43 protein-coding genes (2 of these 43 running past the window's edge) are annotated in these 57671 nt (G+C 64.5%); 23 read left to right on the top strand and 20 right to left on the bottom strand.

The genetic code is table 11. The features are described 5' to 3' along the window. Positions 1-1306, bottom strand: the beginning of a protein-coding gene (locus tag AB7245_RS44030) for a hybrid sensor histidine kinase/response regulator (protein ID WP_085404027.1). 2066 nt of this gene lie to the left of the window's left edge; the window shows 1306 of its 3372 coding nt (coding positions 1-1306); it begins with the start codon at positions 1304-1306; the stop codon falls past the left edge of the window. Between the two features lie 169 nt (positions 1307-1475). Here AB7245_RS44030 and urtA point away from each other — a divergent pair, with 169 nt between their 5' ends. From urtA to AB7245_RS43985, 9 genes are all read left to right on the top strand, one after another. Then, positions 1476-2735 (top strand): urea ABC transporter substrate-binding protein, encoded by a 1260-nt coding sequence (urtA, locus tag AB7245_RS44025; protein ID WP_439035681.1) that lies wholly within the window; start codon positions 1476-1478, stop codon positions 2733-2735. A gap of 130 nt (positions 2736-2865) precedes the next feature. Then, positions 2866-3792 carry an urea ABC transporter permease subunit UrtB gene (gene urtB / locus AB7245_RS44020; protein ID WP_085404025.1) on the top strand — a complete coding sequence of 309 codons (927 nt, stop codon included), beginning with the start codon at positions 2866-2868 and terminating at the stop codon, positions 3790-3792. 18 nt (positions 3793-3810) lie between these two features. Beyond that, a complete protein-coding gene (gene urtC / locus AB7245_RS44015) occupies positions 3811-4953 on the top strand; it encodes an urea ABC transporter permease subunit UrtC (protein ID WP_085404024.1) in 1143 nt (380 codons plus the stop codon). Positions 4954-5017: 64 nt separating this feature from the next. Next, a complete protein-coding gene (gene urtD / locus AB7245_RS44010; RefSeq protein WP_085404023.1) occupies positions 5018-5773 on the top strand; it encodes an urea ABC transporter ATP-binding protein UrtD in 756 nt (251 codons plus the stop codon). Between the two features lie 70 nt (positions 5774-5843). Beyond that, positions 5844-6533 (top strand): urea ABC transporter ATP-binding subunit UrtE, encoded by a 690-nt coding sequence (urtE, locus tag AB7245_RS44005; RefSeq protein ID WP_085404022.1) that lies wholly within the window; start codon positions 5844-5846, stop codon positions 6531-6533. 28 nt (positions 6534-6561) lie between these two features. Then, positions 6562-7791 carry a formamidase gene (gene fmdA, locus AB7245_RS44000; protein WP_085404021.1) on the top strand — a complete coding sequence of 410 codons (1230 nt, stop codon included), beginning with the start codon at positions 6562-6564 and terminating at the stop codon, positions 7789-7791. Between the two features lie 94 nt (positions 7792-7885). Beyond that, positions 7886-8263 carry an FmdB family zinc ribbon protein gene (locus tag AB7245_RS43995; protein ID WP_085404020.1) on the top strand — a complete coding sequence of 126 codons (378 nt, stop codon included), beginning with the start codon at positions 7886-7888 and terminating at the stop codon, positions 8261-8263. A gap of 45 nt (positions 8264-8308) precedes the next feature. Beyond that, entirely contained in the window at positions 8309-9349 is a 1041-nt protein-coding gene (locus tag AB7245_RS43990) for an aliphatic amidase (protein ID WP_028155256.1), read from the top strand. 393 nt (positions 9350-9742) lie between these two features. Next, positions 9743-12739, top strand: coding sequence for an autotransporter outer membrane beta-barrel domain-containing protein (locus AB7245_RS43985; protein ID WP_135215590.1), 2997 nt, complete (start codon positions 9743-9745; stop codon positions 12737-12739). Between the two features lie 159 nt (positions 12740-12898). On the opposite strand, the gene AB7245_RS43980 is transcribed toward AB7245_RS43985, so the two are convergent. The 5 genes from AB7245_RS43980 to AB7245_RS43960 all read right to left on the bottom strand — a co-directional run bounded on the left by AB7245_RS43980 (position 12899) and on the right by AB7245_RS43960 (position 20466). Then, on the bottom strand, positions 12899-13729 hold the full coding sequence (locus AB7245_RS43980; protein ID WP_085404018.1) for an MlaD family protein: 831 nt from the start codon (positions 13727-13729) through the stop codon (positions 12899-12901). Between the two features lie 142 nt (positions 13730-13871). Beyond that, positions 13872-16091, bottom strand: coding sequence for an acetate--CoA ligase family protein (locus AB7245_RS43975; RefSeq protein WP_085404017.1), 2220 nt, complete (start codon positions 16089-16091; stop codon positions 13872-13874). 213 nt (positions 16092-16304) lie between these two features. Further along, on the bottom strand, positions 16305-17297 hold the full coding sequence (locus AB7245_RS43970; protein WP_085404016.1) for a glycosyltransferase family 2 protein: 993 nt from the start codon (positions 17295-17297) through the stop codon (positions 16305-16307). A gap of 153 nt (positions 17298-17450) precedes the next feature. Next, the gene (locus tag AB7245_RS43965; protein WP_085404015.1) at positions 17451-18020 is read right to left on the bottom strand and encodes a class GN sortase; all 570 of its coding nucleotides are present in this window, start codon (positions 18018-18020) and stop codon (positions 17451-17453) included. A gap of 181 nt (positions 18021-18201) precedes the next feature. Continuing rightward, positions 18202-20466: a marine proteobacterial sortase target protein gene (locus AB7245_RS43960; RefSeq protein WP_085404014.1), complete on the bottom strand. Its 2265-nt coding sequence runs from the start codon at positions 20464-20466 to the stop codon at positions 18202-18204. Between the two features lie 187 nt (positions 20467-20653). Between AB7245_RS43960 and AB7245_RS43955 the strand changes: the two genes are divergently transcribed. Next, positions 20654-21424, top strand: coding sequence for a helix-turn-helix domain-containing protein (locus AB7245_RS43955; protein ID WP_085404013.1), 771 nt, complete (start codon positions 20654-20656; stop codon positions 21422-21424). Between the two features lie 48 nt (positions 21425-21472). Further along, entirely contained in the window at positions 21473-22963 is a 1491-nt protein-coding gene (locus AB7245_RS43950) for a glycosyltransferase family 2 protein (RefSeq protein ID WP_085404012.1), read from the top strand. On the opposite strand, the gene AB7245_RS43945 is transcribed toward AB7245_RS43950, so the two are convergent. Continuing rightward, complete coding sequence (locus AB7245_RS43945) at positions 22960-24180, bottom strand: ABC transporter substrate-binding protein (protein ID WP_085404011.1); 1221 nt, start codon at positions 24178-24180, stop codon at positions 22960-22962. The genes AB7245_RS43950 and AB7245_RS43945 overlap by 4 nt on opposite strands. A gap of 88 nt (positions 24181-24268) precedes the next feature. Then, positions 24269-25819, bottom strand: a complete 1551-nt coding sequence (locus AB7245_RS43940; RefSeq protein ID WP_085404010.1) for an acyl-CoA synthetase — start codon at positions 25817-25819, stop codon at positions 24269-24271. Positions 25820-26084: 265 nt separating this feature from the next. Here AB7245_RS43940 and AB7245_RS43935 point away from each other — a divergent pair, with 265 nt between their 5' ends. The 8 genes from AB7245_RS43935 to AB7245_RS43900 all read left to right on the top strand — a co-directional run bounded on the left by AB7245_RS43935 (position 26085) and on the right by AB7245_RS43900 (position 36064). Next, entirely contained in the window at positions 26085-27221 is a 1137-nt protein-coding gene (locus AB7245_RS43935) for an acyl-CoA dehydrogenase family protein (RefSeq protein ID WP_085404009.1), read from the top strand. A 169-nt stretch (positions 27222-27390) separates the two neighbouring features. Further along, the gene (locus AB7245_RS43930) at positions 27391-28554 is read left to right on the top strand and encodes an acyl-CoA dehydrogenase family protein (protein ID WP_085404008.1); all 1164 of its coding nucleotides are present in this window, start codon (positions 27391-27393) and stop codon (positions 28552-28554) included. Then, complete coding sequence (locus AB7245_RS43925; RefSeq protein ID WP_085404007.1) at positions 28554-29210, top strand: glutathione S-transferase family protein; 657 nt, start codon at positions 28554-28556, stop codon at positions 29208-29210. Before AB7245_RS43930 ends, AB7245_RS43925 begins: the two co-directional genes overlap by 1 nt. 205 nt (positions 29211-29415) lie before the next feature. Continuing rightward, complete coding sequence (locus AB7245_RS43920) at positions 29416-30216, top strand: helix-turn-helix domain-containing protein (protein WP_085404006.1); 801 nt, start codon at positions 29416-29418, stop codon at positions 30214-30216. A gap of 198 nt (positions 30217-30414) precedes the next feature. After that, entirely contained in the window at positions 30415-31281 is an 867-nt protein-coding gene (locus AB7245_RS43915; protein ID WP_028155241.1) for a 3-keto-5-aminohexanoate cleavage protein, read from the top strand. A 114-nt stretch (positions 31282-31395) separates the two neighbouring features. After that, entirely contained in the window at positions 31396-33012 is a 1617-nt protein-coding gene (locus tag AB7245_RS43910) for an acyl-CoA carboxylase subunit beta (protein ID WP_439035680.1), read from the top strand. Further along, complete coding sequence (locus tag AB7245_RS43905; RefSeq protein WP_085404004.1) at positions 33009-34985, top strand: acetyl/propionyl/methylcrotonyl-CoA carboxylase subunit alpha; 1977 nt, start codon at positions 33009-33011, stop codon at positions 34983-34985. The genes AB7245_RS43910 and AB7245_RS43905 overlap by 4 nt, the downstream gene beginning before the upstream one ends. 266 nt (positions 34986-35251) lie before the next feature. Then, the gene (locus AB7245_RS43900; RefSeq protein WP_085404090.1) at positions 35252-36064 is read left to right on the top strand and encodes a hypothetical protein; all 813 of its coding nucleotides are present in this window, start codon (positions 35252-35254) and stop codon (positions 36062-36064) included. On the opposite strand, the gene AB7245_RS43895 is transcribed toward AB7245_RS43900, so the two are convergent. The 7 genes from AB7245_RS43895 to AB7245_RS43865 all read right to left on the bottom strand — a co-directional run bounded on the left by AB7245_RS43895 (position 36036) and on the right by AB7245_RS43865 (position 44584). Further along, positions 36036-37022 carry an ABC transporter ATP-binding protein gene (locus AB7245_RS43895; RefSeq protein ID WP_085404089.1) on the bottom strand — a complete coding sequence of 329 codons (987 nt, stop codon included), beginning with the start codon at positions 37020-37022 and terminating at the stop codon, positions 36036-36038. The genes AB7245_RS43900 and AB7245_RS43895 overlap by 29 nt on opposite strands. Further along, entirely contained in the window at positions 37019-38026 is a 1008-nt protein-coding gene (locus AB7245_RS43890) for an ABC transporter ATP-binding protein (protein ID WP_135215586.1), read from the bottom strand. Before AB7245_RS43890 ends, AB7245_RS43895 begins: the two co-directional genes overlap by 4 nt. Beyond that, on the bottom strand, positions 38026-38919 hold the full coding sequence (locus tag AB7245_RS43885) for an ABC transporter permease (RefSeq protein ID WP_071909067.1): 894 nt from the start codon (positions 38917-38919) through the stop codon (positions 38026-38028). The genes AB7245_RS43890 and AB7245_RS43885 overlap by 1 nt, the downstream gene beginning before the upstream one ends. A gap of 9 nt (positions 38920-38928) precedes the next feature. Then, entirely contained in the window at positions 38929-39876 is a 948-nt protein-coding gene (locus tag AB7245_RS43880) for an ABC transporter permease (RefSeq protein ID WP_071909068.1), read from the bottom strand. 35 nt (positions 39877-39911) lie between these two features. Further along, entirely contained in the window at positions 39912-41510 is a 1599-nt protein-coding gene (locus AB7245_RS43875; RefSeq protein WP_085404088.1) for an ABC transporter substrate-binding protein, read from the bottom strand. 350 nt (positions 41511-41860) lie between these two features. Then, the gene (locus AB7245_RS43870; protein ID WP_071909070.1) at positions 41861-43411 is read right to left on the bottom strand and encodes an AMP-binding protein; all 1551 of its coding nucleotides are present in this window, start codon (positions 43409-43411) and stop codon (positions 41861-41863) included. Positions 43412-43429: 18 nt separating this feature from the next. Next, positions 43430-44584 (bottom strand): iron-containing alcohol dehydrogenase, encoded by a 1155-nt coding sequence (locus AB7245_RS43865; protein WP_085404002.1) that lies wholly within the window; start codon positions 44582-44584, stop codon positions 43430-43432. 338 nt (positions 44585-44922) lie between these two features. On the opposite strand from AB7245_RS43865, the gene AB7245_RS43860 reads away from it, so the two are divergent. The 3 genes from AB7245_RS43860 (at position 44923) to AB7245_RS43850 (ending at position 50779) form a co-directional block, all read left to right on the top strand. Next, positions 44923-46134 carry an efflux RND transporter periplasmic adaptor subunit gene (locus tag AB7245_RS43860; protein ID WP_085404001.1) on the top strand — a complete coding sequence of 404 codons (1212 nt, stop codon included), beginning with the start codon at positions 44923-44925 and terminating at the stop codon, positions 46132-46134. Beyond that, entirely contained in the window at positions 46131-49301 is a 3171-nt protein-coding gene (locus AB7245_RS43855) for an efflux RND transporter permease subunit (protein ID WP_085404000.1), read from the top strand. Before AB7245_RS43860 ends, AB7245_RS43855 begins: the two co-directional genes overlap by 4 nt. A gap of 284 nt (positions 49302-49585) precedes the next feature. Further along, positions 49586-50779: an ABC transporter substrate-binding protein gene (locus AB7245_RS43850; protein WP_063979973.1), complete on the top strand. Its 1194-nt coding sequence runs from the start codon at positions 49586-49588 to the stop codon at positions 50777-50779. 150 nt (positions 50780-50929) lie between these two features. Here AB7245_RS43850 and AB7245_RS43845 read toward each other — a convergent pair whose 3' ends face one another. Genes AB7245_RS43845 through AB7245_RS43830 form a run of 4 tightly spaced genes read right to left on the bottom strand, consistent with a single transcriptional unit; the run spans position 50930 to position 55528 of the window. Beyond that, positions 50930-51316 (bottom strand): MAPEG family protein, encoded by a 387-nt coding sequence (locus AB7245_RS43845; protein ID WP_085403999.1) that lies wholly within the window; start codon positions 51314-51316, stop codon positions 50930-50932. 27 nt (positions 51317-51343) lie between these two features. Continuing rightward, a complete protein-coding gene (locus AB7245_RS43840) occupies positions 51344-52426 on the bottom strand; it encodes a lipocalin-like domain-containing protein (RefSeq protein WP_085403998.1) in 1083 nt (360 codons plus the stop codon). After that, positions 52416-54878 (bottom strand): FtsX-like permease family protein, encoded by a 2463-nt coding sequence (locus tag AB7245_RS43835; protein ID WP_135215585.1) that lies wholly within the window; start codon positions 54876-54878, stop codon positions 52416-52418. The genes AB7245_RS43840 and AB7245_RS43835 overlap by 11 nt, the downstream gene beginning before the upstream one ends. Continuing rightward, positions 54875-55528, bottom strand: coding sequence for an ABC transporter ATP-binding protein (locus AB7245_RS43830; protein ID WP_085404087.1), 654 nt, complete (start codon positions 55526-55528; stop codon positions 54875-54877). Before AB7245_RS43830 ends, AB7245_RS43835 begins: the two co-directional genes overlap by 4 nt. Positions 55529-55674: 146 nt before the next feature. Here AB7245_RS43830 and AB7245_RS43825 point away from each other — a divergent pair, with 146 nt between their 5' ends. Beyond that, on the top strand, positions 55675-57012 hold the full coding sequence (locus tag AB7245_RS43825) for an MFS transporter (RefSeq protein ID WP_085403996.1): 1338 nt from the start codon (positions 55675-55677) through the stop codon (positions 57010-57012). A gap of 203 nt (positions 57013-57215) precedes the next feature. Here AB7245_RS43825 and AB7245_RS43820 read toward each other — a convergent pair whose 3' ends face one another. Further along, positions 57216-57671, bottom strand: partial view of an N-acyl-D-amino-acid deacylase family protein gene (locus AB7245_RS43820; protein ID WP_085403995.1) — the 3' portion only. The gene runs 1263 nt beyond the window's last position; 456 of the gene's 1719 nt are visible here — the last part of the coding sequence; its start codon lies beyond the right edge, outside the window — the gene reads right to left on this strand; the stop codon is at positions 57216-57218.

Genomic DNA, 57671 nt, shown 5'->3' with positions numbered 1-57671 from the left:
TCATGGCGCCGACACCGACCGGATTGATGTCGTAGAGATGGGCGCGCTTGAACTCCATCTGCGGCGGGCGCAGGCCGAGCGGCTTGTTGACGACGAGATCGGCGACGAGCGCGCCGACCCAGGCGATCGCGACATTGGAATAGAGCGCCAGCGTCTGCTCCAGCGCCTTGTAGACGCCGATCTCCATCAACAGCAGCGCCACCATCACGTTGAACACCAGCCAGACCACCCGGCCGGGATGGCTGTGCGTCAGACGCGAGAAGAAGTTCGACCAGGCGATCGAGCCGGCATAGGCGTTGGTGACGTTGATCTTGAGCTGCGACAGGATCACGAACATGCCGGTGAGCGCCAGCGCCAGGTCCGGCTGCGACAGCACGTAGCGAAACGCTTCGAGATACATGTGCGCGGGCTCGGCCGCCAGCTCGCCGGAGAGGCCGTGGCTCAGCGCGAAGAAGGCGAGAAAGGAGCCCAGTAACAATTTCAGTGCGCCGAAGATGATCCAGCCCGGGCCCGCGATCAGCAGGGCGATCCACCACGACGTTCGCGACGTGCGGCGGTCGCGCGGCAGAAACCGGAGGAAGTCGACCTGCTCGCCGACCTGCGCCACCAGCGAGAACACCACGGAGGATGCGACACCGAACAGCAGCAGATCGAAATGCCCGCTCGGGTCGCCATGCTCGCCGGCGAACTTGCGCCACTCCGTAAACGAGTAAGGGTTGGCCCAGGCGATCGCGGCGAAGGGCAGGATGTGCAGGATGATCCAGATCGGCTGCGTCCAGAGCTGGAAGCGGCTGATCAGCGTGATGCCGTAGGTCACGAGCGGAATGATCGCCACTGCGCTGATGAGGTAGCCGATCGGGCGCGGAATGCCGAAGCACATCTCCAGCGCCGTTGCCAGGATCACCGCCTCGATGGCGAAGAAGATGAAGGTGAAGGAGGCGTAGATCAACGAGGTGACGGTCGAGCCGATATAGCCGAAGCCGGCGCCGCGGGTGAGCAGGTCAATGTCGATGCCGCATTTGGCTGCGTAATAGGCAATCGGCACGCCGCAGAAGAAGATGATGGTGGAGACAACGAGGATCGCGGCGCTGGCGTTGGTGACGCCGTAGTTCAGCGTGATGGTGCCGCCGATCGCTTCCAGCGCCAGAAAGGAGATGGCGCCGAGTGCAGTGTTGGCGACACGGGCGGCAGACCAGCGGCGCGCGCTCTTGGCGGTGAAGCGCAGCGCGTAGTCTTCCAGCGTCTGGTTGGCGACCCACTGGTTGTACTGGCGCCTGACGCGGTCTATTCGCTGCCGCCCTGCCACTCGTTACCCCACTCCCGATACGTCCCAGAGCCCTCGCAAATTCCGTACCAGAAGCCTACGTCGGTATTTTGCGGTGCAGTATACGCGATCTTGCGTATGCTTGCGCTGCACAAATTCGAGCCATCCTAACGGCACCAATCGCGTGTCCTCGAACAAAAGTGGGGTGCTCATGTCAGACGAAGCAAACAAGGGCCTGTTGTCGCCGCTCCGGCGCAAACTATTGATGGGAATGGCCGTCGTGCCGGCCATCACGATGCTGCCGCGGGCGTCTTTCGCGCAGGCTCCGGCGACCTCGGCGGTCAACACCACGGGCCTCGCGGTCACCGACACCGAGGTGACGGTCGGCATCCTGCACTCGGCGACCGGCACCATGGCCATCTCCGAGACCGGCTCGATCGAGGCCGAAAAGCTCGCCATCGAGCAGATCAACGCCATGGGCGGCGTGCTCGGGCGCAAGATCAAGTTCATCCAGGAAGACGGCGCCAGCGATTGGCCGACCTTTGCGGAGAAGGCCAAGAAGCTGCTCGTCAACGACAAGGTCGCGGCGATCATGGGCTGCTGGACCTCGGCATCCCGCAAGGCGGTGCTGCCGGTCATGGAGCAGTACAACGGCATGCTCTATTACCCGACCTTCTATGAGGGCCTCGAGCAGTCCAAGAACGTGATCTACACCGGCCAGGAAGCGACCCAGCAGATTCTCGCCGGCCTGAACTGGATCGCCAAGGAAAAGGGCGCCAAGTCGTTCTTCTTCATCGGCTCCGACTACATCTGGCCGCGCACCTCGAACAAGATCGCGCGCAAGCACGTCGAGAACGTGCTGAAGGGCAAGGTCGTCGGCGAGGAGTATTATCCGCTCGGCAACACCCAGTTCAACTCGGTGATCAACAAGATCAAGCTGACCAAGCCCGACGTGATCTTCACCGACGTCGTCGGCGGCTCGAACGTCGCGTTCTACAAGCAGCTCAAGGCCGCCGGCATCGACCTCTCCAAGCAGGCGCTGCTGACGATCTCGGTGACCGAGGACGAGATCGACGGCATCGGCGGCGAGAACATCGCGGGCGCCTATGCCTGCATGAAGTACTTCCAGTCGCTCGACAATCCGAACAACAAGACCTTCGTGCCGGCGTTGAAGAAGATGTGGGGCGAGAAGACCGTGATCGGAGACGTCACCCAGGCTGCCTATCTCGGCCCGTGGCTGTGGAAGTTGACGGTGGAGAAGGCGGGCTCCTTCGACGTCGACAAGATCGCGGCGGCCTCGCCCGGCGTCGAGTTCAAGGGTGCGCCGGAAGGCTATGTGCGCATCCACGAAAACCATCACCTCTGGTCGAAGACCCGGGTGGGGCGCGCCAAGCTCGATGGTCAGTTCGAGCTGATCTACGAGACCGCCGATCTCGTCGAGCCGGATCCGTTCCCCAAGGGTTACCAGTAAGTCGCGACGTCGCTCGCGCCTTTCCTCAACACCAAGCCTCTCCCTGGCGTGGACAGCAAATCCACGCCCAAGACCCCCGCGTCGCGAACCTGCTCGCGACGCGGGACCTTATCCCTGACGGAGGACATCGATGTTCGGCGACTATTCGCTTGGTGATCTTGGCTCCATCTTCGTCATGCAGGGGTTTGCAGGACTGATCCTGTTCTCAGTCTACGTCCTGATGGCGCTTGGGCTTGCGATCATCTTCGGCCAGATGGGCGTCATCAACATGGCTCATGGCGAGTTCATGATCCTCGGGGCCTACGTCACTTGGATGACCTCGAATTTCTTCCAGGCCTATCTGCCGAGCCTGTTCAGCGGCTACTTCTTCCTGGCGATGATCCTGGCCTTCGTCGCATCCGGCGCGCTGGGAATGCTGGTGGAGTGGGTGCTGATACGGCATCTCTACAAGCGCCCGCTCGATACGTTGCTTGCGACCTGGGGCCTCAGCCTGATGCTGCAGCAGGCCTATCGTTCCGTGTTCGGCGCGCGCGAGGTCGGCGTCGAGCTGCCGCAATGGATGCTCGGCTCGCTGCACGTCACCGACAGCATCGAGGTGCCGATCAACGGCGTCTTCGTGATGTGCCTCACTTTGCTGATCACCATCGGCGTCGCCTATGTCATGTACAAGTCGCGCTGGGGCCGCCAGGTCCGCGCCGTCGTGCAGAACCGCATCATGGCCGGAGCCGTCGGCATCAACACCGAAAAGGTCGATCGCTACACCTTCGGTCTCGGTTGCGGCATCGCCGGTGTCGCCGGCAGCGCCTTTACGATGATTGGCTCCACCGGGCCAACCTCCGGACAGCTCTACATCGTCGATACGTTCCTGGTGGTCGTGTTCGGCGGCGCCGCCAGTTTGATCGGCACCATCGCCTCGGCCTTCTCGATCTCGCAGACGCAATCGACCCTCGAGTTCTTCATGTCGGGCTCGATGGCGAAAGTGCTGACGCTGCTCGCGGTTGTCGGAATCCTGATGCTGCGGCCGCAAGGGCTGTTCGCCCTCAAGGTCCGCAAGTGAGAAACTGGGGCTGATGCAATGACCGACAATCGTTTCTGCAATCGATCGGAGTTCATCGGAATTCTGGTGCTCGCGGTCTTCCTGGTGGTGGTCCTGCCGCTCACACTTGATGTCTTCAGGCTCAATCTGGTCGCGAAATACCTGACCTATGCCTTCGTCGCGCTGGGGCTGGTGATCTGCTGGGGCTACGGCGGCATTCTCAGCCTCGGTCAGGGCGTGTTCTTCGGGCTCGGCGGCTACTGCATGGCGATGTTCCTCAAGCTCGAGGCATCGAGCGTGGAGAACACCAAGATCCAGTCGACGCCCGGCATTCCCGATTTCATGGACTGGAATCAGATCACTGCGCTGCCGCTGTTCTGGAAGCCATTCAGCAGCCTCACCTTCACGATCGCCGCCATCATTCTCGTGCCTGGCATCTTCGCCCTCATCATCGGCACCGCGATGTTCAAGCGCCGGGTCGGCGGCACCTACTTCGCCATCATTACCCAGGCGGTCGCGGCCATCCTCACGATCCTGATCGTGGGACAGCAGGGCTATACCGGCGGCATCAACGGCATGACCGACCTGCGGACGCTCAAAGGTTGGGACATCCGGCCCGACCATGCCAAGATCGTGCTGTACTTCTTCGAAGTGGGATTGCTGTTCGCCTGCATCATGATCGCGCAGTTCGTCCGGCACTCCAAGCTGGGACGCATCCTGGTCGCGATGCGCGAGAAGGAGGACCGCGTCCGCTTCTCCGGCTACAGCGTCGCGAATTTCAAGATCTTCGCCTTCTGCATTGCCGCCGTGTTCGCCGCGATCGGCGGCGCCATGTTCGCGCTCAATGTCGGCTTCATGTCACCGTCCTTCGTCGGCATCGTGCCGTCGATCGAAATGGTGATCTACACGGCGGTCGGCGGCCGGCTCTCGATCCTCGGCGCGGTCTACGGCACGCTGCTGGTCAACTTCGCCAAGACCAGCCTGTCGGAAACCTTTCCCGAATTGTGGCTGTTTGGCCTCGGCGGATTGTTCATCGCCGTGGTCCTGGCCTTCCCGAACGGTCTCGCCGGGATCTGGGGCGACTACGTGCAGCCGCGCATCGATCGCCTGATCTCGTCGCGCAAACCGAAACCCGAAGGTTGGACCGACAGCTCCGTCGCTGACGGCGCCCCGGCGGAGTGAGGAGATCGTCATGCTCGTAGGTCGCCACGATGCCGATGCCACGCTGGCAGTGAGGAGATAGATCATGCTCGTCGGTCACCAGCCCAAGGAATTCCTGCTCGCCGTCGAAGCGCTGACCGTGTCGTTCGACGGGTTCAAGGCGGTCAACGACCTCTCGTTCTACGTCGACGAGAACGAGATCCGCGTCATCATCGGTCCCAACGGCGCCGGCAAGACCACCGTGCTCGACCTGATCTGCGGCAAGACCAAAGCAACCTCAGGCTCGATCCAGTTCCGCGGCAAGGAGCTGACCCGGATGAAGGAGAACGAGATCGTCAAGACGGGCGTCGGCCGCAAATTCCAGAACCCCTCGATCTACGACGATCTCACGGTGTTCGAGAATCTGGAGATCTCCTATCCGCGCGGCCGCTCGGTATTCGGCGCACTGACCTTCACCCGCGACGCCGCCGTGCGCGACCGGGTGCACGAAGTCGCCGAAATGATCTTCCTGAAGGATCGGCTCAACGTGAACGCCGATCTGCTCAGCCACGGCCAGAAGCAGTGGCTCGAGATCGGCATGCTGCTGATCCAGGATCCGGATCTGCTGATGCTGGACGAGCCCGTTGCCGGCATGAGTGTGTCCGAGCGCACCAAGACCGCCGAGCTGCTCAACCGCATCATCAAGAACCGTTCAGTGCTGGTGATCGAGCACGACATGAAATTCGTCGAGGACATCGCGCACAAGGTCACCGTGCTTCACCAGGGGCAGATCCTCTCCGAGGGCACCATGGAAAAGGTGAAGAACGACCCCAAGGTCGTCGAAGTCTATCTGGGCCATTAGCACATGATCCCGGAAAGTGGCGTCCGGTTTCCGGACAAGATCATGTGCAAGAAGTAAGGAGCGCGCGACGATGCTGGCAATTTCCGATCTTCACGTCGCCTACGGCCAGAGCGAGGTGCTGCACGGGCTCAACGTCAAGGTCGCGCCCAACGAGATCGTTGCGATCATGGGCCGCAACGGCATGGGCAAGACCACGCTGATGAAGTCGCTGATGGGCATCCTGCCGGCGAAGAGCGGTTCGGTGACAATGGACGGCGCCGAGCTCGGCAGTCTGCCGAGCTACGAGCGCGTCGCCAAGGGCCTCGCCTATGTGCCGCAGGGCCGCATGATCTTCTCGACCATGACCGTGAAGGAGAACATCGAGACCGGCCTCGTCGTCTCCGGCGGGACCGAGGTGCCGGCCGACATCTACGAATTGTTCCCGGTGCTGCTGGAAATGAAAGGCCGCCGCGGCGGCAATCTCTCCGGCGGACAGCAGCAACAGCTCGCGATTGCGCGTGCGCTCGCGACCAAGCCGAAAGTGTTGCTGCTGGACGAACCGACCGAAGGCATCCAGCCGTCGATCATCAAGGAGATGGCGCGCACCTTGAAGCGCATCCGCGACGAAAAGGGGCTCTCGATCGTGGTGTCGGAGCAGGTCCTGAGCTTCGCGCTCGATATCGCCGACCGCGTGCTGGTGATCGAGAACGGCGAGATCGTGCGCGACGATCCGCGCGACGCCGTCGATGCCGCGCAGGTCTCGAAATATCTATCCGTCTAACCAACCGCAGTAAAAGGGGAGCATCTCGATGCCAGAGACACTGATCAAGGTCGATCTCACCAAATCGGCTTACGATAATGACATGGTGCACAACCGCTGGCACCCCGACATCCCGATCGTGGCCTGGGTCAATCCCGGCGACGATTTCATCATCGAGACCTATGACTGGACCGGCGGCTTCATCAAGAACAACGATTCCGCCGACGATGTGCGCGACATCGATCTGTCGATCGTGCACTTCCTGTCCGGCCCGATCGGCGTCAAGGGCGCCGAGCCCGGCGACCTCCTCGTCGTCGACCTACTCGATGTCGGCCCGATGAAGGAGAGCCTGTGGGGCTTCAACGGCTTCTTCTCCAAGCAGAACGGCGGCGGCTTCCTGACCGACCATTTCCCGCTGGCGCAGAAGTCGATCTGGGACATCAAGGGTCTCTACACCTCGTCGCGTCACGTGCCCGGCGTCAACTTCGCCGGCCTGATCCATCCTGGCCTGATTGGCTGCCTGCCCGATCCGAAGATGCTGGAGACCTGGAACAAGCGTGAGGCCGAGCTGATCGCGACCAACCCGACCCGCGTGCCCGGCCTCGCCAATCCGCCATTCGCGCCGACCGCCCATGGCGGCCGCGCCAAGGGTGACATCAAGGCCAAGATCGGCGCCGAGGGTGCGCGCACCGTGCCGCCGCGCGAGCACGGCGGCAATTGCGACATCAAGGATCTCTCGCGCGGCTCGAAGATCTACTTCCCGGTCTATGTGCCCGGTGCGGGTCTCTCGATGGGCGATCTGCATTTCAGCCAGGGCGACGGCGAGATCACCTTCTGCGGCGCCATCGAGATGGCCGGCTGGCTGCATCTGAAGGTCGAGGTGATCAAGGACGGCATGGCGAAGTACGGCATCAAGAACCCGATCTTCAAACCGTCGCCGATCACGCCGAACTACAAGGACTATCTGATCTTCGAGGGCATCTCGGTCGACGAGCAGGGCAAGCAGCACTATCTCGACGTCCACATCGCCTATCGCCAGGCCTGCCTCAACGCGATCGAGTATCTGAAGAAGTTCGGCTACTCCGGCGCCCAGGCTTATTCGATCCTCGGCACCGCGCCGTGCCAAGGCCACATCTCCGGCGTGGTCGACGTTCCCAATGCCTGCGCCACGCTATGGCTGCCGACCGAAATCTTCGACTTCGACGTGATGCCGTCGGCGGCAGGACCGATCAAGCACATCACCGGCGATATCCAGATGCCGATCTCGCCGGACAAATAGTCTCCCTGCGCGACGGGATGCGGGACGGCGCGACTTTGCAGCCCCGCATCCGCCGCGGGAATTCTCTCACAGGCAACAGCGTAGGGATGATGCGATGCCGGTCTATGAATATCTCTGTGACGATTGCGGGCCGTTCAAGGACCTGCGCCCGATGGCGGAATGCGACGATCCGCAAAGCTGTCCGCACTGCGAGACGATGGCGCCGCGGGTGATCCTGACCGCGCCGAATTTCTTCTGCATGCCGGCGGAGAAGCGCAAGGCGCACGCCGTCAACGAGCGCAGCACGCATGCGCCGCAGACGCTCGCGCAATACAAGGCCTCGCACGGTCCCGGCTGCGGCTGCTGCTCGTCGGGCAAGACCGTGAAGGACAAGAGCTCGACGGACAAGACAAAGCCCGCGCGGCTGATGACCAAGACCAGGAGTGGCGCCAAGGGCTTTCCGACCGCGCGGCCCTGGATGATCAGCCACTAACGCCACGCGCCAACATCAAACGAACAAAAGACAGGAGCGGCCCAAATGCTTCACGGTGACATTTCCAGCAGCAACGACACCGTCGGCGTCGCAGTGGTCAACTACAAGATGCCTCGCCTGCACACCAAGGCCGAGGTGCTCGACAACGCCCGCAAGATCGCCGACATGCTGGTGGGCATGAAGGCGGGCCTGCCCGGCATGGATCTCGTGATCTTCCCGGAATACTCGACCCAGGGCATCATGTACGACTCCAAGGAGATGTACGAGACGGCCTCGGCGGTGCCAGGTGAAGAGACCGCGATCTTCGCGGAGGCCTGCCGCAAGGCCAAGGTCTGGGGCGTGTTCTCGCTGACCGGCGAACGCCACGAGGAGCATCCGCACAAGGCGCCCTACAACACCCTGATCCTGATGAACGACAAGGGTGAGATCGTCCAGAAGTACCGCAAGATCATGCCATGGGTGCCGATCGAGGGCTGGTATCCCGGCAATTGCACCTATGTCTCAGACGGCCCGAAAGGGATGAAGGTCAGCCTGATCATCTGCGACGACGGCAACTTTCCGGAGATCTGGCGCGACTGTGCCATGAAGGGCGCCGAATTGATCGTGCGTTGCCAGGGCTACATGTATCCGGCCAAAGAGCAGCAGGTCATGATCTCCAAGGCGATGGCGTGGGCCAACAACGTCTATGTCGCCGTCGCCAACGCCGCCGGCTTCGACGGCGTCTATTCCTACTTCGGTCACTCCGCGATCATCGGCTTCGACGGCCGGACGCTCGGCGAGTGCGGCGAGGAGGACTACGGCATCCAATATGCCCAGCTGTCGAAACATCTGATCCGCGATGCGCGCCGCAACGGCCAGTCGCAGAACCATCTCTACAAGCTGGTCCACCGCGGCTACACCGGCATGATCAATTCCGGCGAAAGCCCGCGCGGCGTCGCGGCCTGCCCCTATGATTTCTACAAGAACTGGATCGCCGACCCGGAAGGGACGCGGGACATGGTCGAGGCGATGACCCGCTCGACGCCGGGGACGGAGGAATGTCCGATCGACGGCATCCCGAATGGGTCGGCCCCGAGCAATTACTGAGCTATTGCGGACGGCGCGCTTGCCATTCATGCGAATGCACCGAGGAATGGGGGCACGGGGCGCGGCCCTGGATGATCAGCCAAGATGTGAACAGCCGTACATGGAACGGACATTCTGACGCATGGGCGCATGCGCGGGGTAGGAATTGAGCCCGGCAAAACCGTGGCTCGGTTGCAACATGAGTTGTTGAATCTGCCCAAGTTGCGGTCCCGTTGGCTGATTCTCGAGGAACCGTAGTTCTACCGGCCAGCCTCATGGCCTAAGTTCCTCGCGGCGCCGCTGGGGAGCGCCGCGGGTGAGGGGAAGAGCGTGGGGGCTTGGTTGCCATCGAGCGGGCGGGGTTGCTCGCGTCGTGCCACCGCTGTTCGCGCGGCATTCTGGATCGGCCTCGCCTTGAGCGCGGCGGCGGCGGCGAGCCCCGCAGCAGCGCAGCAAATCTTCAACGGGTCGCAGACCACGCCGAACGGCGCCGTCAACGGCGGAGGCGGCGTCTGGGACACCACCACCACGAATTGGACGGACGTCTTCGGTTCGACCAGCACTGCTTACGATCCCTCGTCAGTCGGCACGGTGTTCGGCTACTCGGGAGTCTCGACGCCGGCAAGCGGTGGCACGGTGACGGTTACGCCAGGCGGCGTGCAGCTCACCAGCCTCGTGGGCTTCGACCTCACCGGCGACGGTTCTGTCTACACCATTCAGGGCGGCGATCTCAGGCTAGCCTCCGGGGGGACGACGTTCTTCACCAACGATGTCACCGGCACGACAGACCCATCGGCCGTCATCGCCTCGCGCATCACCGGCAGTGGTGGCATCTCCGTGCAGGGACCCGGCATCCTGGCGCTGCTCGGCGCCAACACCTATACCGGCGACACTTTCATCTGTTCGTGCGCAGCGCTGCAACTCGGTGACGCCACCCACACCGCGAGCATCATTGGCGCCGTCAACAACGAGGGCCTCTTCAATATCGTCAATGCCGATACGTCGGGAATTACATCGCTCCTGAACGCTATCTCCGGAACGACGATGTTCCTCAACGCGACCTCCGCCAGCTCTATGGTGATCACCAATAACGGCCAGCTGTACTTCGGTGATCCGCTCGGGGGCGGCACCGACACCGCCACGGCCGGCCGGGCGACCATCATCAATGACGGCGGCTTGACCGGCTTCTTTGGCCGGACCAATGCGGGCACGGCCAACATCACCAACCAGAATGGCGGCGGCACCGCGTTCCTCGATCAATCCTCGGCGGGCTCCGCGACCATCGTGAACAAGGATTTCAGCGGGACCGTGTTTGGTACGCTGTCCGGGTCCGATACTGCGACCGCCGGCAATGCAACCATTATCAACGAGGCCGATGGCCTGACCAATTTCGGTGCGTTCACGACGGCCGGCAACGCCACGATCGTCACCAAGGACGGTGGCAAGACCGAGTTCTTCGATAATTCCACCGGCGGCAATGCGCGCTTCATCACCACCGGCACAGGCGTCGTCGATTTCGGGATCAGCCTCGGCCCGAACGGCGACGGCCGCATCACGGCCGGTTCGATCGAAGGCAATGGCACCTACTATATCGGTGGCGGCAACACGCTCGTCGTCGGCAGCAATAACCGCTCCGCGCTGGTCGATGGCGTCATCGGCGACTACGATCCCTGCGGGTGTGGTTTCATCGGCTCCGGCTCGCTGGAAAAGGTCGGCAGCGGAACGCTGATCCTCTCCGGCACAAACACTTACACCGGTACGACGACGGTGAATGGCGGCATCCTGCGGGTTGATGGCGACATCTCGCAATCGAGCCTGACCACCGTGAATGCCGGCGGTGCGTTGTTCGGCGCCGGGATTGTCGGCAACACCGTTATCGCCACCGGTGGCATCTATGCGCCCGGCGACGGCGGCCCGGGCTCAAGCATGCAGGTCCAGGGCGATCTCACCTTGCAGCCCGGCTCGGTCTATGTTGTGCAGGCCGGTAGTGGATTCAGCACGAGCCATGCGCTCGTCAGCGGCAACGTCACGCTGGACGGGACCGTGGGTGTCGCGCTGTATCCCGGCAGCAAGATAATGCAGCACTACTCGATCATGCAGTTTTTCGGCAGCGCCACCGGTAATTTCGCCGGCGTTGCCGCGCCGGGTGGCCTAGTCGGCACGACGACGGTCGGGTCAAACGAAGTGTTCCTCGATTTCACGCTGAACTATGGCGCGAAATACGCGCTCAACATCAACCAGCAGAACGTCGCCACGACGCTTCAGAATTTCTTCAACGCCAATGGCTTCCTTCAAGCCGAATTCGCGGGCCTCGGCCCCAACGGCCTGACCCAGGCCTCCGGCGAACCGGCAACGGGGTCGCAGCAGACGACCTTCAATGCGATGAACCTGTTCCTCGGCCTCTTGACCGATGTCTTCGGCTCGGGACGTAGCGGCACATCAGGTCCGACGCCCTATGCCGACGAGCCGGGCGCGAATGCCTATGCCGCGACCGGCAAGGGCGCGCGTGACAAGAACGCGCGCGACGCCTTCGCCTCGATCTACCGCAAGGCACCGGCCGCAACCTTCGAGCAGCGCTGGGATGTGTGGGCGGCCGGCTATGGTGGCTCGCAGACCACCGACGGCAATGTCGCGCTCGGTTCGAACAACACCACCAGCAGCGTCTATGGCACTGCCGTCGGCCTCGACTATCGCTTCTCGCCGTCGACGATCGCGGGCTTTGCGCTTGCCGGCGGTGGGACCGGCTTCAACGTCAACGGGCTCGGCTGGGGCCGCTCCGACCTGTTCCAGGCCGGCGCCTTCGTTCGTCACACGGCCGGACCTGCCTATATCACGGCCGCACTGGCCTATGGCTGGCAGGACGTCACGACCAACCGCATCGTCACGGCCGCCGGCGTCGATCAGCTGCGGGCGCAGTTCAACGCAAATGCGCTCTCGGGCCGTGTCGAGGGCGGTTACCGCTACGCTACGCAGTGGATCGGCCTCACGCCCTATGCGGCGGCCCAGGCCACCATGTTCAGCCTTCCGAACTATTCGGAGTTCGCGGTGGTCGGCAACAGCACCTTCGCGCTCAACTATGCCGCCAAGGACGTGACCAGCACCCGTACCGAGCTCGGCCTGCGCGCCGACAAATCATTCGCCGCGGCCGGTGGCCTGATGACCCTGCGCGGCCGCGTCGCCTGGGCGCATGATTACAATCCGGACCGCACCGTCGGCGCGGTGTTCCAGACCCTGCCGGGCTCGGCCTTCGTCGTGAACGGTGCAGCGCTGGCGCGCGATTCCGCGCTGACCACGGCGGCGGTGCAGATGAACTGGATGAACGGCTGGTCTGCGTCGGCGACCTTCGAGGGCGAGTTCTCGAACGTCACCCGCTCCTACGCCGGCAAGGGCGTTGTGCGCTACGCGTGGTAGGGCGTTGCTGGGGCGATCGCGCGAAGCGCGAGCGGGGTGGGGTGATCTCTCCACTCGGGCACTGCATGCTGGGAAGCACTTTCGCCTCACCTCGGATCGCATTTCGCTTTGCTGCATGCGATCCGATCCTCCCCCTCCAGGGGAGGATAAGAAAGAGCGTCACTGCTTCTTCTGCGGAGGCTTGCGCGGCGGGCGCGGGGCGGCGGCGGGCGAGGGCGTGCCAGCCATCTTGTTGGCGGCGTCACTGACGTCGAGCAGCGAGCGCCGGATGTCCTCGACGTAGGCAGCCGACTTCTTCTTCATGGCATCGGCGAGCTCGTGCAGTCCCCTGATCTTCTCGAACAGCTCGTCGGCCTTGCCGTCGACGAAGCCGGGGACCACGCCTTCGATCTTGGTGACCGCCTTGTCGAAGCCTGCGAAGGCGCTGTCGACCTTGGCCATGACGGAGTCGATTTCGCCGCCCTTGCTTCTGAGATCGGCGGTGTAGTTCTCGAACGTGCGCAGGCCGTCCTTGATCGCAGGGGCATTGCTGACGATCGTGCGATCGACGCTGTGCAGAGTGTCGACGATGGATTCGGCGTCGCTGAGATCGGCGATCAGCATGGGGACGCCGTCCGTATCCAGCGGCACCGGCGGCGCGGAGGGCGCGCCGCCGATCAACGAGATCGCGGCGACGCCGGTGAGACCCTGGAACTCGATGCCCGCAACCGTGTCCTTGCGGATCGGCGCGGTGTTGTCGAGCATCACCAGCGCCACGATCTTGCGCGGATTATCCAGCTTGATCGACAGGATCTGGCCCGCGGGAACACCGTCGAAATTGACCGGCCCGCCGCGGCGCAGGCCGCTGGCGGAGCCGCCCTCGAACACCACGCGCAACTGGCTCCGGCTCTGGGCGGTGCGCCATTTCTGCACGCCGAGCACGCCGCCGAACGCCACGGCGATGACCGCCAGCGTCGCCGTTCCGATTACGAGGTTGCTCGCGCGTGCCATGCAGGGCGATTTTACGGCCAAAGCGGGGTGGTTGGAAGGACGATGCTGCGGCCGCAATACTAGAGCGGGCGGGTTAACGACTTGTCCGCCGTAGCTCGAAGAGAAGGCGGAAGCGTAACCCGCCAATCCGCCTTAGGCGACATCAATGCCCGGCCGCGCGTTTTGCAGCAGCATTGTTCAATACGATCAGCGCGTCGACGGCGACGCCCGTTTTGGTGTTGATCAGGAACGGGTTGACGTCGATCGAGGCGATCCGGTCGCCGGCATCTGCGATCAGGTTGGACAAGCCGACCAGCGCTTTCACCGCGGAGGCCTCGTGCAAGGCCGGCTTGCCGCGATAACCGCGCATCTTGATACCGGCCTTGGTGCGGCCGATCAGGAGCCGGGCCTCGGCCTCGTCCAGCGGTGCGCCGGCGAGCGCGACGTCCTTCATCAGCTCGATGTCGATGCCGCCGGTGCCGAACAGCACGACCGGCCCCATCTCGGCATCGAGCGAGGCGCCGACCACGAGCTCGAGATCGGCCTTGACCTGCTGCGCGATCAGGATGCCGTCGAGCTTCGGCTTGCCCTTCAGCTTCGCCACCCGCGCGGTGATGTCGGCGAATGCCTGCTTCACCTCCGCGGCGCTGTTGAGATTCAGCACCACGCCGCCGATGTCGGATTTGTGCAGGATCTCGGCGCTGACGACTTTTGCCACGACCGGGAAACCGATCTGCTTCGCGATCTTCGCGGCGTCCGCCGCCGTCTGCGCAATCGCTTCCTTCGAGACTGGAATGCCATAGGCCTTCAGCAGCTTCTTCGAGGCGACCTCGTCGAGCGCGGCACCGCTCGCCGATTTCAGCGCCTTCTCCAGCACGGCGCGGGCGGCAGGCTTCGAGCTCGAGGCGATGTCGGGCACTGCCTTGCGCAGCTTCGCATAGTCGAGCAGCGATTTGATCGCGGTCACCGCGCGGTCCATGCCCTGCATGACCGCGAGATGCGGCAGCGATTTGCGCAAGCCTTTGGTGAATTCGGTGAAGCCGACCGACATCGCGCTGATGTAGATCACCGGCTTGCCGGCCCGGCTCGCCATCCCATCGACGATGCGCAGATTGCGCTCGCGCAACTCGTGCGGCGCCTTGGGCAGTTCGGCATCGATGATGACGATGTCGATATCGGGGTCGTCGATCATCAGCTCGATCGACTTCATGTAGACGGAGGGATCGACCACCGCGGCAAAGCCGGCATCGAGCGGATTGCCCACGATCGAGCCCGGCCCGAGCATCTTCGCCAGTTCGGAGCCGACGTGCGGGCTCAGCGGCGCAAAGTTCAGGCCTTCCGCATAGAAGGCGTCAAGCAGCATGCCGCGCTTGCCGCCCGATAGTGTGACCGCGGCGAGCCGGTCGCCCTTGGGCACGGCCGCGTGAACGAAGCATTCGGTGGTCTCGATCAGCTCGTCGAGCCCGCCAACCCGGATCACGCCTTCACGGGTCGCGATGGCGTCGAACGTCTCGATCGAGCCTGCGAGCGCACCGGTGTGCGCCATCGCCGCCGCGCGGCCGCCCTCGGACGAACCGAGCTTGAGTGCGATGACCGGCTTGCTTGCGGCGCGCGCGGCCTTGCAGGCGTCGCGAAACGCCTTGGTGTTGCGCACGCCTTCGAGGTAGACCACGATCACCTTGATGCTCGGATCCTCGGCGAAATAGCGCATCAGGTCCGGCGTCTCGAGCCCGGCCTCGTTGCCGGTCGTCACCATGTAGCCGACCCCGACGCCGCGATCGTCCAGCGCCTGCCGGATCGCCATGACGATGGCGCCGGATTGCCCGGCGATCGCCACCGCACCCTGTTCCATGGTGACGACGCGGTCGTCGATATTGGTGAAGAGCTTTTCGCCCGCGCTCAGATTGCCGAGGCAGTTCGGGCCGGTGACGGCGAGCCCCGTTTCGCGTATCGCGGCTTGCAATTCGGCAGCGAGCTTCTGGCTCTCCTCATCCTGTAACTCGCTGAAGCCCGAGGTGACGATGGTGGCCGAGCGCGCGCCGGCCGCGGCGGCGTCGCGGATCACCTGCACGGCAAAGCGCGCGGGCACCAGCACCAGCACGTGATCGGGCTTTTCCGGGAGGCTCGCAAAATCCTTGTAGCAGGGCACGCCCCAGACGGTGTCGCGCTTGGCGTTGACCGGATAGAGCCCGCCCTCGTAGCCGTACTTGACGAGGTTGTTCCAGATGCGCTCGGCATAATTGCCGGGCTTGTCGGTCGCGCCCACCAGCACGATGTTGTGCGGGTGCAGCATGGCGTGGATGCCCTTGACGACATCGCTGGCATCGGGCGCTGGAGACCATGGACGCGGAGAAACAGACGCAGCAGGTACCTGGGCTTCCATGGCGCTTTACCTCTTGTTCTTGTTGCAGCGCCCTGTCTTGCGCCGGCGTCTGGCGGGGCTGATCGTGATGGCTCCATGCCGCGTGGCGGAATGCTGCGTGCTTCGCGACAAGGCTAGCATCACCAGACTTTTGGCGAAAGTGCGAACGATCGGACGACGTGCCACGACTGCGTGACGCATTCTTTCAAATGGTGATCACGCCTCTGCTATCGTTCAGTAATGCAGCAGGCGCAGCTTGTAGGCGTAGTGATACGCCAACTGCTTCGCGAGATAGGAAGCGATGGCGCGCCGGATCTGCATCTGCGTCGGATCGAAGCCGAGAACGCGGCGCCGCAGGATGCCCATCTCCCTGACGCCGAGCGCGTAGGTCGAAGCCGTCTTCTGTGCATCATGGATGCGGAAGCAGGCGAGAAATCGCGGCAGGCGCACGAACTTGAATTCCGCGGCTTGCGCGCGCAGGATGAAATCCCAGTCCATCGCGTAGTGGAAGCTCTCGTCGATGGGCCCGATCCTCTCCCACACGCGCTTGCGCCAGAACATCGTCTCCTGCGGGATGTAGTCGGCATATTGCAAAGCCTTGCCGTCATGAGGCGGCAGCACGGCGCGTCCGACCTCGAGCCCCTCGCGATCGACGAAAACGCGATGGCCGTAGACGATGTCGACATCGGGATGCGACATGAAGTAGTCGGCGACATAGGCGAGCGCTCCGGGCAGCAGCATGTCATCGCTGTTGAGGTAAGCCATGATCTCGCAATCGGCACCGGCGAAGCCGAGATTGATGGCGTTCGACTGCCCCTTGTCCGGCTCGCTCGTCCAGCTGATGCTCTCACCTCGGCTCTTCAGGAGATCGATCGTGCCGTCGATCGAGGCGCCGTCCTGCACGTGATAAGTCAGCTTCGGATAGTTCTGACTGACGATGCTCTCGATCGTGGCGTCGAGATATTGCGCATGATTGTAGCTTGGCGTGACCATCGTGATCCGCGGCGCATTCGCCGGGATCGCAGGCGCAGGCGGGAAGACAGTCAGGTTGAGCAGGCGCGGCGGATATTGCTCGAAGGTCCACATCGGCGGTCGTCGCCAGAGGCTCCGCAGCGAGGATCGTCTCTGTCCGGCAGCAATGAGGTCCTGATTCCGTTCCAGGAGCGCGACACGATTTTCGAGTTGCTCCAGCCGCTGTTCGAGGCGCTGCCTGAACTCGTCGTCCATTACAGGTTGTCCTGAAAATTACAGCGTCAAAAGATCAATCGGCTGTTCTTACAGGTCTATGGGAGACGACGCCAGTTCAGCGGCCCGATCAAGCGCGGTTCCCCGGCTGTTCGGCGCGGTCTCTATCGATCCCCGATGGCCGATTGCGAACCGCTATTCACCTGTTTCGATCAAGGTGGCATGCAGGGTGTAGCGCTCGGGTCCGGGCGTGACGGCGTCGAAGGGCCAGCAGGTTGTGAGCACCAGTTCGACATCCTGCGTCGCGGGATCGATGCCGGACTCATCGAAGCGAACCACAGCGGAGGAATCCGCCCGATAGCGAAAGTGCTTTCCGTCACGGCGTGTGACATCGATTACGTCACCAATGGCGACATTCCGCAGGAAGCGGAAATGTGTATCGCGGTGCGCGGCATATACCGCAACGCCGCGCTCGCCGGCATCAGCCGTTTGGTGGATATGGCCGGGTCCGAACGCGAGGGCCTGGCCGCTGGTACCTTCCAGCACGATCGCGCTGGCCCCGATTCGCTTCACCTCGATCCGCGCGACCGGCCAGGTGTCGGCCCAAGACCATGGCTTGACCACGCCGCCGGTCGTAACGCTCCTGTCGAACGCGCGCTCCAGCAGCACCTGGGCGAGCCATGCCTTGGCATGGATGTAGGCGCCGTCGCCGAACAGGATGAGGCCGACAAGTGCAACAGCGAGGGGGGAGATGAAGCGGGGCATAATGGTCCTTCCCCCGTCATTGCGAGCGAAGCGAAGCAATCCAGACCGTCTCCGTGGCGGCAGTCTGGATTGCTTCGTCGCTTCGCTCCTCGCAATGACGGCTGATAAAAAGGCGCGCGCGGCCGTTGGTATGGGACGGGCAGCCGCGCGCGCTAACAGAGGAGTTCGGGGGGCTCCTCTCTCAAGCGGCGTCAGTGAGCAAGGGCTGACGCCGGTTGAACACGTACAGGATCAGGGCGAGCACGATCAGGATGAAACCTGCGATCATCTTGAGCTCGGCTGAGGTCGCGGTCTTCGGTAGGCGGATCGCATCCGGCGCGGCGGGCGTCGGCCGCCTCGTCGCCGGCTGGTTGCGCGCATCCGCATGGCGTTCGCGCAATTGTGTGGGCGTCAGATGCGGTCGCTCGCCAAAGACCTTCTCGAAATCCCAACCGGCCGGCAGGTTGAGCGGCAGCTCGCTGAGCTTGAGCGGCGCGCCCTCGTGGCGGCTCGGCGTCTTATCGACCGCGACCAGGCTGGTGAGCCGCGTGACGATCTGATGGTCGAGCGCCAGCGCGAGGATCGCCTTGTCGGAGTCTTCGGGCGTCATCTCGCGCATGGTGCGCGCAACCTCGGCGTCGCCGATCTTGCGCTTGGCCCAGAGTTTTGACAGGCCCTTGCCTTCGGCGGCGTTTTGCAGCGGCAGCGTCACCGACCACGGGCGGTCGCCGACACGTCCCTTGATCTCGAGCGAGCCGGCGAGCTTGTCGAGCTTTGCCGCCAGCACCAGCGGTTCGTCGCGATAGACGTCGGGAATGATCGCAGGCGTCACGTCTGCCTTGGCATCGGAGAACTTTACGCTGAGCCCGGTCACCGCGGGGTTCTCCAGCTTGGCGAACAGGCCGCGCATGCGCTCCTCGACCTGCTCGACGGAGCCGATATGGGTGAAGGCCCCACGGCCGAGCTCGGCGGCGCGTGTCATCAGATAGGTGTTGGGCGCGGATCCGATGCCGACCATGAACACGCGCGAGCGGCCCCGCATCGCAGTGACCGTTTCGAACAATTGCTGTTCGTTGCCGATCGCGCCGTCGGTCAGGAACACCACCTGGCGGACCATGCTGGTGTCGCCAGCCTTGTCGGTCAGCGCGGCGCGCATCGCCGGCACCATCTCGGTGCCGCCGCGGGCCTGTAATCCATTCACGAAACCGAGTGCTTCGCCGAGATGCGCGGGGTCGGCCGGCACGGAGGTCGAGAACAGCACGTCCATGGTGTCGTCGAAACGGATCACATTGAAACGGTCATTCGGCTGGAGGCGGCCGAGGGCATAGAGTAGGCTCGCCTTGGCCTGAACGATCGACGTACCGCCCATCGAGCCGGAATTGTCGATCACGAACACGACCTCGCGCGGCAGCGGCTTTTGCGTCGCCTGCTCGGCGCTGGGCGGGGAGACGAAGGCGAGCAAATAATCGGCATCGCCGATACGCTCGCGGAACAGCCCAACGGACGGTGCCTTCTCCGCGGCCGGCTTCCAGGTCAGCTCGAAATCGCGGTCGGCGGCCACCGCGCCGTCAGCGAGCGTGACGATTCGCGTCGCATTGTCCGGGCTCTCGACCTTGACGTTATGGTGGTGACTCCTGACCTCGCCAAGCGCGAAGCCTGCCTTCAGGCGCACCGTGATGCTGGTCGGATTGACCGGCACGTTTCTGGCGGGATCCAGCACCGGCGGCGAGATACGGTCGCGGTCCGGCACCGGCTCCGAATTGGTCGCGCCCCAGCCCGAGCCGTCCTTGCGGAAGTCGACGCTCTGCACGATCGGTGCCGGATTGTAGCGCGGCCCGACCACCAGCGGCAGCCGCAGCGAATATTCATTGCCGGATTGATGCACCGGCTCCTGATATTCGATCTGCACCAGCACGGTTTCGCCGGGACCGATATTGGCGACCGAATTGGTGAAGATGTTCGGCCGCTCCTGCTCCGTGAGCGCGGCCTTCTGGCCGGCACGGCGCGCCTGCTCGTAGATCACCCGTGCCTGCTGCCGTTCCTTGATGTCGCCGATGATGACGCGGTCGCCGACCACCAACTTCAGCGTGTCGACGGCGCCGCCGGTGGGAAGCGGATAAACGTAGGTCGCCTCGACCCAGTCCTTGGTCGGATTGCGGAAGACCTGGGTGACGCGGGCGCGCAGCGTCGGGCCTGACACCGTGATGTCGACGTCGATGCCGAGGCGGATCGCCTCCGTGTAGGCGCCGTCCTCCTTCAGGAGAAGGGTGCCGGATTTGGCATCGCCGGGCTGGAGCAGGCTGGCCTGCTCCGTCGTCGCCGACCATCCGGGCTCAAGACTCACGAGCAGGGCCACGAAGGCAACCAGCATCACCGCGATGCCCTGCACCAGCAGAAACAATCCGAGCTTGATCAGCCGCCCCAACATGGGGTGCTCGTCGCCGTCGGCTGTGTCGTAGCTATCCATTTCGCCTGCTCCCGAAGGGTGTTCGCTGGCTCGGAGCATCCGTCGGGAGCGCCTGAATGCGCGAGCAGAATGATCGGCAATGTTCCGCCGCGGCCGGCCCCGGCAGGCCAAGGCCGGGATCGCCAAGTACGGTTTTGTGCTGGCTTGTCCGCCCTGCTAGACTTGCGTCCGTGGAGCAGGGTTGACGATGCAGACGCAGGATAAAGTCACCGACAGGCAGCTTTCGGACGAGCAGAGCCGCGAGATCGCGGAGACCATTCGCGAGGAACTCGCCAGGCGCCGGATGTCCCGGCAGGCGTTGGCCGAGCAGGCCAAGCTCAGCCTGTCGACGCTGGAGAAGGTGCTCGGCGGCCGGCGGCCGTTCACGCTGGCAACGACCGTGCGGCTGGAGCAGGCGCTGGGCGTCTCCTTGCGCAAAAGCGCCGCCGTGGTGACGCCTCCGGCCGCAAACGATGTCGCGCCCGACAGCCTCGGCTCCTATGCGCATCGCGCGGTGACCTGGCTCGAGGACGTCTACATCACGCTGCGGCCGTCCTTCGGCGACAAGGATGCGATCTTCGCCTATCGCACCGAGATCGTCTGGGAGCCGAAGGTGTCCTCACTGGTGTTCCGCGAGGGCGAGCGAACCGACGCCGCCTATGAGCACACCGGCGAGGTTGCGGTGCCGCATCAGTCCGGCTTCATCTATCTCGTCATCATCAAGCACGGCCAGCATCGCGTGATCACGGTGTCGCGGCCGACGGTTGCCGGCGAGATGTACGGCATCATCTCGACGCTCCGCGCCGGACCCGGCTCGCAACTGACGCCGATCGCAGCGCCGATCGCCTATGTGCCGCTCCGCAATGTCGCGAAGCCGTCCCTGGGACGGGTCGGCCCCGACGATGCCAACCACGCATTGTATGGAAAGCATCTGCGCCGCACGGTGGAGGAATCGTTCGCGTTGTTTCTGTCGGTATAGTCCGCGAGAAAGAGTCCGGAATGGCGTCGCGTGCGTCTATAAGGGAACATGCAGGACGTGCCCGCACCATACGGCGGTGAATCTCCGCTGTTCTCCATCATCATCCCGCTGGAACATCACCGCGGGCAGTGGGAGCTGTCCTGGCTCGGCTGGACGTCGCAGACCGCCGACAAATCGCTTTACGAAATCATTCTGGTGGTGCCGCCTGATTTCGAGGCACTCAACGAGCTGAAGGCGCTGGCCGGCGGCAAAGCGCGCCTCGAATTCACCAATTCGGACCATGACATCGGGCTCTGCGCCTTCGGCGCCGCCAAGGCCCGCGGCAAATATCTGTTCTTTACGGAGTCGCATTGCCGGCCCGAGCCTGACGTGATGGAGGCCTGCATCCGCGCGATCGACGCGCGTCCCGACTGGGCGGGGTTCTCCTGTCAGTCGGTGCCGATCTGCCATAACCGGCTGTCCGTGGCGGAGGCCGCCATGTACCAGGCCGACATCGAGTTCGGCATGAAGCAGCATCCCTGGCGCAAGGTACTGGACCAGTGCTTCGTGACGCGGCGCGACGTCTATTGGGAATGCGGCGGCCTGCGCGAGGAGCTCGGCCATTTCGCCGAATGGGTGCTCGCCGCCGCGTATCACGCGAGGGGCCATACGATCGGCTATCTCGAGGAGGCGCGCTTCCATCACTACTATATCGGCGAAATCGGCGAGCTGAAGACATTCACGCTCGATTTCGTGCAGGGCGAGATCCGCTATCTCAGCGAAGCACGCGATGATCCCGGCAGCGAGCTGCTCGAAACTCCGATCGAGTGGAGCAGCCGCGGCGATTTCAACGTCGCGCTGGCGCGCAGCGCCCTTGCTGCACGGATGCGCGCCGGCCGCGTGACAAGCGAAGGCCTGCAGGCGATCGGGCGTTGGTGCGCGATCGCACTGGCCGGCGACCGCCTTGCGCTTGGTCTTGCACGTTTGGCGGCAGGCTATGCGCGCTGCAGCCTGACCCTGCTCACCATGGGCGGCTCTCGCGGCAGCATCGCGCGCTGGCTGAAGCGTTATATCGCCGCGCTGATCCACTATCAGCGCCTCTATTGCATCCGTGGCATTCGGGGGAGCCTTGGCGGAGCTGCGCAGAGTCTCGGCGATCAGATGGTCGCACAGGCCGGCTTCCATGCCTGGGAGGTCTGGCAGGGCCGCAGCTTCCGCTGGAGCGAGCCGGAAGCCGCCTTGCGGATCGAGGCGCCGCCGGGGCGCACCATCATTCGGATCGCGTCGCCGGAGATTCGCGGGCCGCTGGATCGGATCGGCGTGCAGTTCTATCTCGACGGCGTGCGCGTTGCGGATGCCGCGACCGCGATCGACGCGGATGCCTTCGTTCTTCAGCTCGATCTGCCGCCATCGGGCGGGGCGATGCTGGCATGGGCATGTCCGCGTTTTGCGGCCATCGATGACCCGCGCCGGCTCGGCCTGCCGGTCGCGGGGATCGACGTCAGTGCAGGCGAAGACGTCAGCTGCACGTCTCCGCCCGTTGCTGCGATGCGTGGCTAGCCGCCCGTTTCGGCGCTGATGATGTCGCCGAACAGCTCCCACTGGCCCTTCTTGAACCGCCACATCTTGAGCTGCTCGATCGGCGCGAAGTCCGTGGCCGAGGTGTTGATCTTGATCCCCGGGATCAGCGTGTCAGGGACGAAGTCCTTGAGGCTCGAGGCCTGCTTCATCACGTTCTCACGGGTCAGATTGTCACCCGACTGCTTCAGCACCTGCACCATCGTCTGGGCCGCGGCATAGGCGTACACCAGATTGGCATCCGAGATGTTCGCGCCGGGCATGTACTTGTCGATGAAGGTCATGAACTTCTTCATGCCCTCGTCGTCCTTCCACTGCGGGTCCGACGCATCCTTCAGATAGCCGGCCGACAACACGCCTTCGGATGCCTCGAGGCCGGCCGGCTTCATCACCGCGCCGATCGACACCGAGACGTCGGTCATCAGGTGCATCGGCCTCCACTCCAGCTCCGCGATCTTCTTGATGGCCTGCGCCGCGAATTTCGGGGTCGCGATGTTCACGAAGACATCGGCGCCGGTGCCCTTGAGTTTGACGATATGGGCGTCGATCGACGGCTCCGAGGTCTCGTAGCTCTCCTCGGCCACGATCAGCTTCGATGCCTTGTCGCCGAACACGTCCTTGATGCCGGCGAGGTAGTCCTTGCCGAAATCGTCGTTGGCATAGAAGATCGCGACCTTCGCGTCCGGCTTCTCCTTCAGAATGTATTTTGCGAAGATCTGTGCCTCGACCCGGTAGCTCGGCTGGAAGCCCATGGTCCAGGGAAAGTTCTTCGGGTCGTTCCACTTGCTCGCGCCGGTGGCGAGGAAGAGCTGCGGCACTTTCTTGGAATTGTGATATTTCTGCACGGCGGTCTGGGTCGGCGTGCCCAGCGCGTTGAACACCAGGAAGACCTCGTCGCTCTCGATCAGCTTGCGGATCTGCTCCACGGTCTTCGGCGGCGAGTAGCCGTCGTCATAGGAGATCCAGTTGATCTTGCGGCCGTTGATGCCGCCCTGGTCGTTGATCATCTTGAAATAGGCTTCCTCGGTCTTGCCGATGATGCCGTAAGCGGAGGCGGGACCGGAATAGGCCTCGACATTGCCGATCTTGATCTCGGTGTCGGTGACGCCGGTGTCGTACGCCTTCTGCGCATACGCGGACGGGGTCGCAAGCAGCGTCAACGCCGTTGCTGCGGCAAGCAGGGGGAGTTTCTTGTTCATGAAAATTCCTTGGGGTTTTCTTTGCGGTTTCTTCTGGGTTGGAGCAGGCACGTCAGAAACGAAGAAGCGCCCGCAAGGGGCGCTTTGATCAGGTGTTGGCGACTTTCTTGTCGACTTCGGACGCCACCGAGAATTCTTTCCGCAACGTCGGCTTGTGGATCTTGCCGGTGGCGTTGCGCGGCAGCGCATCGACGAAGCGCACCTGTCGCGGGCATTTGAAGCGCGCGAGATTGGCCGCGCAGTGCGCAAAGACAGCCGCCTCGGTCAGCCGCTGACCGGGCTTGGCTGCGACGATGGCGAGGCCTACCTCGCCCCATTGCGGATCGGGAATGCCGATCACGGCGGCTTCCGCGATCGCGGTGAGCTGATGCAGGATGTTCTCGACCTCGGCCGGATAGACGTTCTCGCCGCCCGAGATGTACATGTCCTTCCAGCGGTCGACGATATAGTAGAAGCCTTCCTCGTCGACGCGCGTCGCATCGCCGGTGTGCAGCCAGCCGTCGGTGAAGGATGTCTTGTTCGCCTCAGGCCTGTTCCAGTAGCCCGGCGTGATGTTCGGGCCCTTGACCCAGAGCTCGCCGAGTTCGCCGACATCGGCATCGCTGCCGTCGGGTCGCACGATCCGCACCTCGGTGTGCAGCACCGGCTTGCCGGCCGAGCCCGCCTTGCGCGCCGCATCCTCGCGATCAAGCACCAGCACGGCGGGCGAGGTCTCGGTCATGCCGTAGCCCTGCTGGAGCGCGACGCCGCGCGCCTCCCAGACTTTGAGCAGCGGCACCGGCATCGGCGCGCCGCCGACACCGCAGACGATCAGCCGGGTCAGGTCAGTTGTCGCGAAGGCCGGATGCTGCGCCATGAACTGGTAGATCGCGGGCACGCCGAAGAACACGTTGATGCCCTGCGCGGGATCGTTGATCAGGCCGAGCGCCGTGCCGGGATCGAAGGCGCGCATGATCATCACGGTGCCGCCGGCATGCAGCACCGGGTTGGTGTAGCAATTGAGCCCGCCGGTGTGGAACAGCGGCAGCACGGTCAGCAGCACCGAGGCCGGCCCGATGCAGGCGGGGCCGCCGAGATTGACGCAATTCCAGAAGGTCATGCCATGGGTGATGGTCGCGCCCTTGGGATGGCCCGTGGTGCCCGACGTGTACATGATGGTCGAGACGTCATCGAGCGTGACCTCCTCGGCGCGGGCGAGCGGCTTGGCGGACGCGATGCCGGTCTCGTAAGCGCCGCCGGGGCCGAGCAGCAGGCTGCTCGCGACGTTGCAGAGTTTTGCGACGCTCAGCGCGGTCTCGGCCAGGTCAGTGTCGTGGATCATCACCTTCGGCGCGCAATCGCCGGTGATGAACTGAAGCTCGGGAACGGTGAGGCGGGTGTTCAGCGGCACGAAGACGGCGCCGAGCCGTCCGCAGGCGAACTGCACCTCCAGCGTATCGGTCGTGTTCAGCGCCAGCACGGCGACGCGGTCACCGCGCGACACCTTGAGAGTGTCACGGAGAAATCCGGCCAGGCGCGAGACGCGGGCATCGAGCTGCGAATAGGTGAAGCGGCGCTCGCTCGCGAGGTCGATGACCGCGACCTTGTCAGGCGTACGGCGGCCGTGATGGACGATCCAGTCGTAATAACGAACGGCCAAAATCCCTCCCTCGGCGGTCTTGTGCCGCCTGCGTCCCTATTTGCCGGGCACCATGCCCGGCGTGGCCCTGGGGCCAGCCGGAGTTTGTGCGCACGTCTTTTTTTGCCCCGGAGTTGGCCTGCGGGGGGCGAAAATCGTCTTGCGTTGAGTTGCTAGGCATGGCTGCGCGTGGAGTGGTTCCCCCGGTCAGCCACTCTGCGCAAGTGAACGGCAGATGTTCCGGCCATGGTGGCCAACACGAATCCGCCAGCAGGGCGAGACGACGATGAAGAGCCCGTTCTATACCACCGAGCATGACGCCTTCCGCGAGGTGATGCGCCGCTTTGTCGACAAGGAGATCACGCCCTTTGCCCATGAATGGGACGAGGCCGGCGAATTTCCCCGCGTGCTCTATCGCAAGGCGGCCGAGATTGGCCTGTTGGGGCTCGGATTCCCCGAGGAATATGGCGGGATCGCCGCCGACCAGTTTATGAAGATCGTGGCGAGCCAGGAATTGGCGCGTGCCGGGGCCGGCGGGGTCAGCGCCAGCCTGATGAGCCACACCATCGGCTCGCCGCCGATCGCGCGGGCGGCGCGCCCGGAGGTCAAGGCACGCGTGCTGCCGCAGGTGCTGTCGGGCGAGAAGATCTCCGCGTTGGCGATCACCGAGCCGGGCGGCGGCTCCGACGTCGCGAACCTCCGCACCAGGGCGCGGCGCGATGGCGATCACTACGTCGTGACCGGCGAGAAGACCTTCATCACCTCAGGGATGCGCGCCGATTATCTGACCGTTGCGGTGCGTACCGGCGGCGAGGGCGCCGGCGGCGTCAGCCTGCTCCTGATCGAGGGTGACACGCCCGGCCTGTCACGGACGAAACTGAAGAAGATGGGCTGGTGGGCCTCCGACACCGCGACGCTGCATTTCGACGAGTGCCGCGTGCCGGCCGAAAACCTGATCGGCGAGGAGGGCCAGGGCTTCAAGATCATCATGCGGAATTTCAATAGCGAGCGCATGGGCATGGCGGCGGGCTGCACCGCCTTTGCGCGGGTCTGCCTCGACGAGGCGATCGCCTACGCCAAGGAGCGCAAGACTTTTGGCAAGCCGCTCGCCCAGCACCAGGTCATCCGTCACAAGATCGTCGACATGGCGCAGAAGGTCGCGGCATCCCAGTCGATGCTGGAAATGCTGGCCTGGCGGCTGGAGCAGGGCGAGAGCCCGATCGCCGAGATCTGCATGATGAAGAACCAGGCCACGCAAACCATGGCGTTCTGCGCCTCGGAAGCCGTGCAGATCTTCGGCGGCGCCGGCTTCATGCGCGGCATCAAGGCCGAGCGCATCTACCGCGAGGTCAAGGTCAACGCCATCGGCGGCGGCACCGAGGAGATCATGAAGGATCTGGCCTCAAGGCAGATGGGGTTGTGAACGCCCCACCGTCATACCCGGGCATAGCCGTCCGCAGGACGGCGTCGCTTCCGCTCGCCTATGTCCCGGGCATCCACGTTCTTGCTGCCGGCTGACGAAGACGTGGATGGCCGGGACAAGCCCGGCCATGACGAGCACATTAGAGATACCGAGAGCTGAGCTGACAAAAATGCTATTCACCGCCGACCACGACGACATCCGCCGTTCCCTGCAAAAATTCATCGCCAACGAGATCAATCCTCATGTCGATGACTGGGAGAAGGCCGACATCTTCCCGGCGCATGAGCTGTTCAAGAAGATGGGCAGCCTCGGTTTCCTCGGCTTGAACAAGCCGGTCGAGTTCGGCGGCTCCGGCCTCGACTATTCCTATGCGCTGATGATGGCGGAGGAGCTTGGCGCCATCACCTGCGGCGGCGTGCCGATGGCGATCGGGGTGCAGACCGACATGGCGACGCCGGCGCTGGCGCGGTTCGGTTCGGACGAGGTGCGGCGCGAATTCCTCAGTCCGTCGATATCAGGCGATTACGTCGCCTGCATCGGCGTTTCCGAGCCCGGTGCGGGTTCGGACGTTGCCTCGATCAAGACAAATGCACGCTCCGACGGCGACGACTACGTCATCAATGGCGGCAAGATGTGGATCACCAACGGCACCCAGGCCGACTGGATCTGTCTGCTCGCCAACACCGGCGATGGGCCGGTTCATCGCAACAAGTCGTTGATCTGCGTGCCCATGAAGAGCAAGGGCGTCACGGTGGCACGAAAGCTCGACAAGATGGGCATGCGCTCCTCGGACACCGCGCAGATCTTTTTCGACAATGTCCGCGTGCCCAAGCGCAACCGGATCGGCGAGGAAGGCAAGGGCTTTACCTACCAGATGATCCAGTTCCAGGAGGAACGGCTCTGGGGCGCGGCGGCCTGCCTGAAGGCGCACGAATACATCATCGATCAGACCATCGAATACACCCGCAACCGCAAGGCCTTCGGGAAGTCGATCCTCGACAACCAGGTCGTGCACTTCAAGCTCGCGGAGATGCAGACCGAAGTCGAGCTGTTGCGCGCGCTGATCTATCGCGCCGCCGAGCAACTCGTGGCCGGCGAGGACGTGACCAAGCTTGCGACCATGGCCAAGCTCAAAGCCGGCCGGCTCGGCCGCGAGCTCACCGACGCCTGCTTGCAATATTGGGGCGGAATGGGCTTTACCAACGAGACGCCGGTCAGCCGTGCCTATCGCGACAGCCGCCTGACCTCGATCGGCGGCGGTGCTGACGAGGTCATGCTGATGGTCCTGTGCAAGATGATGGGCACGCTGCCCGGCAGTAAAGGTATTTCCTGATGATCACGCTCTATCACTGCGACGCCGCGCGCTCGTTCCGTCCGCTCTGGATGCTGGAGGAGATGGGGCTTCCGTATGAATTGAAGATGCTGCCGTTCCCGCCGCGGGTCTTCGCCAAGGAGTACCTTGCGCTCAATCCGCTCGGCACCATTCCCTTCATGGTCGACGGCGAGACGAAGATGACCGAGTCCTCCGGCATCTGCCATTACCTCGGCATCAGGCACGGACCGACGCCGTTGATGGTCGGACCCGAAGATCCCGCCTATGGCGCGTTCCTGAACTGGATGTATTTCAGCGATGCCACGTTAACCTTCCCGCAGACGCTGGTGCTCCGATACACCCAGCTCGAGCCGGAGGAGCGCCGCAATCCGCAGGTCGCAGGCGACTATGCGAAATGGTTCTTGGGGCGCCTGCGCGCGGTCGAGGCAGCGACGGCCAATGCCGAAACATTGTGCGCAGGCCGCTTCACCGCCGCTGACATTGTCATCGGCTACGCGCTCCGGCTCGCCAACAATGTCGGGCTCGCCAAGGATTTCGGGCCAAATGTCGCAGCCTATTGGGCGCGGCTGCAGCAGCGCGACGGATTCAAGCGCGCGGTTGCCGCGGAGCTGAAGGCCGGCGTCGAGCAGAATGTTGCGCCGCGCGTGAGGGCGTAAGGGAGGCTGTCATTCCGGGCGATGCGAGGCGTCGAACCCGGAATCTCGCGCAGCAATCTCCAGGTTCCGGTTTCGGTCCGGCGGACCGCCCCGGAACAATAACGCATGTCTCCATGACAGCGCTATCGCGCCGTGACAGCGCCCAAATTTCCGCTAAGGTGACCTCCGTCCGCAGCGGCCAAAGAGCCGCGCGAGGAGGATCCCAATGGAAGATAACGGTCGCGAATCCGACCATCTGATGCTGATCACGCCGGAGCGGGTATTCTATGCCGGCCTGCTCGGCCGCCCGCGCAAGCGCACCCCCGGCTGCTGCCACGTCTATGTCGCGGTGAAGGGCAGCCTGCATCTGACGATCGACGACGTTCTCGCCACCGGCGAGCTGTTCGTGACCCTGCCGAACCAGCGGCATTCCATCGCCAGCGACTACCGCACTGCAATCAGCGTGACGCTCGAGCCGGAAAGCATGCCGGACGGCGTAATCGAGGCCCTGGCCGAGCGGCTGACCGGACCTGACCGGGCCGTCTATGCCCGCAAGATCCTCGCCGCCTACACGCTGCTGCGCCAGCGCCGCTATGGCGACATCACCACCGCCGAATTCGACGAGATGTGCTTTGGCGAGGCGTTGCCGCGTCGCGTGCTCGATCCGCGCGTGATGCGCGCCGTCGCCCGCATCGGCCGCTTCTCCGGCGAGCCGGTGACGGCGGATACGTGCGCCACCGAAGCGGGGCTCTCGGCCTCGCGCTTCCTGCATCTGTTCAAGGAGGAGACCGGCATCTCGTTCCGCTCCTTCCGCGCCTGGAAGCGTGCGCGGCATTTGCTGCACTTCGCCAACCAGGACCTCAATCTCGCCCACCTCGCGCAGGACATCGGCTATCCCGACTCCACCCATTTCAGCCATTCGATCCGCCGCTTCTATGGATTGAAACCGCGCGCGATCTTCGTCGGCTCGCGCGACCTCGCGATCTACCGCAGCACCGAGACGGTGAGGCTCGCGGAGGCGAGTTAGGCGCGCTCTCGTAGGGTGGGCAAAGCGAAAGCGTGCCCACCATCTTCGTTCAGCGCCAAGATATGGTGGGCACGGCGCGAGAGCGCCTTTGCCCACCCTACGATAGCCGTGCCTTCCAGCTTCTCCGCGCAAGAAGCCGCATGCCGCTCATCACATGATCGCAAGCGTTGAATTCTCAACGTGCGAGACATTTTTGGCATGAGCGACAAGGCCGTCATCACCTGCGCGCTGAACGGCGTGCTCACCGACCCGAAGCAGCACAACGTGCCTGTGACGCCCGAGCAGATGGCACGCGAAGCCAAGGCTGCGTTCGATGCCGGCGCCAGCATCATGCACATCCATCTGCGCCAGCAGGCGCCGGACAAGGGACATCTGCCGTCCTGGGACGTGAGTGTCAGCAAGGAGATTCAGCAGGCAATCCGCGAGGCCTGCCCCGGCGTCATCATCAATCACACCTCGGGCGTCTCAGGGCCGAACTACAGCGGCGCGCTCGACTGCATCCGCGAGACCAGGCCGGAGATCGCGGCCTGCAATGCCGGCTCGCTGAACTATCTGAAGGTGAAAGCCGACAACACCTGGGCCTGGCCGCCGATGATGTTCGACAACGCGGTCGAGAAGGTGAAGGACTATCTCGACGTGATGAACGCGGTCGGGACCATCCCCGAGTTCGAATGTTTCGACGTCGGCATCGTCCGCTGTGTCGGCATGTATCACCAGGTCGGCATGTACAAGGGCCCGCTCGAATATAACTTCGTGATGGGCGTTGCCTCCGGCATGCCGTCCGATCCTGATCTGCTGCCGATCCTGATCAAGCTGAAACGGCCCGAGGCGCATTTCCAGGTCACCGCGATCGGTCGCGAAGAGATCTGGCCGCTGCACCAGCGCTGCGCCGAGCTCGGCGGCCACCTGCGCACGGGTTTGGAGGATGCCTTCTATCTCGCCGACGGCAAGAAGGTGACGTCGAACGGCCAGTTGATCGAGGCCATCGCCGCCTGCGCCCGCCGTGCGGGCCGCGAGATCGCAAGCCCCGCCGAGGCGCGGAAGATCTTTGGGACGAATAGGTAAGGTATCGCCTCAACCGTCATTGCGAGCGAAGCGAAGCAATCCAGGGTCTTTCCGCGGTGACGGTCTGGATTGCTTCGTCGCTTCGCTCCTCGCAGTGACGAGCAGGATAGAGTTATGTCCATTCTCGACAACACTATTTCTCCCGGCAGCGCCAGCTACCACGCCAATCGCGACGGCATGCTCGCGCTGATCGACCGCATGCGCGCGCTGGAAGAGCGCACGCGTGAGGCGTCGGCGGCGGCAAAGGATCGCTTCCACAAGCGCGGCCAGCTGCTGCCGCGCGAACGCGTCGCGCTGGTGCTCGATCCCGGCGCGCCCTTCATCGAGCTGTCGACGCTCGCCGGTTACATGTTCGACGTATCAGATGCGAACAAGAGCGTGCCCGGCGGCGGCGTCATCGCCGGCATCGGCTTCGTCTCCGGCGTCCGCTGCATGGTCAGCGCCAATGACGCCGGCATCGATGCCGGTGCGCTCCAGCCTTACGGCCTCGACAAGACGCTGCGGGTGCAGGAGCTCGCGCTGGAGAACAAGCTGCCCTACGTCCAGCTCGTCGAAAGCGCCGGGGCCAATCTGCTGCGCTACCGCGTCGAGGACTTTGTCCGTGGCGGCAACATCTTTCGCAATCTCGCGCGGCTCTCGGCGGCGGGGCTGCCGGTCGTCACCGTCACGCACGGCTCGTCCACCGCGGGCGGCGCCTACCAGACCGGCCTGTCCGATTACATCGTCATGGTCCGCGGCCGCACCCGCGCCTTCCTTGCCGGGCCGCCGCTGCTGAAGGCCGCGACAGGCGAGATCGCGACCGAGGAAGAGCTTGGCGGTGCCGAGATGCACACGCAGGTCTCCGGCCTCGGCGATTATCTCGCGGAGGACGACCGCGATGCGCTGCGCATCGCGCGCGAGATCATGGCGGCGCTGGAATGGGAGCGGCCGGGCCGAGCGGTTTCACAGTTCAAACCGCCGCGCTACGACCAGGACGAGCTGCTCGGTATCATGCCGATGGACCACAAGCGCACCGTCGACATGAAGCAGGTGATCGCGCGTATCGTCGACGATTCCGACTTCACCGAGATGGCGCCCAATTACGGCCCCGCCACCGTCTGCGGTCACGCCCGCATCGAAGGCCAGGCGATCGGCATCATCACCAACAACGGCCCGCTCGATCCCGCCGGCGCCAACAAGGCGACGCATTTCATCCAGGCCTGCTGCCAGACCCGCACGCCGATCCTCTATCTCAACAACACCACCGGCTACATGGTGGGCAAGGCCTATGAAGAAGCCGGCATGATCAAGCACGGCTCCAAGATGATCCAGGCGGTGACCTCGGCGACGGTGCCGCAGATCACCATCTACTGCGGCGCCTCGTTCGGCGCCGGCAATTACGGCATGTGTGGCCGCGGCTTCCATCCGCGCTTCTGCTTCTCCTGGCCAAACGCCAAGACAGCAGTGATGGGCGGCGAGCAGGCCGCCGAGACCATGGCGATCGTGACCGAGGCCGCCGCAGCACGGCGCGGCAAGCCGGTCGAGAAAGAAAAGCTCGACGCGATGAAGGCGCAGATCATCGGCGCGTTCGACGGCCAGATGGACGTGTTCTCGACCAGCGCGCGCGTGCTCGACGACGGCGTGATCGATCCGCGCGACACCCGTGCGGTGCTGTCCGAGGTGCTCGCGATCTGCCGCGAGGGCGATGCGCGCACCCCTCAGCGCATGCAATTCTCGGTGGCCCGCCCATGAGGAACGGATCAGTGCAGCACCGGCCGTTCTTCAGGGTTTTGGTTGCCAATCGCGGCGAGATCGCGCTGCGCGTGATGCGCAGTGCGCGGCAGCTCGGCCTCGGCGTCGTTGCGGTCTATTCGGATGCCGATCGCGATGCGCTCCATGTACGGCAGGCCGACCAGGCCGTGCGCATCGGCGAAGCCCTGCCGGCGCAATCCTATCTCAACATTCCCGCGATCATCGCCGCGGCCAAGGCGAGCGGCGCGGATGCCGTGCATCCCGGCTATGGCTTCCTCGCCGAGAACGAGGAGTTTGCACAAGCGTGCAAGGATGCGGGCCTCGTCTTCATCGGTCCCTCGCCGCAGGCGATCGAGGCCATGGGTAACAAGGCCGGCGCCAAGGAGATCATGAAGAAGGCCGGCGTGCCCTGCGTGCCCGGCTATCAGGGCGCCGACCAAACCGACGAGGTCATGCTCGCGGAAGCCAGGAAGATTGGCTTCCCCGTGATGATCAAGGCGGTTGCGGGCGGCGGCGGACGCGGCATGCGGCTCGTTACCGATGCCGCATCCTTCCCCGATGCGCTGCGCAGTGCGCGGTCGGAGGCGAAGGCCGCGTTCGGAGATCCCACGGTCATCCTCGAACGTGCCATCCAGAATCCCCGACACATCGAGATCCAGGTGTTCGGCGACAGCCACGGCAACGCCATCCATCTCGGCGAGCGCGACTGCTCGGTGCAGCGGCGACATCAAAAGCTGATCGAGGAGGCACCATCGCCGGCGGTCACGCCGGAGCTGCGCGCGAAAATGGGCGAGGTCGCTGTCGCCGCGGTGAGGGCATTGCGTTACGAGGGCGCCGGCACGCTGGAGTTCCTGCTCGACGCCAGCGGCGAATTCTACTTCATGGAGATGAACACGCGCCTCCAGGTCGAGCATCCCGTCACCGAGGCGATCACCGGGCTCGATCTCGTCGAGCTGCAGCTGCGTGTCGCGCGTGGCGAGCCTCTGCCGGTGAAGCAGCAGGACATCCGATTCTCGGGCCATGCCATCGAGGTGCGGCTGTGCTCGGAAGATGCCGCGCAGGATTTCATGCCGCAGTCCGGCCGCATGGCGCGCTGGCAGGTGCCTGACAGCATCCGCGTCGAGCACGCGCTGCAATCGGGCGCGGAGATCCCGCCGTTCTACGATTCCATGATCGCAAAGGTGATCAGCCATGGCGCGACACGCGAGGAGGCGAGGGGGCGGCTGATCGTCGGCCTGGAGCAACTCACTGCGTTTGGCGTGACCACCAACCAAGCATTTCTGATGTCCTGCCTGCGCCATCCCGGATTTGCCAGGGGCGAGGCGACGACAGCCTTCATCGGCGCACATCGCGCCGAACTGTTGGCGCCGCCGGCGAATGCTGCATTCGATACGGCGCTGGCGGGCCTGCTGCTCTATGTCACCAATCCGCGCGCGCCGTCATGGCAAGGTGGCCGGAGCCTGGCGGCAACATTTCCGTTAACGGCGAAAGTCGAGATCGCCAGCCACACCCACGAGCTCGAAGTCACGCGTGAGCGCAGTGGCGGCTACATCGTCGCCGCCGACGGCCGTCAGGACAAGTTCGAGATCGACCAGCTCGATCCCGACGCCATCCGCTTCCGCCACGACGGCGTGATGGACAGCGCAAAATTCCTGCGCGACGGCGACCGGCTCTACCTCCAGCATCGCGGCATCCCGCTTGCGGTCACCGACCTCACCCTCGCCGCACCGAAGGCGGCCGCAACCAACGGCGGCGATGGCAAAGTCCGCGCCGCCATGAACGGCCGCGTCGTCGCCGTGCTGGTCAAGCCCGGCGACCGCGTCACCGCCGGTCAAGCGGTGATGACCCTGGAAGCAATGAAGATGGAGCACGTCCACAAGGCCGGCATCGACGGCGTGGTCGCCGCGATCGACGTCGCCGAAGGCGAGCAGGTCACGACGGGCAGGATCGTCGCGGAGATTGCGGCGGGGTAGCCTCTCTCCGTCATTGCGAGCGAAGCGAAGCAATCCAGTCTGCATCCGCAGAAGCACTCTGGATTGCTTCGCTGCGCTCGCAATGACGATGGGGAGAGATGCCGTCTCAAACGCGACTCGCCGCCGTGGCTGCACGCGGGCGTCCCAATAAATCCAAATAATTCCAATATGATATTGCCTGTTTGATCTCGCTCAAGATTTTTATTGAACATTGTTCAATTTAGGGCTACTAATATTGAGCGATGTCAAATCATGTGGAGGCCTGCATGTTGCGCGCAAATCACCACGCCCGAGAGACCGATGCCCTGCTGCCGTCAGTGTCCCGCCGGTTCTCGTTCGCCCCGCCGCAAGTTCGCGAAAAATATCTGATCGGCGCACTCTTCGTCCTGACGCTCGTGGCGCTCCTCGCACCCGCGATGCCCGCCTCCGCCTGGCACATCCCGCATTTCGTCGACACCCGCACCTGGCTGGGCGTGCCCAACGCCGGCGACGTGCTGAGCAATCTTGCCTTCCTGGCGATGGGCGCTTGGGGCTTGCTGCGCCTGCGTGCCCACCCTGATGCGCCCGCGGGTGCAGGTTGCCTCTTCGTGGGTCTGATCCTCACTTGCCTAGGATCGTGCATCTATCATCTGGATCCCGACGCGCCGCAGCGGCTGGTGGCCGATCGTCTCGGTATGGCGGTGGCGTTCGCGGGCTTTCTGGGCATCGCGGCCAGCGAGCGCATCAGCGTGCGTGCCGGTCAGGCGGTGGTGGTGCTGGTGACGGTTGCGGGCCTGCTCGCGGCCTGGGTGGCACGCGAGAATCTCACGCCATGGGTGGTCGTGCAGTTCGGCGGCATGGCGTTGGCCGTGGGACTGGCGTTGACACGGCCCCGGCCCGGTGCGCTTGGCGTGTCTCTGGGCGGCGTGATCTTCTTTTACGCGCTGGCCAAGCTTTTCGAGCTGGGTGACGTGACCATATTTGAAGCGACAGGCCACATTGTCTCGGGCCACACGCTCAAGCATCTGGCCGCCGCGCTGGCGGCCTGGCCGGTGATCCGGGCTTTGCGGCCTACTGGCTCCGTCCGGTCCCCTCGTTGAGCAGACACGCCACCTGATGTCCGCCGCCCGCGTCCACCAGCGCCGGCCGCTCCGTCCTGCACCGCCCGATCGCAAACCGGCAGCGGGTGTGAAACGCGCAGCCCGGCGGCGGATTGACCGGGCTCGGCACGTCGCCGTCGACCAGCGGCGCGAGCTTCTTGGCAAACGGGTTCGCAACCGGCACTGACGCGAGCAGGGCTTGCGTATAGGGATGGCGGGGATTGCGGAACAGCTCGTCCTTGTCGGCGATCTCGACGATGCGGCCGAGATACATCACGGCGACGCGATGGCTGATATGGGCGACCACGGCGAGGTCATGCGCGATGAAGAGATAGGAGAAGCCGTGCTGCTTCTGCAGGTCGATCAGGAGATTGATCACCTGCGCCTGGATCGAGACGTCGAGCGCGGAGACCGGTTCGTCGCAGACGATCAGGCGCGGCCCCAGTGCCAGCGCGCGTGCGATGCAGATGCGCTGGCGCTGGCCGCCGGAGAATTGATGCGGGAAGTTGCGCATCTGATCAGGCCGCAGGCCCACCTGCTCGAACAGTCTTGCGGTACGCGCTTCCAGCTCCTTGCCGCTTGCGAGCCCATGCACGGCGAGCGGCTCGCCGACGATGTCGCCGGCGGTCATGCGCGGATTGAGCGAAGCAAAGGGATCTTGAAACACGATCTGCATTGAGCGGCGATGCGGCCGCAGCGCGGTCTTGGAGAGACGGGTGATGTCCTCTCCATCAAGGCGGATCTGACCCGAGGTCGGCTCGACCAGCCGCAGCACGCTGCGCGCCACCGTCGACTTGCCGCAGCCGGATTCACCGACCAGGCCGAGCGTCTCGCCGGTATGAACCGAGAACGAGACGCCGTCGACCGCATGCACGGTGCCGACCTGCCGCCGCAACACGCCGGCGCGCACCGCGTAGTGCTTCTTGAGATCGGTGACTTCGAGCAGCGCTTCGGTCATGCCACCTCCGCCACTTCGGCCGCGCGCCAGCACGCCGCGAGATGGCCGCCGCCCCAGTCCTCCAGCGGCGGATATTCGGCCTCGCAACGCTTGATCGCGAGCTTGCAGCGCGGCGCGAAGGCGCAGCCTTTCGGCAGCCGCACCAGCGACGGCACGGTGCCGGGAATTTCGTTGAGCCGCGCCTGCACCGGAACACCTGACGCCGGCACGGCCGGGATCGAGGCCATCAGCCCGCGGGTGTAGGGGTGCTTGGGATCGGCGAACAGCGCTTCCACCGTTGCCTCCTCCACCTTCTTCCCCGCATACATCACGATCACCCGCTGCGCGGTCTGCGCGACGACGCCGAGATCATGCGTGATCAGCACGAGGCCGGTGCCGAGCTCCTTCTGAAGGTCGAGGATCAGCGCCAGGATCTGTGCCTGGATGGTGACGTCGAGCGCGGTGGTCGGCTCGTCCGCGATCAGCAGCGCCGGACGGCAGGCCAGCGCCATCGCGATCATCGCGCGCTGGCGCATGCCGCCGGAAAGCTGATGCGGATACTCCCGCGCGCGCCGCGCCGGTTCGGGAATGCGGACCAGCCGCAGCATCTCGACCGCGATGTCGCGCGCTTCTCTGGCCGGCATCGCCCGGTGCAGCCGCACCGCCTCGACGATCTGGTCACCGATCCGCATCACCGGATTGAGCGAGGTCATCGGCTCCTGGAAGATCATGGAGATGCGATTGCCCCTGACGGCGCGCATCTCGGATTCATCCAGCGCCAGCAGCTCGGTGCCTTCGAGCGAGACCGACCCGCCGACGATGCGGCCGGGCGGATCGGGCACCAGCCGCATCAGCGACAGCGCGGTGACGCTCTTGCCGCAGCCGGATTCGCCGACGATCGCGAGCGTCTCGCCACGTTTCACGGTGAACGAGACGTCGTCGACGGCTTTGAACAGGCCGGAATTGGTGAAGAACACCGTCTTCAGGTTCTTCACATCGAGCACGAGATCGGATTTTTCTGCCATCAGCCGCGCTGCCGGGGATCGAGGATGTCGCGCAGGGCGTCGCCGAACAGATTGGCGCCGAACACGGCGAGGCTGATCGCGATGCCGGGGAAGATCACCAGCCACGGTGCGGTGCGGACATATTCGGCGGCGGATTCCGAGAGCATCCGACCCCATGACGGATAGGGCTCGGGAATGCCGAGGCCGAGGAAGGAGAGCGAGGCTTCGGTGAGGATGGTCGAGCCGAGCTGCGCGGTCGCGAGCACGATCAGCGGCGCCAGCGTGTTCGGCAGCACGTGGCGCAGCGCGATCCGCACCTCGCTCATGCCGATCGACTTGGCGGCTTCGATAAAGGGCAGCTCGCGCAGCGCCAGCGTGTTGGCGCGAATGACGCGCGACACGGTCGGGATCAGCGGAATGGCGATGGCGATGATGACGTTCGGCAGGGACGGACCGAGTGCGGCGGTCATGATCAACGCCAGGACCAGCAGCGGAAGCGCTTGAAGAATGTCGGAGACACGCTGGAACACCAGATCGACCCAGCCGGAGAGATAGCCGGAGGTCAGCCCGACGATGACGCCGATCGTGCCGCCAAGTGCCGTCGAGCCGATACCGACGGCGAGTGAGATTCGTGCACCGTGGATGATGCGGCTGAACACGTCACGGCCGAAGGAATCCGTGCCCATCCAGTGCGCCAGGCTCGGGCGCGCCAGCGCACGGGCGGCGTCGATGGTCAGGGGATCGTAGCGCGCGATGAAATCGGCAAAGATCGCCGTGAGCACGAACAGCGTCATGATGATCAGCCCGGCCGCGCCCAGCACATGCCGCTGCGCCAAATACAGCACGCGCCGCCAGCCACCGGTCGCATACGCGCCGGCCCGCCTCAGTTCGAGATCATAGTCAATCGCGGCCAAGCTGATCTCCTAATCCGTATACCGGATACGCGGATCGAACACCGCGTAGAGCATGTCGACGATGAAGTTCGCGCTGACCACCACGACCGCAATCAGCATCACGAGGTTCTGCACGATCGGGTAGTCGCGCCAGCGGATCGCTTCGACCAGGAAGCGCGCGACGCCGGGGATGTTGAACACGGTCTCGGTCACGATCAGGCCGCCGATCAGGAACGCTGCCTCGATGCCGATCACGGTGATGACGGGCAGGATCGCGTTCTTCAGCGCATGCTTATAGTTGACGGCGGCGTCGGAGGCGCCCTTGGCGCGCGCGGTGCGGATATAGTCCTGCCGCAGCACCTCCAGCATCGAGGATCGCGTGATGCGCATGGTCAGCGCGGCGCTGCGGAAGCCGACGGCGGCCGCCGGCACGGCGTAGGTCGCGAACGCCTCGAGCCAGGTCTGCGGATTGGGATTGAAGATCGGCATCTGGTTGAACATCGCCACCGACGCCGTGAGGATCAGCAGGCCGAGCCAGAACGAGGGCAGCGACAAGCCGCTGAGGCTGACGACGCGCAACGCGTAATCGAGCCGCGTCCCCTGCTTCACCGCGCTGATGACACCGAGCGGAATGCCGATCGAGGCCGAGAACAACAGCGCCAGCCCGGCGAGCCGCGCGGTGATCGGGATCCGCGGCAGGATCTCCTGAAGCGCAGGCTTCTCCGAGACATAGGAGTAGCCGAAATCGCCGCGCAGAAAGCCGCTGATCCAGTGCCAGTACTGCACGACCAGCGGCTGGTCGATGCCGAGCTCCTTCTCCAGATTGGCCCTGTCGGCGGGATCGACGTAGCCGGCCGCGGCAAACAGGATGTCGACGATGTTGCCGGGCACGACGCGCAGCAGGAAGAAGATGACGACCGAGATCCCGAACAGGGTCACGAGCATCAGGAACAGGCGCCGCACCAGATAGGCAAACATGCATCGCCTCCTGTCGAAACCGCCAGCCGCCTGCGCTACTTGTCCATCCAGACGTCCTCGTAGCGATACCCATTATAGGAGCTGTTCGACATCACCGTTACGCCCTTGACATAGGGCTGCCAGCAGGAGCCGGTGCGCGCGTGGAAGATGATCGGGCGGGCGACGTCCTCCTGCAGCTTCTTGTCGATGTCCCACACCAGCTTCTTGCGCTTGTTGACGTCGGTCTCCTGCGACTGCACGTCGAACAGCTTCTCGATCTCCTTGTTGCAGTAATTGGTGTAGTTGCGCTCGGAGCCGCAGGAATAGTTCTCGTAGAACGACTGGTCGGGATCGTCGACGGCGTTGCCGGTCAAATTGAGCCCGAGCATGTAGTCCTTGCGTGCGATCTTCGGGAACCAGTTCGCGGTCTCGACCACGTCGAGCTCGCCGTCGATATAGATGCTCTTGAGCTGGTCGATCAGGATCACCGCGGGATCGCGATAGACCGGGATGTTGCGGGTCGAGACCTTGACGGCGAGATGCTTGTCCGGCCCGTAGCCGGCCTTCTGCATCAGCTTCCTGGCTTCCTCGCGGTTGGCGTTCACATCGGGGCCGTAGCCGGGAATGCTCTCGAGCATCTCCTTCGGCATGCCCCACAGTCCGTTCGGCGGCGGCAGCATGGTGCCGCCGACATCGCCCTGGCCCTCGAACATGATCGAGATGAAGGCCTTGCGGTCGAGCGACAGCGCCATGGCGCGGCGGATGTCGATATTGTCGAACGGCGGCGCGGAGGAATTGACGATGATGTTGGTGGCGACATTGTTGGGCTCGACCACGCAGACCGCTTTCGGCGCCTGCGATTTGACGTCCTTCAGCAGCGGAATGCTCACTTCGGTCGGGAACGCCATGTCGAACTTGCCGGCGACGAAGGCGAGGATCGCGGTCGAACGGTTCGGGATGATGGTGAACTCGATGCCGTCGAGATAGGGCCGCCCCTCGCGCCAATAGTCGGGATTGCGGGTCAGCTTGATCGATTCATTGGCCTTGAACTCGACGAATTTGAACGGGCCGGTGCCGATCGGGTGCGTGCGCATGTCGCCGGGCGAGACGTGACAGGGATAGACCGGCGTGTAGCCCGAGGCGAGCAGGGCCAGCAGCGACGGCTGCGGCCGCTTCAAGTTGAAGGAAACCTCGAGGTCGCCGTTGGTGGAGACGTCGTTGACCTGCTCGTACCAGGTCTTGCGCGGATTCTGCCGGAACTTCTGCTGCGACTTGCCCATCAGCATGTCGAAGGTGCATTTGACGTCCGCGGAGGTGAACGGCTTGCCGTCGTGCCATTTCACGCCCGGGCGCAGCTTGAAGGTCAGCGTCTTGTTGTCGTTGACCCAGGCCCAGCTCTCGGCGAGTTCCGGAATGATGTTGTCCATCCTGTTCTGCGCCTCGTCCTGCTTGTAGATGACGAGGTTGTTGAACACAGGCATGAAGGGAACATTGAGCGAATAGGTCGCGCCTTCATGGATCGAGGCATTGCCGGGGCTGTCGCGGTGGTACATCCGCAGGACTCCGCCCTGTTTGGGCCCGCCGGCGAGCGCGGTGGTCGAGGTCGTCAGCACAGATAGCGCCGCCACTGCGGCGAGCGCCCACACGCTCCGCATGCTCATCCTCCCTGGACATTAGTCTTTTGGGCCTTTGCGGCCTGTTTGTCAGACGATAGCGACGCGCGTGCAGCGAGGCAACCGGCAAGGCCGCTCGCCGCCTCGACAATTCGGATGACGGAAGGCCGCAGGCGTTCACACTCTCTTCATGTGAGAGTGCAGGTGCGAAGGGATGGTTCCTGTGCGCGCAGCTGTCTCAACAAACTGCGGCGTCGTCCCGGATAAGCGAAGCGCAGATCCGGGATCCATAACCACAGGAAGTCGTTTGATGAAGACTCGGAGTTGACTCCCGCCGGTGGTTATGGGTCCCGGGTTCGCGACTTCGTCGCGCCCCGGGACGACAGTGGGGCTCACACGATCCGTGACGTCTTGTTCCCCCAATAGCGGTCCCGCAGCAGCCGCTTGTACAGTTTGCCCGTCGGCAGCCGCGGCAGTTCCTTCTCGAAATCGACCGAGCGCGGCACCTTCTGCCGCGACAGCGATTGGCCGCAGAAGGCGATCAGTTCTTCGGCGAGCGCCTCGCCCGGCACGATGCCGGGCATCGGCTGCACCACCGCCTTCACCTCTTCGCCGAGATCGGGATTGGGCACGCCGAACACCGCGGCATCGGCGACCTTCGGATGGGTGATGAGCAGGTTCTCGCATTCCTGCGGATAGATGTTCACCCCGCCGGAGATGATCATGAAGGTCGCGCGGTCGGTCAAATAGAGGAAACGATCCTCGTCGACATAGCCGACGTCGCCGACCGTGCTCATGCTGCCGTCGGCCGAGCGCGCCTCCCTGGTCTTCTCGGGGTCGTTGAAATATTCGAACGACGATGCCGTCTTGAACCAGACCTGGCCCGGCGTGCCGGTCGGGCACGCCCTCATGTTCTCGTCGAGAATGTGGAGGTCGCCGAGCAGCACCTTGCCGACGGTGCCGCGGTGGCTAAGCCATTCCTCGCTGTTGCAGGCGGTGAAGCCGAGGCCTTCGGTCGCGCCGTAATATTCGTGGATGATCGGCCCCCACCATTTGATGATGTCGTCCTTGACCAATGCCGGGCAGGGCGCTGCGGCGTGGATCGCAATCTCCAGCGACGACAGGTCGTAGCGGTCGCGCACCTCCTCCGGCAGCTTCAGCATGCGCGAGAACATCGTCGGCACCAGCTGGGTGTGGGTGATGCCCCATTGCTGGACGAGCTGGAGATAACGTTCGGGATCGAACGTCTCCTTGATGATCACGGTGCCGCCCATGCGGATCGTGAGGTTCACCGCGGCTTGCGGCGCGGAGTGATAGAGGGGGGCAGGCGAGAGATAGACCATGCCCTCGCGGTAGCGCCAAAGCTTTGTCAGGAAATCGAACAGCGGCAGATTGTGCTTCGGCGGCTCCTCCGGCAGCGGGCGCAGGATGCCTTTCGGCCGTCCGGTCGTGCCGGATGAATAGAGCATGGCGGTGCCGAGCCATTCATCGGCGATCGGAGCCTCGGGCAGGTCGGCGGTCACCTCGGCGAGGCCGACGATGCGGTCGCTCTCGCCGGGGCCGTCGGCGACGATGCAGAGCTTGATGTCCGGACAGGCCTTGATCGCCTCGCGGGCGATGTCGAGTTTCGCAACGGACGTGATCAGGATTTTCGACTGGCTGTTGACGAGGAGATAGGCGAGCTCGCCCGGCGTCAGGAACGAGTTGATGCAGGTGTAGTACAGCCCGGAGCGCTCGCCCGCGCCGCATGCTTCGAGATAGCGCGAATTGTTCTCCATGAAGATCGAATAATGGTCGAGCCGCTTCAAGCCGTGCTCGCGGAACAGATGCGCCAGGCGGTTGCTGCGCGCATCGAGCTCGCGATAGGTGACGGCCTCGCCGGTTGCAGCCATGATGAATGCGGGCTGGAGCGGGCGTAGACGAGCATGCTGACCTGGATACATCAGTCCTCCGGCTTGAAATTATGCGGCGAGAAGCAGGATTTCGCGAATGTCGGCGGGGCCGTCGATCTTGCGCGGGTTGCGCGGGATCCAGTTCGTGCGCATCGCCTGTTCGGCGATGGCGTCGAAATGCTCAGGCGAGACGCGGACGTCGGCGAGGCTGCGCGGCATGCCGAGTGAGCGGATGAAGGCATCGAGCACGTCGCCGGCGTTGTGGCCGGGAAAACCCATCGCGGCGGCGACGATCATCTGGCGCTCGGCGTTGTCGCGCGCATTCCAGCGCATCACCGCGGGCAGCATGATGCAGGAGGTGTAGCCGTGCGGCACGTCGAAGGCCGCACCCAGCACATAGCCGATGCCGTGGCTCGCACCCATCGGCACGCCGGCGGCGAGCGCGCCCATCGACAGCCAGGTGCCGATCTGCGCATCCATGCGGGCGTCGAGGTCGGCAGGGTCGGCCTTCACCCGCGGCAGCGCGTCGGCGAGCATGGCCAGCCCCTTCACCGACTGCGCGTCGGCATAAGGATGCGTCTCGCGCGAGCAGATCGCCTCGACGCAATGGTCGACGGCGCGGATGCCGGTGGAGAGAAACAGCCATTCCGGCGTGCGCACGGTGATGGCGGGATCGAGAATGGTCGCACGCGGCACCGTGAGCGGATGCCGCAGCATCTGCTTCACATGCGTGGCGCGGTCGGTGACGCCCGCGATCGCGCTGAACTCGCCGCCGGCGATCGTGGTCGGCACGCTGATCTGCCGCACGTTAGGGGCGGTCATCTCGGGCGCGACGCCCTTGTGGACGCGGATGCGCTCGATGCCCTCGACGTCGTCGATGCCGTTGGCAAGGCAGAGCTGCACCGCCTTGGCGCCGTCGGTGATCGAGCCGCCGCCCACGGTGACGATCAGGTCGGCGTTCACTGCGCGCGCCGCATTGGTCGCCGCGATCACCGCCTCGCGCGGCGTATGCGCCGGCATGGCGTCGAACAGGCCGGCGCAGCGCGCGCCGAGCGCCTGTTTGATCTTCGCGATTTCGTCGGTCTGACGGTTCAGCGTGCCGGAGACCATCAGGAAGGCGCGGCGCGTCCCCAGCCGGTCCATCTGCGCAACGACGGCCTCGGCCGCGGGATGGCCGAACACGACCTCCTCGATCGCGCCGTAAACGACACGTCCCTGGTGCACGCCTGTCCTCCCAGGACAATTCGGCTTTGTTTTTCTGGGAGTAATCTAGCCGAGCGGACGGTGTCCGTCATGTGCGAAGACGCTGGCGACTTTCTTACCCTCCGCCTCCAGGGGAGGGTGGCGAGCGCCGCGTCTTGATTGCTGACCTTCCGCCGACGCGCATCAGCTGCCGCTTGTCATCATCTCTCTCGCTGTCAACCCGTCATCCGGCTAGGGCATCCTCCCAAGCGTTGCGCGCGCTTTCGTCTTGAAGATTTCATCATTGAAACCCATCTTGTGTCGCCCGCGGGTAGGCGAGTACGCTGCTTTTGCTGCGGCAAATGTGCGAGGGACTTGGGATGAGCGGACCGGACCGAAACGAGCATTTTGTCAAAACGCACGATTTCGTCCTACCTCGACTTTGCGCAATTGCCGGGCTCCTCGCCGCGACGTTCGCTCTCACTGGTTGCGGACAACCGGCCTCGCAGGCCGCCGCCCCACCGCCGCCGCCGGTGACCGTCGCCCAGCCCGTCAAGCGCACCGTCACCGATTGGGACGAGTTCACCGGCCGCTTCGAGGCGGTCGAGGAGGTGCAGGTGCGCCCCCGTGTCGGCGGCTTCGTCAACTCCGTCGAGTTCCAGGACGGCGCGATCGTGCATCAGGGCGACCTGCTCTACGTCATCGACCCGCGCCCGTTCGAGGCGGTGGCCGAGCAGGCGGACGGCCAGTTGTCCGACGCGCGTGCCAAGGTGGAGCTTGCCAAGCGCGAGCTCGACCGTGGTCTGAACCTGGTCCAGACCAGCGCGGTCTCCGAGCAGGCCGTCGACCAGCGCCGCCAGGCCCTGCAGGCGGCGCATGCCGCGGAGACGCAGGCCGCAGGTGCGCTGAAGGCCGCCCGGCTCAATATCGAGTTCACCCATGTGACCGCGCCGCTCACCGGCCGCGTCAGCCGCCATCTCGTCAGCCCCGGCAATCTCGTGCAAGGCAGCGATACCGGCACCTCGACGCTGCTCACCTCGATCGTCGCGCTCGACCCGATCTACGTCTATTTCGACATGGATGAAGCAACCTTCATCAAATACAGCAAGCTGTGGTTCGAAGGCCGCCGCCCGAGCTCGCGCGACACCGCGAACCCGGTGCAGGTGACGCTCGCCGGCGAGACCAAGCCGTCGCATGAGGGCACCATCAACTTCCTCGACAACCGCCTCGATGTTTCCACTGGCACGCTGCGCAGCCGCGCCGTGATCAAGAACACCGATCTCTCGATCCTGCCGGGCCAGTTCGGCCGCGTCCGGCTGATCGGCAGCGCGCCCTATGACGCGCTGCTGATTCCCGACGTCGCGGTCGCGACCGACCAGTCCCGCAAGATCGTGTTCGTCGTGAAGCCGGACGACACCGTCGAGGCGCGCCCCGTGGTGCTCGGTCCGCTCGATGAGGGCCTGCGCGTGATCCGCGAGGGGCTGAAGGCGGAGGACCGCGTCATCGTCAACGGCATCCAGCGCGCCCGCGTCGGCGCCAAGGTCGCTCCGTCTCCCGCGCCAGCGCCGGCCAAGTCCGGTGACAAGTCATGAACCTTGGCCGTCTCTCCATCAACCAGCCCATCCTGGCGATGGTGCTGTCGATCGTGCTGCTGATCGTCGGCGCGCTCGCCTATACGACGCTGCCGGTCTCCGAATATCCGCAAGTGGTGCCGCCGACGGTCGTCGTCACCACGCAATATCCGGGCGCCTCGGCGCAGACCGTGTCCGACACGGTCGCAGCTCCGATCGAGCAGCAGATCAACGGCGTCGAGGACATGCTGTATCTCTACAGCCAGGCGACCTCGAACGGGCAATTGACGATCACCGTCACCTTCAAGCTCGGCACCGATCTCGACAAGGCGCAGGTGCTGGTGCAGAACCGCGTCGCGATCGCACAGCCGCAGCTGCCGGACGAAGTGCAGCGCAACGGCGTCGTCACGCGCAAGAACTCGCCCGACATCCTGATGGTCGTGTTCATGCTGTCGCCGGACGATACGTTCGACCAGCTCTACATCTCCAATTACGCGCTGCTCCAGGTCCGTGACCAGTTGCTGCGGATCGACGGCGTCGGCGATATCCAGATCTTCGGCGCACGCGACTATTCGATGCGGCTCTGGCTCGACCCTGATCGTATCGCCAATCTCGGCCTGACCTCGACCGAGGTGCTGGCCGCGATCCGTGCCCAGAACGTCCAGATCGCGGGCGGCCAGATCGCCGAACCGCCGATCGCCGACCGGGCCTTCCAGCCAAACCTCGTTTTCACCGGGCGCCTCAAGGACCAGAAGCAGTTCGAGGACATCCTGATCAAGGCCGGCTCCGACGGCCGCACGGTGCGGCTGCGCGACGTCGCCCGCATCGAGCTCGGTGCTCTCGCCTACTCCACCAACAGCTTCCTGCTGCGCAAATCGGCGGTCGCCATGCTGGTGACGCAGCGGCCGGGATCGAACGCGCTCGCGACGGCGAAAAACATCTCCGACACGATGACGACGCTCAAGCAAAGCTTCCCGAAGGGCCTCGACTACAATATCGGCTACAACCCGACCGAGTTCATCGCGCAATCGGTCCACGAGCTGATCAAGACCATCTACGAGGCCATGCTGCTCGTGGTCATCGTGGTGCTGGTGTTCCTGCAAGGATGGCGGCCCGCGATCATTCCGATCATCGCGATCCCTGTCTCGCTGGTCGGCACCTTCGCGGTGATGGCGGCGCTCGGCTTCTCCATCAACAACCTCACCTTGTTCGGCCTCGTGCTTGCGGTTGGCATCGTGGTCGACGACGCCATCGTGGTGGTGGAGAATGTGGAGCGCCATCTCGAGCACGGCTTAAGTCGGCGCGATGCGGCGCTGAAGACCATGGAGGAGGTCGGCGGCGCGCTGGTCTCGATCGCGCTGGTGCTCTGCGCCGTGTTCGTGCCGACCGCATTCATTGGCGGCATCTCCGGGCAGTTCTTCCAGCAATTCGCCGTCACCATTGCGGTGGCGACCGCGATCTCCTGCTTCTGCTCGCTGACGCTGTCGCCGGCGCTGGCTTCGATGATCCTCACGCCGCACGCAGAGAAGCGACCGCCTGCCGCCTGGAATCTCCTCGCGCGTGGCTGGAATGCGTTCACCGGCGTCTTCAACCGCGTGTTCGATCGGCTCTCGCATGGTTATGCCGGCCTTGCCAATTTCGTGATCCGCCATTCGGTGGTGATGATCCTGATCTATGTCGTGCTGATCGGCAGCGCCGGCTGGCTGATCGCGACCACGCCGCAGGGCTTCATTCCCGCGCAGGATCGCGGCTACGTCATCATCTCCGTGCAATTGCCGGGCGCGGCGTCGCTGGCGCGCACCACCGAAGTCGTGCGCGAGATCGAGCGGATCTCGCTGGACACGCCCGGCATCGTCCGCGTCGCCGCCTTCGCCGGCTTCTCGGGCGCCACCCGCACGCAGGCGGGCAATGCTGCGGCGCTGTTCCCGGTGTTCGACGAGCCCGAGGCGCGGATGAAGAAGGGATTGTCTGCGAACGCCATCACGGTCGAACTGCGCAAGCGCCTGGCCGCAATCCAGGGCGCCTTCATCATCGTGATTCCGCCGCCGGCCGTGCCCGGCATCGGCACCGGCGGCGGCTTCACCATCCGCGTCCAGGACCGCCAGGGCCGAGGACCTGAGCTGCTCGCCGCGGCCACCGACGAGCTTGTCGCCGCGGCGCGCAAATCGCCGTTGCTGCTCGGCCCCACGGTTTTCTCCCCGTTCTCGGCCAACACGCCGCAGCTCTTCGTCGACATCGACCGCACCAAGGCGCAGAAGCTCGGCGTGCCCATCGCCAGCATCAACGACACGATCCAGACCTACTTCGGATCGACCTACGTCAACGACTTCAACCTGTTCGGCCGCACCTATCACGTCACCGCGCAGGCCGACTTCCCGTTCCGAAAAGAGCCCAGCGACCTCTCGCGCCTGCGCACGCGCAACGCCTCCGGCGACATGGTGATGCTCGGCAGCGTGGTCGAGTTCAAGGACGTCTCCGGCCCCGACCGCGTCGCACGCTACAATCTCTATGCTGCGTCCGAGCTCCAAGGCGAGCCGGCGCCGGGCACCAGCTCGACCACCGCGCTCAACACCATCAAGAAGCTCGCGGACGACATCTTGCCCAGCGGCTTCACCTTCGAATGGACCGATCTGTCCTATCAGCAGGTCACCGGCGGCAATGCGGGCCTGCTCGTGTTCCCGATCTGCGTGCTGTTCGTCTATCTCGTGCTCGCCGCGCAATATGGCAGCTGGACGCTTCCATTCGCGGTGATCCTGATCGTGCCGATGTGCCTGTTGGCCGCCACGATCGGCGTGCGCATCATGGGGCAGGACGTCAACATCCTCACCCAGATCGGATTCGTCGTTCTGGTGGGGTTAGCTGCAAAGAACGCGATCCTGATCGTCGAGTTCGCACGCGACATCGAGAAAGAAGGCAAGCCACGGCTGGAGGCCGTGATCGACGCCTGCCGCCTGCGCCTGCGGCCGATCCTGATGACCTCCTTCGCCTTCATCCTCGGCGTGCTGCCGCTGGTGATATCGTCCGGCTCCGGCTCGGAGATGCGGCAGGCGGTCGGCGTTGCCGTGTTCTTCGGCATGATCGGCGTCACCCTGTTCGGCCTGCTGTTCACCCCGATCTTCTATGTGGTGGTGCGGAACCTGGCGGAAGGGCGGAACGAGGGGAAGAAGCCGGAGGTGGTGGCTTCGTAATATTGGTGGTGGCCGCCGGCTTATCCAAATCCTCGATGTCGTCCCCGCGAAGGCGGGGACCCATAACCACAGGGAGGAGTTTGGCGAAGGCTGGCAACCACTAGCTCGCGCCAAACTCCTCCCTGTGGTTATGGGCCCCGGATCTGCGCTGCGCTTGTCCGGGGCGACACCAATTTTGTAGCTGGCGCCCATACTAACGATCAACATGAAATGGATGGGCAGGCGCGGGGTTCTTCACTAGTATCCGCGCGATTTCAAAACAGAAAACTGCTGGGAGCCAACATATGAAATCAGCACTTTTGGCCGCTGTCGCAACGTCTGCTCTGTTGCTGGCTGCGCCGGCCTTCGCGCAAGGCGTCAAGATCGGCATTCTCAACGATCAGTCCGGCGTCTATGCCGACTACGGCGGCAAATACTCGGTCGAAGCCGCCAAGATGGCGATCGAGGATTTCGGCGGTGAAGTGCTTGGTCAGAAGATCGAGATGGTCACCGCCGATCACCAGAACAAGCCGGATCTCGCCACGTCGATCGCGCGGCGCTGGTACGATGTCGAGAACGTGGACATGATCACGGAGCTGACGACCTCCTCGGTCGCGCTCGCGATCCACGAGCTCTCCAAGGAAAAGAAGAAGATCGACATCGTCGTCGGCGCCGCGACCTCGCGCCTCACCGGCGATGCCTGCCAGCCCTACGGCTTCCACTGGGCCTATGACACCCGTGCGCTCGGCGTCGGCACCGGCGGCGCGCTGACCAAAGCGGGCGGCGACACCTGGTTCTTCCTCACTGCCGACTATGCCTTCGGCTATGCGCTGGAGAAGGACACCAGCGAGATCGTCACCGCCAATGGCGGCAAGGTGGCCGGCTCGGTCCGCGTGCCGCTCAACTCGTCGGACTTCTCCTCCTTCCTGCTCCAGGCGCAGAGCTCGAAGGCGAAGATCGTCGGCCTCGCCAATGCCGGCCTCGACACCACCAACTCGATCAAGCAGGCGGCCGAGTTCGGCATCGTCTCCGGCGGCCAGAAGCTCGCCGGCCTCCTGATGACGCTCGCCGAGGTGAATGGTCTCGGTCTGCAGGCCGCGCAAGGCCTGGTGCTGACCGAGGGCTATTACTGGGACCTCAACGACCGCACCCGCCATTTCGGCGAACGCTTCTTCAAGCGCACCAGCCGGATGCCGAACATGATCCAGGCCGGCACCTATTCGGCGACGCTGAGCTATCTCAAGGCGGTCAAGGCCGCCGGCACCAAGGACCCCGACGCGGTCGCCAAGAAGCTGAAGGAGCTGCCGGTCGACGACGACTTTGCGCAGGGCGGCAAGGTGCTCGAGAACGGCCGCATGGTCCACGACATGTATCTGTTCGAGGTCAAGAAGCCGTCGGAGTCGAAGAAGCCGTGGGACTATTACAAGCTGCTCGCAACCGTCCCAGGCGACAAGGCGTTCTTCGCCGCCAAGGACAGCGGCTGCCCGCTGACGAAGTAAGGCTCTCGTGTCCCGGACGCGCTGCAGCGTGAAACGCTGCTGCGCAGAGCCGGGACCCACATTTCTCCATAGGGCGAGACCAGATTGGGTTCCGGTGCAGCGTTACACGCTGCACCGCGCCCGGAAGGCGAGCGCGCGTGATGCCCCGCCTCACACCATCCGCAACACCACCGCCCCCAATGCCCCCGCCCACAGCGCAATCGCTGCGATGCCCTGGATCGCAAAGCCCGGGCCGCGCTTTGCCGCCGCCTGCGAATAGCCGATGAAGTAGACGATGCGGCCGATGATCCAGACCGCGCCGATTCCCGCTGCAATGGCGTCGCCGATATAGATCGCGAACAGCCAGAGCGCCGGCAGGAAGACCGGCATCCATTCCAGCGTGTTCGCCTGGATGCGGAAGGCGCGCTCGAAATCCGGGTGGCCTGACATTGCCGGCACCTTGACACCGGTCTTGGTGCGCGAGCGCGAGACGTTGATGCAGGTGAACATGTAGAATGCGATCGCCAGCAGCGTGACGAGGGCGGTGAGATGATACATCGCAGATCCTTTTGAGGAGGTCGCGCTTCAATAGCCGGTCAGCTCGAGGTAGCCAACGCCGTCATGCGTGCCGGCAAAGCTGATCGGCCCTTCCCAATAGGAGAAGCCGGTTCCCATCCAGGCTTTTGGGTTAAGCGGCTTGCAGGCAATCGAAAATGATCGTGAGGGGATCGCGATCTGCCATTCCACCGGCAGCTTGCGCCCCGCGATCTCGGCGGTCGCTTTCGGACTCATCTGGATATCGCCACCCGCGATCATCTGCGTGTCGCCCGCGGCGCTGATCCAGTTGCCGAACGGATACTCCTGGCCGTCCTTCTGCCGCAGCCGGTACAGCATCAGCTTGTCGCCGGATGCGAGATGTAGCGACAGCCAGTCCCAGCCGGTCTGGTCGGCATCGAGCGGCTGGCTGCTCCACTCGCGGTCCATCCAGGCCTGGCCCGAGACATCGACGGATTTGTCGTCGATCGTGAGGCTGCCGCGGGCGCGGTAGAACGGCTGGCTGTAATAGTAGGACGCCTGCCCGCGCTCGGACTTGCGGCTGAAACCGTGATCGCCCTGCAGCACCACGGGACGATCGGCCTCCAGTGTGAGCGAATAACTGAAATCGGTGCCCGAAGCCTTCAGCGTCAGCGGCGCCAATGTGCGATCGTCGGTGCGCTCAAAACCCTTCATCTCCCAATCGTCGATCCACGCCGCAAATGGCTTTGCGGTGACGCCGGCCTGTCCAATGCCGCCGCGTGCAAACACCTCGCTGAAGCGGTGAGTATCAGCGCGCGTCACCGCCGCATGCGCCATCCAGATCTGCTGATTGGCCCAGCCCTCTCCTTGCGGGCCCGACTGCGCCGCCTGGCGGAACAGCGTAAATTGCAGGCCGCACGCCGCGCCGCTGCCATCGACAAGGTTCGCGGTGAGATACCACCATTCGATACGAAACTCCGGATGCGGGCCGTGATCGGCCGGGAAGCTGAACGTCTTTCCCGGCGTCACCTTCGCAAAGCCGTCGGCGGTCTCGCCGAGCCCGGCATAACCTTGCGCGCCAGCGCGGCGGGCAGCCGCGAGTGCGGCGATGCCGCCGGCAAAGGCGCGCCGCGTGATTTTATCAGCGCTCATTGGCAAACACCTTGACGAGGCTCGCCGGCTGCATCCGCGCCAGTCGTATCATCGGCAGCAGCGCGGCAAGCAGCGAAGCGATCAGCGCGACCGCGACCAGCTCCACCAGCTGCAGCGGAAACACGTGGAACGGCAGCCGCCAGCCGAACGCCTTCACATTGACGATTGCGATCAGGCACCACGCCACCAGCAATCCGAGCGGCACGGCCAGCAGCGCCGTGAACAGCGCAACCGACAATGTCTTGGTCAGTTCGATCGCGGCAAGGCGCGGCCGCGTGATGCCGATCGCCCACAGCGGCGCGAGCTGCGGCAGGCGGGAATTCGCCAGTGTCAGCAGGCTGGTCAAAAGCGCGATGCCGGCCACGCCGAGCGTGAAGGCATTGAGCGCTGACGTCACCGCAAAGGTGCGGTTGAAGATCCGGATCGATTCCGCCTTCACCGTCGCCTGATCGGCGACGCTGCGGTCGTCGAGCGCGAATTGCTTCTGCAACGCCGCGATCAGGCCGGGGATATTTTCCTTCGCGACGATCAGGCCGATGCGCGTCTGCGGCGTCTGCGGAAAGTGCCGGATCAGCGCCGCGACGTTGACGGCGAGCTGCCCCTTGGGGTTGCCGTAATCGGCATAGATGCCGGCGATGTCGAGCTCCCAGGTGCCGCCCGGCGCCGGCACCTCGATGACATCGCCGACGCGGACGTTGAGGCGGCGGCTCAGCTGCTCGCTGATGAAAGCGGCATCGCCGGGCACGAGCTGGGTCCAGGCGCGCGGCGCGGTCTCCAGCAGCGGCCAGCGTTCGCGATAGAGCGCGTGATCGGGCAGGCCGAGCAGCTCCACCGGCTGCCCCTGAACCTGCGTATCGGCGCGTCCGCCCGACAGGATCGCCTGCACGTCGCTGCGCTCCTTCAGCCAGCTCCGGATCGCAACGCCTTGCGCATTGTCGGAGGCGCTGATGTAGACGTCGGCGGCAAGCCGCCCGTTGAGCCAGCCGACGAAGGTGCGGCTGAAGGTCTCCACCATGGTGGACACCCCGACATTGACGGCCAGCGCGAGCAGCAGCGCCATCAGGGCCAGCGACAAGCCGGAGAGCTGTTGCCGGCTGTCCGCCCAGAACCACAGCGCCAGCGGCCCCTTCGCCCAGCGCTGGCCCACGAGCAGGATGATTTCTAGGAATGCCGGCAGGATCAGCGCCGCGCCGAACATCAATGCGGCCAGCACGCCGAATCCCGCAATCAGCGATTGTCCGTAGTGAAGCAACAGCAGCGCGACCGCGAACACGGCGCAGGCCGCAATGCTCTGCAGGACCAGCCAGCGGCGCTGCCGCTGCTGCCAGGCGTAGGGCTGCGCGGTCGCCAGCACCGGCATCCTGATCGCCTTGATCAGGCTGGTCGCCGCCGCCACGATCGCGCCGGCGATGCTGATGCCGATACCGGCGAGCCACCATTCGGAGCGCAGTGTGAGCTGTCCCGGGATCTGCGCGCCATAGAGCCCGCGCAGCGACGCCGCGACATCGGGCAACAGCGCGGCCGCGATGAAATAGCCGCAGACGAGCCCGATCAGTCCTGCGACCAGCGCCAGCGCCACCAGTTCGACCACCAGCACCGTGTTGACCAGCCGCGCCGAGGCACCGCAGGCCCGCAACGTGCGCAGCATCGGCAACCGCTGCTCGAAGGCGAGGCCGACGGCGGAGTTGACGATGAAGAGACCGACGAAGAACGACAGCAGGCCGAAGGCGGTGAGGTTGAGATGGAAGCTGTCGGTGAGGCGCTCCAGCTCCGTCTCCGCATTCGGCTCGACCAGCTGCAACTGCTCGCCAACGACGCTCGCCAGTGGCGCCGGCTTGCCCTTGGGCTTGCCGATCAAAAGCCGCGACACCTGGTCCGGCTTGTTCAGCAGCCGCTGCGCGACGCCGATGTCGACGACCAGTACGCCGGCCACGAGTTGCGGCAGCACGCGCAGCGGCGGCAGTTTTGCGCCGTTGCTGATCGGCGGTGCCGCGCCTTCCGGTTCCTGCAGATCGCTCAGCGTCTCCCGCGCCACCAATGTCTGGCCGGGCGGCGCAACGAAACTGCTCAAATCCGGGGCGCCGAGGCGTGGCGCGTTGCCGACGTCGGCCGGCATCGTGATCGGCTCGATGCCGAGCAGCCGCACCGAACGCCCGTTGACCTGGACGCGGCCTTCCAGCACCGGCGAGACCGGCCAGCCCGCGCGGCGGAGTTTTATGAACAGCTCCTGCGAAAAGGTCGCTGCATCAGGCGCCACCAGCATCGCCGTGCGCACGCCGCCGAACGTCGCCGCCGCGCGGTCATAGGCATTGCGGGCCTGCTGGTTGATCGCCTGCACGCCGCTCCACAATGCGGTCGCCGCGATCAGCCCGATCAGGAGCGTCGCGAACTGCATCTTGTGCCGTCGCCAATGGCTCAGGAGAACCGCGAGGACCCACAGCGCGCGCCTCATGCGATCCGCCCCGCATGCAAGGTGACGTGGCGGTCGAGCGTGCCGGCCAGATGCAGGCTGTGCGTCACCATCAGGAAGCCGCAGCCGGTGCGCGTGACGAGATCGCGCGTCAGCGCCAGCACGTCGTCGGCGGTGTCCTCATCCAGGTTGCCGGTCGGTTCGTCCGCCAACAGCAGCGAGGGCTTGGTCGCCAGCGCCCGGCCGATCGCGACCCGCTGCTGCTGGCCGCCTGATAATTGCTCTGGATATCGCTTGAGCAGGCTGCTGAGCCCGAGCCGCTCGATCAGCTCTTTTGACCAGGCCGCATCGTGACGGCCGGCGATCCGCGCCTGGAAGACCAGATTGTCGGCGACCGACAGGCTCGGGATCAGATTGAACTGCTGAAAAACCAGGCCGATCCGGTCGCGCCGCAGCTCGGCCCGGCCGGCGTCCGAGAGCTTGGTCACCTCGGTGTCCTCCAGGCGAATTGTGCCGCTGTCGGCGGCATCGAGACCCGCAATCAGGTGCAACAGCGTGCTCTTGCCGCTGCCGGACTCGCCGGTCAGCGCGACGCGCTCGCCGGCCTTGAGGTCGAGGTCGACACCACGCAGCACGTGGACCGGCTCGCCGGCCGAGGAGAAGGTCTTTGAGAGGTTTCGGATGCTCAGCAAGGTCAATGCGCCGGACGGAATTAACTCAATGCTGCGTAGCACACTTGCCGTGGAAATGCCGGGGTTGCGTTGGCCTTGAAGCCGTTGTTAGCTCCCAAAACGGCCAAATCAAAAACGTGCCGACAAAAAGACATACGGGGAGATTGATGAGCGCTCAGGGAACGCCCGACGTTGCGGGCAGGACGGCAGGGGAAGTCAAGGCAACGCCGAAGGGCGCCTGGACCGTCACTTTTCTCCTCTTTCTCTTCATGGTGGTGAACTTCGCGGACAAGATCGTCGTCGGTCTCGCCGGCGTGCCGATCATGACCGACCTGAAGCTCGATGCCGAGCAATTCGGCCTGCTCGGCTCCTCGTTCTTCTTCCTGTTCTCGATCTCGGCCATCGTGGTCGGCTTCATCGTCAACAAGGTGCCGACGCGCTGGGTGCTGCTGACGCTGGCGGTGATCTGGGCGCTGGCGCAGTTCCCGATGGTGGGCACCGTCTCGTTCACCACGCTGCTGATCTGCCGCATCGTGCTGGGCGCTGGCGAAGGACCTGCCTTCTCGGTCGCAGCCCACGCCATCTACAAATGGTTCCCCGACGAGAAGCGCACGCTGCCGACCGCGATCCTGTCGCAAGGCTCGGCCTTCGGCGTCATCCTCGCCGTGCCGGCGTTGAACTGGGTCATCGTCAATCACTCCTGGCACTACGCCTTCGGCGCGCTTGGCGTCGTCGGCCTGCTCTGGGTCTGCGCCTGGCTGACGTTCGGCAAGGAAGGCCCGCTCGAGGATACGCAGGTTCTCGCCGTCACCGAGCCGAAAATCCCTTATGTGCAGCTGCTGACCTCGCGCACCTTCCTCGGCTGCGTGATCGCGACCTTCGGCGCCTATTGGGCGCTGTCGCTCGGCCTCACCTGGTTCACGCCCTTCATCGTCAAGGGCCTGGGCTTCTCGCAGAGCCAGGCCGGCTACGTCTCGATCCTGCCCTGGGTGTTCGGCGCGACCGTCGTCATCCTCACGGGGTGGGTCTCGCAGGTGATGATGGCGCGCGGCTACACCACGCGCATCTCGCGCGGCGTGCTCGGCTCGGTGCCGCTGATCATCGGCGGCCTGATCCTGGCGATGATGGCGCATGTGCAGGGTGCTGGCCTGCAGATCGCGCTGCTCGTCGTCGGCTCCGGCCTGTGCGGGGCGATCTACGTCGTCTGCCCGCCGATGCTCGGCGAGTTCACCCCGGCGTCGCAGCGCGGCGCGGTCATCGCGATCTACGGCGCGCTGTACACGCTGTCGGGCATCATTGCGCCGAACGTGATGGGCACCGTGATCCAGCGCGCCGGCAACATGGTCGACGGCTACCTGACCGGCTTCACCATCAACGCGGTGGTCATGGTCGGCTCCGGCGTCATCGGTCTGATGCTGCTCTGGCCGAACACGGAAAAGGCCAGGCTGACCCGTGGTGCGGCTCCGCAGGCCGCGGCGCTGAAGGGCGCCGTGTCGCCGACGTAAGGGGCGCGATTGCTCCAGGCACACTGTCGTCCCGGGGCGTGCGAAGCGCGAGCCCGGGACCCATAACCACAGGGAGTGGTTTGGCGATGACTCGGAGTGACCAGCGTGGCGCCGCAACGAATCCCTGTGGATATGGATCCCCGCGTTCGCGGGGATGACAGCGAGAGTGAGGCGCGGCTTTCGCGCCTCAGACTCGGTCTTCGCTAGCTCGCCATCCCCTGCGCACCCCGGATCAACTTCCCCGGTCGCCTTCCCGTGGCCTCACCGTGCCGCCGCGTCACCACGCCCGACACGATCGTCGCGTCATAGCCGTCGACATCCTGCAACAGCCGCCGCCCGCCGACCGGCAGATCGTAATGCACCTTCGGCGGATGCAGATGCAGCCGGTCGTAGTCGATCACGTTGACGTCGGCCTTGTACCCGGGAGCAACGAGCCCGCGATCGGTGAGGCCGACCGAGAGCGCGGTCTTGCGCGACTGCGCGGCGACCACGAAGGGAATCGTGAGCTTCTCGCCGCGCGTGCGGTCGCGGGTCCAGTGCGTCAGCAGATAGGTCGGGAAGCTCGCGTCGCAGATGATGCCGCAATGCGCGCCGCCGTCGGAGAGGCCCGGCACCGATTGCGGATCGATCAGCATCTCGCGCGTCGCGTCGAGATTGCC

It is taken from the genome of Bradyrhizobium sp. 604_D8_N2_3 (assembly GCF_051810765.1).
Lineage (GTDB): Bacteria > Pseudomonadota > Alphaproteobacteria > Rhizobiales > Xanthobacteraceae > Bradyrhizobium > Bradyrhizobium barranii.
Note: the sequence above shows the minus strand (reverse complement) of the source record. Positions and strands in the feature narration are given on the sequence as shown.

Excerpts from the sequence above, each read along its gene's own strand:
- AB7245_RS43915 (WP_028155241.1), top strand. The coding sequence starts at position 30,415 with ATGAGCGACAAGGCCGTCATCACCTGCGCGCTGAACGGCGTGCTCACC.
- AB7245_RS43990 (WP_028155256.1), top strand. The coding sequence starts at position 8,309 with ATGCTTCACGGTGACATTTCCAGCAGCAACGACACCGTCGGCGTCGCA.
- AB7245_RS43835 (WP_135215585.1), bottom strand. The coding sequence starts at position 54,878 with ATGAGGCGCGCGCTGTGGGTCCTCGCGGTTCTCCTGAGCCATTGGCGA.
- AB7245_RS43950 (WP_085404012.1), top strand. The coding sequence starts at position 21,473 with ATGCAGGACGTGCCCGCACCATACGGCGGTGAATCTCCGCTGTTCTCC.
- urtB (WP_085404025.1), top strand. The coding sequence starts at position 2,866 with ATGTTCGGCGACTATTCGCTTGGTGATCTTGGCTCCATCTTCGTCATG.
- fmdA (WP_085404021.1), top strand. The coding sequence starts at position 6,562 with ATGCCAGAGACACTGATCAAGGTCGATCTCACCAAATCGGCTTACGAT.
- urtE (WP_085404022.1), top strand. The coding sequence starts at position 5,844 with ATGCTGGCAATTTCCGATCTTCACGTCGCCTACGGCCAGAGCGAGGTG.
- AB7245_RS43930 (WP_085404008.1), top strand. The coding sequence starts at position 27,391 with ATGCTATTCACCGCCGACCACGACGACATCCGCCGTTCCCTGCAAAAA.
- AB7245_RS43975 (WP_085404017.1), bottom strand. The coding sequence starts at position 16,091 with ATGGAAGCCCAGGTACCTGCTGCGTCTGTTTCTCCGCGTCCATGGTCT.
- urtC (WP_085404024.1), top strand. The coding sequence starts at position 3,811 with ATGACCGACAATCGTTTCTGCAATCGATCGGAGTTCATCGGAATTCTG.
- AB7245_RS43970 (WP_085404016.1), bottom strand. The coding sequence starts at position 17,297 with ATGGACGACGAGTTCAGGCAGCGCCTCGAACAGCGGCTGGAGCAACTC.
- AB7245_RS43880 (WP_071909068.1), bottom strand. The coding sequence starts at position 39,876 with ATGTTTGCCTATCTGGTGCGGCGCCTGTTCCTGATGCTCGTGACCCTG.
- AB7245_RS43980 (WP_085404018.1), bottom strand. The coding sequence starts at position 13,729 with ATGGCACGCGCGAGCAACCTCGTAATCGGAACGGCGACGCTGGCGGTC.
- AB7245_RS43960 (WP_085404014.1), bottom strand. The coding sequence starts at position 20,466 with ATGGATAGCTACGACACAGCCGACGGCGACGAGCACCCCATGTTGGGG.
- AB7245_RS43935 (WP_085404009.1), top strand. The coding sequence starts at position 26,085 with ATGAAGAGCCCGTTCTATACCACCGAGCATGACGCCTTCCGCGAGGTG.
- AB7245_RS43875 (WP_085404088.1), bottom strand. The coding sequence starts at position 41,510 with ATGCGGAGCGTGTGGGCGCTCGCCGCAGTGGCGGCGCTATCTGTGCTG.
- urtA (WP_439035681.1), top strand. The coding sequence starts at position 1,476 with ATGTCAGACGAAGCAAACAAGGGCCTGTTGTCGCCGCTCCGGCGCAAA.
- AB7245_RS43900 (WP_085404090.1), top strand. The coding sequence starts at position 35,252 with ATGTTGCGCGCAAATCACCACGCCCGAGAGACCGATGCCCTGCTGCCG.
- AB7245_RS43965 (WP_085404015.1), bottom strand. The coding sequence starts at position 18,020 with ATGCCCCGCTTCATCTCCCCCCTCGCTGTTGCACTTGTCGGCCTCATC.
- AB7245_RS43895 (WP_085404089.1), bottom strand. The coding sequence starts at position 37,022 with ATGACCGAAGCGCTGCTCGAAGTCACCGATCTCAAGAAGCACTACGCG.
- AB7245_RS43945 (WP_085404011.1), bottom strand. The coding sequence starts at position 24,180 with ATGAACAAGAAACTCCCCCTGCTTGCCGCAGCAACGGCGTTGACGCTG.
- AB7245_RS43840 (WP_085403998.1), bottom strand. The coding sequence starts at position 52,426 with ATGAGCGCTGATAAAATCACGCGGCGCGCCTTTGCCGGCGGCATCGCC.
- AB7245_RS43870 (WP_071909070.1), bottom strand. The coding sequence starts at position 43,411 with ATGTATCCAGGTCAGCATGCTCGTCTACGCCCGCTCCAGCCCGCATTC.
- urtD (WP_085404023.1), top strand. The coding sequence starts at position 5,018 with ATGCTCGTCGGTCACCAGCCCAAGGAATTCCTGCTCGCCGTCGAAGCG.
- AB7245_RS43955 (WP_085404013.1), top strand. The coding sequence starts at position 20,654 with ATGCAGACGCAGGATAAAGTCACCGACAGGCAGCTTTCGGACGAGCAG.
- AB7245_RS43925 (WP_085404007.1), top strand. The coding sequence starts at position 28,554 with ATGATCACGCTCTATCACTGCGACGCCGCGCGCTCGTTCCGTCCGCTC.
- AB7245_RS43905 (WP_085404004.1), top strand. The coding sequence starts at position 33,009 with ATGAGGAACGGATCAGTGCAGCACCGGCCGTTCTTCAGGGTTTTGGTT.
- AB7245_RS43855 (WP_085404000.1), top strand. The coding sequence starts at position 46,131 with ATGAACCTTGGCCGTCTCTCCATCAACCAGCCCATCCTGGCGATGGTG.
- AB7245_RS43910 (WP_439035680.1), top strand. The coding sequence starts at position 31,396 with ATGTCCATTCTCGACAACACTATTTCTCCCGGCAGCGCCAGCTACCAC.
- AB7245_RS43995 (WP_085404020.1), top strand. The coding sequence starts at position 7,886 with ATGCCGGTCTATGAATATCTCTGTGACGATTGCGGGCCGTTCAAGGAC.
- AB7245_RS43920 (WP_085404006.1), top strand. The coding sequence starts at position 29,416 with ATGGAAGATAACGGTCGCGAATCCGACCATCTGATGCTGATCACGCCG.
- AB7245_RS43825 (WP_085403996.1), top strand. The coding sequence starts at position 55,675 with ATGAGCGCTCAGGGAACGCCCGACGTTGCGGGCAGGACGGCAGGGGAA.
- AB7245_RS43860 (WP_085404001.1), top strand. The coding sequence starts at position 44,923 with ATGAGCGGACCGGACCGAAACGAGCATTTTGTCAAAACGCACGATTTC.
- AB7245_RS43890 (WP_135215586.1), bottom strand. The coding sequence starts at position 38,026 with ATGGCAGAAAAATCCGATCTCGTGCTCGATGTGAAGAACCTGAAGACG.
- AB7245_RS43850 (WP_063979973.1), top strand. The coding sequence starts at position 49,586 with ATGAAATCAGCACTTTTGGCCGCTGTCGCAACGTCTGCTCTGTTGCTG.
- AB7245_RS43845 (WP_085403999.1), bottom strand. The coding sequence starts at position 51,316 with ATGTATCATCTCACCGCCCTCGTCACGCTGCTGGCGATCGCATTCTAC.